This window comes from Sphingomonas rubra (genome assembly GCF_900115745.1).
In the GTDB taxonomy this organism is placed as follows: domain Bacteria; phylum Pseudomonadota; class Alphaproteobacteria; order Sphingomonadales; family Sphingomonadaceae; genus Sphingomonas; species Sphingomonas rubra.
On the sequence record NZ_FOXP01000003.1, the window covers coordinates 120,444 to 175,708 of the forward strand.

Sequence of the window (55,265 nt, forward strand, 5' to 3'; positions counted from 1 at the left end):
CTTGCTCGAACGGCTGTTCGGCATCCGCCTGTCCGAGCGCGACGACGTGGCATTGTGGCATCCGGACGCGCGCTATTTCGACGTGATCGATGCCGCCGGAGAGGTGATCGCGGGCGTCTACCTCGACCTGCATGCGCGCACCGGAAAGCTGGGCGGCGCCTGGATGGACCAGGCGCGTCCCCGGCTGGGCGGCGGCACGGTGCCGGTGGCGCACCTCGTCTGCAACTTCGCGCCCCGCGGCGGGGCGACCCCGTCGCTGCTGAGCCACGCCGACGTCGTGACGCTGCTGCACGAGACCGGCCACGTCCTTCATCACCTGTTCACGCGCGTGGAGCGTCCTTCCATCGCGGGGACCAGCGGCTTCGAATGGGACGCGGTCGAGCTGCCGAGCCAGCTGATGGAGGATTTCGCCTGGGACCGCGACGTGCTGACCGGCATGTCGGGTCATTGCGAGACCGGCGAGCCGCTGCCCGCCGACCTCTACGCGCGGATGCTCGCGGCCCGGCGCTTCCAGTCCGGCCTGGCGATCGTCCGGCAGGTGGAGTTCGCGCTGTTCGATCTGCTGCTCCACCTGGGGACGATGGGATCGGATCCGATGGAGGTGGTGGAGGCGGTGCGCGACGAGGTGTCGGTGATCCGCCCGCCCGAATGGCATCGCTTCCCCCACGCGTTCAGCCACATCTTCGCGGGCCCCTATGCGTCGGGCTATTACAGCTATCTGTGGGCGGAGGTGCTGGCCGCCGACGGCTTCCAGGCGTTCGTCGAGGCCGGGCTGGTTGATCGCGCGACCGGCGACCGGTTGCGCGCCGAGGTGCTGTCGCGCGGGGCAACGCGTCCCGCGCGCGAGAGCTTTCGCGCGTTCCGCGGGCGCGATGCCGACCCGCAGGCGATGCTCCTGCGCCACGGGCTCGCCTGATGGCGGGGGATCGCGCCTGGTTGGCGGAGGCGGTGCGCCGGATCGAGGCGGACTATAACCGCTCGGCCGACACCCACCTGATCCGCCTGCCGCTGCCCCGCCATCCGGGGGTGACGCTGTACCTGAAGGACGAGAGCAGCCACCCGACCGGCAGCCTCAAGCACCGGCTCGCCCGCTCGCTGTTCCTCTACGCGCTGTGCAACGAGTGGATCGGGCCGGACACCTGCGTGATCGAGGCGTCGTCGGGATCGACCGCGGTCAGCGAAGCCTATTTCGCGCGGATGCTGGGTTTGCGCTTCATCGCGGTCGTGCCTGCGGCGACGGCGGCGCCCAAGCTCGACGCGATCCGCTTCCACGGCGGCGAGATCCACGCGGTGGACGACCCGCGCACCGTCTACGACGCCGCACATCGGCTCGCGCGCGAGACCGGCGGCCACTATCTCGACCAGTTCACCTATGCCGAGCGCGCCACCGACTGGCGCGGCAACAACAACATCGCCGAGAGCATCTTCGCGCAGATGGCGCAGGAGGAGCATCCCGTCCCCTCATGGATCGTGTGCGGCGCGGGCACCGGCGGCACCTCGGCGACGATCGGCCGCTACATCCGCTTTCAACGCCACGCCACCCGGCTGTGCGTCGCCGATCCCGAGCATTCGGTCTTCCACCGCCATTATGCCGACGCTGCGGTGACCATTCTGCCCGAAGGATGCGCCAGCCGGATCGAGGGCATCGGCCGCCCGCGCGTCGAGCCGAGCTTCGTGCCCGGCGTAATCGACCGGATGATCCCGGTCCCGGACGCGCAGTCGATCGCGGCAATGCGCGCGCTGTCGATCACCCTCGGGCGGCGGGTCGGCGGGTCCACGGGCACCAACCTGATCGGCTGCCTGGCGATCGCCGACGAGATGGCCGCGGCGGGCGAGACCGGCAGCATCGTTACCCTGCTGTGCGACGGCGGCGACCGCTACGGCTGCACCTATTACGACGACGCCTGGCTGCAGCGGCACGCGGTCGACTGGAGCGAGAGTGCGAAGCGCATAGAGGCGGCCCTGCGCGCCTAGCGCAGGTCGTCCCGGCTTCCGGCGCGTCGATCCAGGCCCGGGACCGGGAGCGTCTCCACCCGCGCGGCTTGGAGCATGACGACGAACGATTGACTTGCCGCCGTTCACCCTGAGCGACGTCGAAGGGCAGGCCGCAAGCGAGCCGGTCGTGGCCTGTGCTTCGACTTCGGCGCCATGCGCCGAAGTTTATCCTGAGCTTGTCGAAGGGCTCAGCACGAACGAGTTTGGGTGATGTCATCCCGCGCTAACGATGTCGACATCCTGGCGCCGGCAGCTCGACCAAAGTGCCAACTATATGCGCGCACTATGCATTTGGCCGGAATCGATCTCGAATTGCTACGCGACATGCGCCTAATCGCGCATCCCTGAAGGCGACGTCACGGGACGTTTCGCCGCTCCTGAGGGGTGCAACGATGAAGTTCCGTTACGCGATCGTGACTACCACGCTGCTGGCATGTCCGGTCACTGCTCAGGCGCAGTCGACGCCGAACGACAAGGCCGAAGCGGCGGAGGAGACTGTTCCTCCACCGGTGCCGACCGTCAGCGGCTCCGCCGCGATCGCGTCCGACTATCGTTTCCGCGGCATTTCGCAATCGGACAAGGAGATGGCGGTACAGGGCGGCATCACCGTCGCGCACGCCCGTGGCCTCTACGCGGGCATATGGGCCTCGAACCTGGCCGGATGGGGCACGTTCGGCGGCGCCAACATGGAGCTGGACCTGATCGGTGGCTACAGGGCGAAGCTCGCCGACAACGCGACGCTCGACGTCGGCCTGACATGGTACATGTACCCGGGTGGCGCCGATAAGACCGATTTCGCCGAACCCTACGCCAGGCTGACCGGCACGACCGGTCCGGCGACGCTGACGGCGGGTGTCGCCTATGCGCCCAACCAGCAGGCGATCGGCAGATGGTACAACACCGGCGCGGATGCGGTGGCCGGCGTCTACACCGATCCCGGCGACAAGGACGACAACTTCTATCTGTGGGGCGACGGCGCGCTGGCGATCGCCGGCACGCCGGTCACCGCGAAGGCGCATGTCGGCCATAGCTGGGGGCAGAACGGCCTGGGTCCGAACGCGACCGCGGTATCGCCGACGGGCCGGTATTGGGATTGGTCGCTCGGTGCCGACGTCACCTACCGGAACCTGATCTTCAACGTCAGCTACGTCGACACCGACATCTCCAACCGCGAAGCGACCTACCTCCGCCCGAGCTTCAGCAAGGGCCAGGACGGCACCGGCAACATCGCCGGCGGCGCCGTCGTGGTCTCGCTGACGGCGGCCTTCTGAGCGCGGGAGAACAACCATGCAGGACCTGCTCTGGATCGCGATCATGGTGGGATTGGTGGCGCTGACGCTCGCCTATGCCCGCCTGTGCGACAACGCCTGAGGGAGCGCCGACCATGACCCTCGACCTCTGGCTGGCGGCGCTCACCGCGCTCGGCCTCCTCGTCTACCTGGTGGCGGCGCTGATCCGCCCCGAACGCTTCTGAAGGAGGCGAACATGACACTTCAGGGCTGGATCCTGATCCTCGGCTTCGTTGCCATCCTCCTGGTGCTGGCCAAGCCGATCGGCGCATGGCTGTTCACCCTTTACGAAGGCAGGCGCACGCCGCTCCACATCGTCTTGGGTCCGGTCGAGCGCGGCCTCTACAAGCTCGCCGGGGTCGAGCCGGTGCAGGAGCAGGGGTGGCGTCGCTACGCGCTGCACATGCTGCTGTTCAACGTGGCGCTGATGACGTTCACCTACGCGGTGCTGCGCCTTCAAGGTGTGCTCCCCGGCAACCCGCAGGGCCTCGCCGGGCTCAGCCCGCACCTCGCCTTCAACACCGCGGTCAGCTTCGCCACCAACACCAACTGGCAGAGCTACGGCGGCGAGGGCACCATGTCGAACCTCAGCCAGATGCTGGGGCTGACGATCCACAACTTCCTGTCGGCCGCGACCGGCATCGCCCTCGCCTTCGCGCTGTTCCGCGGCTTCGCGCGGCGCGAGGCGAGCACGGTCGGCAACTTCTGGGCGGACGTGACCCGCATCACGCTCTACCTGCTGCTGCCGCTCTGCGTCGCGCTGACCCTCTTCTACATCGCGAGCGGCGTTCCGCAGACGCTCGCCGGTGTGGTCGACGTGACTACGCTGGAGGGCGCCCGGCAGTCGATCCTGCTCGGCCCCGTCGCCAGCCAGGAGGCGATCAAGATGCTCGGGACCAACGGTGGCGGCTTCTTCAACGCCAACTCGGCGCACCCGTTCGAGAATCCGACCGCACTCACCAATCTCGTCCAGATGCTCTCGATCTTCGTCGTCGGCGTTGGCCTGACCTGGTGCTTCGGCAAGGCGGTCGGCAACACGCGGCAGGGCTGGGCGATCCTGTCGGCGATGGCGATCCTGTTCCTGGCCGGGGTGACCGTGACCTATGCGCAGGAGGCCGCGGGCAACCCGATCCTCCACCAGCTCGACATCGCGGGCGGCAACATGGAGGGCAAGGAGGTGCGTTTCGGCATCGCCGCCTCCGCACTGTTCTCGGTGGTCACCACCGCCGCCTCGTGCGGCGCGGTCAACGCCATGCACGACAGCTTCACCCCGCTCGGTGGCATGATCCCGCTGTTCAACATCCAGCTCGGCGAGGTCGTCATCGGCGGCGTCGGCGCGGGCATCTACGGCTTCCTGCTGTTCGCCATCCTCGCGGTATTCGTCGCCGGGCTGATGGTGGGCCGCACGCCGGAATATGTCGGCAAGAAGATCGAGGCACGGGAGGTGAAGCTGGCGGTGCTCGCGATCGCCGTGCTGCCGCTCATGATCCTCGGGCTGACCGCGCTGTCGTCTGTGCTGGAGCAGGGGCTGGCGGGGCCGCTCAACAAGGGGCCGCACGGCTTCTCGGAAATCCTCTACGCCTTCACCAGCGCGGTCGGGAACAACGGGTCCGCCTTTGCCGGGCTGACGGCCAACACGCCCTATTACAACGGGCTGCTCGGCGTGGCGATGTGGATCGGCCGCTTCTTCGTCATCGTGCCGATGCTGGCGATCGCCGGCAGCCTAGCCGCGAAGATATACACGCCGGAAAGCGCGGGCTCGTTCCCGACCACCGGCGGTCTGTGGGTCGGCCTGCTCGTCGGCATCATCCTCATCCTGGGCGGCCTCACCTTCATGCCCGGCCTCGCGCTCGGTCCCATCGCCGATCATCTGGCGATGATACGCGGCCAGCTTTTCTGATCGGAAGCCATCATGGCACAAGCCCCATCCAAGAGCCTGTTCACGGCCGATCTGGTCATGCCGGCGATCAAGGCGTCGTTCCTCAAACTCTCCCCGCGCGAGCTGGGCCGCAATCCGGTCATGTTCGTCACCGCCGCGGTCGCGGCGCTGATGACCGTGCTGCTGGTCGTCGGCCACGATGATCTGCGCGTTGCCTTCAAGGCACAGCTCGCCGCCTGGCTGTGGCTCACCGTGCTGTTCGGCACCTTCGCGGAGGCGCTGGCCGAGGGACGCGGCAAGGCGCAGGCGGCGAGCCTGCGCGCCACCAAGGCGGAGCTTGTCGCCCGGCGCATGAAGGGCGATCGGGTGGAACAGGTGCCGGCGAGCCATTTGCGTACCGGCGATGTCGTGCTGGTGAGCACGAACGACCTGATCCCGGCGGACGGCGAGGTGATCGCCGGCGTCGCCTCGGTCAACGAGGCGGCGATCACCGGCGAGAGCGCGCCCGTCATCCGCGAGGCGGGAGGCGACCGCTCGGCGGTGACGGCGGGCACGCGCGTCATCTCCGACGAGATCCGCGTCCGCGTCACCGCTGACCCGGGCCAGGGATTCCTCGATCGCATGATCGCGCTGGTGGAAGGCGCAGAGCGGCGGAAGACGCCCAATGAAGTGGCCCTCACCATCCTGTTGGTAGGGCTGACGATCGTCTTCCTGATCGCGGTCGGCACCATCCCCGGCTTCGCCGCCTACGCAGGCGGCAGCATCCCCGTCGCCATCCTGGCGGCGCTGCTCATCACGCTGATCCCGACCACCATCGCTGCCCTGCTCTCCGCGATCGGCATCGCCGGCATGGACCGCCTCGTTCGCTTCAACGTGCTGGCGAAATCGGGCCGCGCGGTGGAGGCGGCGGGCGACGTCGACGTGCTGCTCCTCGACAAGACCGGCACGATCACCGTCGGCGACCGACAGGCATCGGAGTTCCGCGCGGTCGGCGGCGCCAGTGACGCCGAATTGGCCGAGGCGGCGCTGCTCGCCAGCCTCGCCGACGAGACGCCCGAGGGTCGCTCGGTAGTGGTGCTGGCGCGAGAGAAGTTCGATCTCCAGCGGCCGATGCCGCCGGGGGCCGAGATCATCCCCTTCACCGCGCAGACCCGCGTATCGGGCATCAGGAGCGGCGACACGCTGATCCAGAAGGGCGCCGTGGATTCGATCCTGCGCGCCAATCCGGGCAGCGGCGAGACCGCCGCGGCGACCGAGCTGCGCCGCATCACCGACGAGATCGCCCGCGCCGGCGGCACTCCGCTGGCGGTCGCCAAGGACGGGCGGCTGCTCGGTGCCATCTTCCTGAAGGACGTGGTGAAGGCCGGCATCCGCGAACGCTTCGGCGAGCTCCGCACGATGGGCATCCGCACGGTGATGATTACCGGCGACAATCCCCTGACCGCCGCGGCGATCGCGGCTGAAGCGGGGGTCGACGACTTCCTCGCCCAAGCGACGCCGGAGGACAAGCTTGAGCTGATCCGCAAGGAGCAGGCGGGTGGGAAGCTCGTCGCGATGTGCGGCGATGGCACCAACGACGCGCCGGCGCTGGCGCAGGCCGACGTGGGTGTGGCGATGAACACCGGCACACAGGCCGCGCGTGAAGCGGGCAACATGGTCGACCTCGACAGCGATCCGACCAAGCTCATCGAGGTGGTCGGCCTCGGCAAGCAACTCCTGATGACGCGCGGCGCGCTCACGACCTTCTCGGTCGCCAACGACGTCGCCAAGTATTTCGCGATCATCCCGGCGATGTTCGTGACGCTCTATCCAGGGCTGGGCGTGCTCAACGTCATGGGGCTAGCGACGCCGGAGAGCGCGATCCTGTCGGCGATCATCTTCAACGCGCTCATCATCCCGCTGCTGGTGCCGCTGGCGCTCAAGGGCGTCGCCTACAAGCCGATGCCGGCCGGGCCGCTGCTCGCGCGCAATCTCGCCATCTACGGCCTGGGCGGCCTCGTCGCCCCATTCTTCGGCATCAAGATCATCGACCTCGTGGTCGGTGGCCTCGGCCTCGCGTAAAGGATCAAGCACATGGGCAAGGATTTCTCCTCCGCGCTGCGTCCCGCGATCGTCATGACGATCCTGTTCGCGGCCCTTCTGGGTCTCGCCTATCCGCTGGCGATGACCGGCATCGGTCAGGTGCTGTTCCCGGTACAGGCGAACGGCAGCCTGGTGCGGGACGGCAACGGCACGGTGATCGGCTCGACCATCGTCGGTCAGGCGTTCACGTCGAACCGCTATTTCCAGACCCGGCCCTCGGCAGCCGGAAAGGGGTATGACGGGCTGGCGTCCTCGGGATCGAACCTCGGCCCGACCGCACGGGCGCTGGTCGACCGCGTGAAGCCGGATGTCGAGACGCGGCGCGGCGAGGGCGTGACCGGCGCCGTACCCGCCGATCTCGTCACCGCCAGCGGCTCGGGGCTCGATCCCGACCTGTCACCGGCCGCCGCGCTGGCCCAGGCGCCGCGCATCGCGCGCGTCCGTGGTCTTCCCGTCGAGCGTGTGCGGGCGCTCGTCGCGGCGCAGACCAAGGGCTCGCTGCTCGGCAAACCGCACGTCAACGTGCTGGCGCTCAATCGCGCGCTCGACGCGGCGGGCAGCGGCGCGGCGGATGATCGCGCGCGCTGATGCGACGCTGGGGTGACGCCGGTGATCGGTGACGGGCGCCCCGATCCGGACGCCCTCCTGCGCGCCACCGCGCAGGAGGGCCGCGGCCGCCTCAAGATCTTCCTCGGCGCCGCCCCGGGTGTCGGCAAGACCTACGAGATGCTGTCGGAAGGCGCGGCGCGACGCCGCGACGGCATCGACGTCGTCGCCGGGGTGGTGGAGACGCACGGCCGCGTCGAGACCGAAGCGCTCACCCGTGGTCACGAGATCGTGCCCCGGCGCGACGTCGCCTATGAGGGGCGGACGCTGCGCGAGATGGACCTCGACGCCATCCTCGCCCGCGCACCCCGTCTCGCCCTCGTCGACGAGCTGGCGCACACCAATGCGCCGGGCAGCCGCCACCCGAAACGCTTTCAGGACGTGGAAGAGCTGCTGGCGGCGGGGATCGACGTCTACTCGACCGTCAACATCCAGCACGTCGAGAGCCTGAACGACGTGGTGGCGAGTTTCACCCGTGTTCGGGTTCGGGAAACGGTGCCGGACAGCATCCTCGAGCAGGCCGAGATCGAGGTCGTCGACATCCCGCCCGACGAGCTGATCGAGCGTCTGAAGGCGGGCAAGGTCTATCTGCCGGAGGAAGCGACCCGCGCGCTCGGCCATTTCTTCTCGAAGTCGAACCTCTCGGCGTTGCGGGAGCTGGCGCTGCGCCGCGCCGCGCAGGCGGTCGATGCGCGGATGCTCGACGATGTGCGGGCGCTCGGCCTCGGTGGTACCTGGGCGGGCGGCGACCGGATCGTGGTGGCGATCAACGAGCTGCCGGGTGCCGACCTGCTGGTTCGCGCCGCCAAGCGCGTCGCCGACGGTCTGCGCGGGCCGTGGACGGCCGTGTTCATCGAAACGCCGCGCGCCGCGCATTTCACCGACGAGCAGCACGGCCGTGTCGCCGCGGCGATGACGCTGGCCACCCAGCTCGGCGCGGCGGTCGCGACGGTGCCGGCGCCGAACGTGGTCGCGGGCATCCAGTCCTTCCTCGCCGACGCGCGCGCCACTCAGCTCATCCTCGGCAAGTCGCGCCGCTCGCGGTGGTTCGAGCTGCGGCACGGGTCGGTGGTCGACCGGCTGATCCGCGACACGCCGGACGTGACGGTCTACGTCCTCCCCGTTCCGGCGGGCGGCGAGAAGGGGCCGCACGGGCAGCGGCGGCCGGCGCGCTGGGGAACCCCGACCGGCTACGCGATCGTAACGGCGCTGGTCGGGACCGTCACCGCGATCGCCAGCGCGCTGTTCCACGTTCTCGATCTCGGCAACGTCGCCCTGCTCTACCTGCTGCCGGTGATGGCCGCGGCGAGCCTGTTCGGGCTGCGGACCGGCCTCTACGCGGGCCTCGCCTCGAGCCTCGCCTACAACTTCTTCTTTCTGCCGCCGACCGGCACGCTGACGATCAGCAACCCGGAAAATCTGATCTCCGTCGTGGTGCTGCTCGGCGTCGCCTTTGCCACCAGTCAGCTCACCGGCAGGGTGCGGGCGCAAGCCGACCTTGCCGCGGCGAGCGCCCGGACCAACGCGACGCTGGCCGGCTTCCTGCGGCAGATCGCGGGGGTCAACGATTCCGACGTCGCCGCTCAGATGATCTGTGACGACGTTCGCCGCCTGCTCGACGTCCAGGTCGTGCTTCTCGGCACGACGGGAGCCGATCTCGACATTCTCGCCGCCAGCGATCCCACCTATCGTCTCGACACGATGGACAACGCCGCGGCGAGCTGGGCGTTCAACACCGGCAAGCCGGCGGGAAAAGGGTCGGGAACGCTCACCGCGTCCGAGTGGCTGTTCCACCCCATCAAGGCGGGCGATCGCGTGCTCGGCGTGCTCGGCGTTGCGAGCGATACCGTCGGCAACCCGGTGCGCGCCGACCAGCTTCCCTTGCTGAGCAGCCTGATCGATCAGTCGGCGCTGGTCCTTGAACGGCTGCGTCTCCAGACCGAGATGCGCGACGTCGAGGTTGTGCGGACCCGCGATCGGCTGCGCGCGGCCTTGCTGTCCTCGGTCAGCCATGACCTGCGTACGCCGTTGACCGCGGTGATCGCCGCGGCGGCGCAGCTTCGTCACGGCGCCACTCCCGAGCTGATCGGCACGATCGAGAGCGAGGCGCAGCGCCTCAACCGCTTCGTCGCCAACCTTCTCGACATGGCGCGCGTGGAAGCCGGCGCGCTCAAGCTCAACGTCGAGGCGACCGATCTCAGCGATGCCGTCACCGGCGCGTCGCACGATGCGCGGCGAGCGCTCGAGGGGCACGACGTCCGGCTCGACGTGCCGCCGGACTTGCCGCTCGTCCGCGTCGATCCGCAGCTCCTTCATCACTGCCTCCTCAACCTGCTCGACAATGCGGGCCGCTATGGCGACCCCGGCGCCGAGATCGTCATCAAGGGCACCAACAGGTTCGGCGAGGTCCGCCTCGCCGTCCTCGATCATGGTCCGGGGCTCCCGCCCGGGCGCGAGGCGGAGGTGTTCGAGACCTTCAAGCGCCTGGAGGGTTCCGATCGCGCGATCGGCGGAACGGGGCTCGGGCTCGCGATCGTCAAGGCGTTCGCCGAAGCGATGGAAATGGTCGTCGAGGCCGGCAATCGCCCGGACGGCAAAGGCGCCGCCTTCACCCTGGTCTTTCCCCCACCGCTGATCGTTCGTGCCCCTTCGACCGAGAGCGTGTCCTGATATGCCCACCAAGATCCTCGTCGTAGATGACGACGCCGCCATTCGCCGCCTGCTCCGCAACACGCTGGTCCGCGCCGACTATGCCGTGGTCGAGGCAGAGGACGCCAAGAGCGCCTTGCGACAGGCAGCGGTCGAGTATCCCAGCGCCATTCTGCTCGATCTTGGCCTGCCCGATCGGGACGGGCTCAGCCTTATTCCTCTGCTGCGTGCGGAGGGCGATGCCGTCATCCTGGTGGTGTCGGCGCGCGAGGCGGTGGATGAGAAGGTCGCGGCACTCGACCTCGGGGCTGACGATTTCGTGACCAAGCCGTTCGACACCGACGAGCTGCTGGCCCGCCTCCGGGTCGCGCTCCGGCATCAGGGGCTTTCGGAGACGATCCCCAAGGTCGTCAGTCGCGGCGATCTCACCATCGACCTGGATCGGCGGACCGTCCGCCGGGCTGGCGAAGAACTTCATCTTACCCGCAAGGAGCACGAGGTTCTGGGCACCCTCGCGCGCCATATCGGCCGGGTCGTGACCCACGACCGTCTCCTCTCCCTTTGCTGGGGTGCTGGCGAAGATGGCCGTGTCGAGTACCTGCGCATCGTTATCCGCAACCTGCGTCAGAAGCTTGAGGCGCCAGGTCCGGTCGGCAGCGTCATCGCCAACGAATTGGGCGTCGGATACCGGCTTCGGGGGGATGCTTGAGGATATGAGCACGACCAGCCGGATCATCTCGGGCGACGAGTTGAAGTGGTGAACGGGGGGAGCGACTTGGCTCTCGATCCGCGGCTCGCGCCAGGATCATGTCATTCGAGCGTCTGCCACGTTGGTCTGACAATACCCGCCGCCGCGCTGGGCGGGGCGGGGGATCTAGGCGACGCGGCGGTTGCGTCGCGGTGGCGATCGGGCATGATCGCCGCGACCGCCGATCCACGGAGTTCCCGCATGCGCCTCTCCCTCGCCCTCCTGCTGCTCGCCGTGTCGGCACCCACGCTCGCGCAGCAGCAGCCCAACGCCGCCCCCGCCGACGGGCCGACCCGCGCCTTCACCGGCGCCGACCTGTTCGGCCTGTCGATCGCCGCCGACCCGCAGATCAGCCCCGACGGGCGCACGATCGTCTACGTTCGCCGCTCCGCCGACGTCATGACGGACCGGATGCAGTCGTCCTTGTGGCTGATCGACGTGGCGAGCGGCCGGCAGTCGCCGTTCGCCGCGACCGGATCGAGCCCGCGCTGGTCTCCGGACGGCACGCGCGTCGCCTACACCGCGGGGGACGGCGACAACTCGCAACTGTTCGTCCGCTGGCTCTCGACGGGGGCGAGCGCGCGCGTGACGAGCTTCCCCGGCGATCCGCAGGCGCTCGCCTGGTCGCCGGACGGCACCCGCCTCGCCTATGTCGCGACGGTCGCGGGCGAGGCGACGACGCTGGGCAAGGCACCGCCCAAGCCGGAAGGCGCGAAATGGGCCGAGCCGCTGACCGTCATCGACCGCGTCAACTATCGCAACGACGGCCCCGGCTACGTCAAGCCCGGCCGCGACCACCTGTTCGTGGTCGCGGCGGAGGGCGGCGCGGCGCGGCAGCTGACCTTCGGCGCCTTCGACGACGGTGGCCCGCTGTCGTGGACGCCTGACGGGCGCGAGATCGTCTTCGCCGCCATCCGGGGCCCGGACGCGGAGCGGCAGGTGATGAACTCCGACGTGATCGCGGTGGACGTGAACACCGCCGCGATGCGCACGCTCACCACGCGCGATGGCCCCGACGCGCAACCCCGCGTGTCGCCGGACGGCCAACGCGTCGCCTGGCTCGGCTTCGACGACAAGCGCCGCAGCTACGAGAACACGCAGCTCTACGTCGGCGACCGGAACGCCGCCTCGCCCCGCTCGCTCACCGCCCCGCTCGACCGCGGGATCGAGGATGCGATCTGGGCGGCGGACGGGCGCAGCCTCTACGCCAGCTACGACGACAAGGGCGCGCGCCGGATCGCGCGGGTCGGCCTCGACGGCCGGCTCACGCCGTTGATCGACAATGTCGAGGGCGGCGGCCTCGACCGGCCCTACACCGGCGGCGACTTCTCCGTCTCGAAGAACGGCACGGTCGCCTATACCGGCGGCGACGCAGGGACGCCCGCCGACGTGTGGGTGTGGAGCGGCGGCAAGCCGCGCCGCCTGACCCAGCTCAACGCCGTCATGACCGCGTCCAAGGCGCTCGCCCCCGTCCGCAAGATCGCCGTCACCGCGCCCGACGGCCGCCCGATCGACGCGTGGATCGCCACCCCCGCCAATCGCCAGCCGGGCCAGCGCGTGCCGCTGATCCTGGAGATCCACGGCGGCCCCAACAGCGCCTACGGCCCCAGCTTCTCGACCGACGTGCAGCTCTACGCCGCCGCCGGCTACGCGGTGCTGTGGACCAACCCGCGCGGCTCGACCTCCTACGGCGCCGAATTCGCCAATCTGATCGACAAGAACTATCCGTCCGCCGATTACGACGACCTGATCGCCGCCGTCGACGCCGCGATCGCGGAAGGCACCGCCGATCCGAACAACCTGTTCGTCACCGGCGGCTCGGGAGGCGGCGTGCTCACCGCCTGGATCGTCGGCAAGACCGACCGGTTCAAGGCCGCCGCCACGCAGAAGCCCGTCATCAACTGGGTCAGCGAGGCGCTGACCATGGACAACACGCTGTTCACCTCGCGCTACTGGTTCGCCAAGCTGCCGTGGGAGGACCCGATGAGCTACTGGAACCGCTCGCCCTTGAGCCTGGTGGGGAACGTCAAGACGCCGACGCTGGTGGTGGTCGGCAGCGACGATTACCGCACGCCGGTATCGGAATCGGAGCAATATTACGCCGCGCTCCAGATCCGCGGCGTGCCCACCGCGCTCGTCAAGGTGCCGGGCGCCAGCCATGGCGGCTTCACCGCGCGCCCCTCGCAATCGGCGGCCAAGGCGTCGGCGATCACCGCCTGGTTCGATCGGTATCGGACGAAGTAAGCGCCTCACGCCGTCCGTGCTGAGCCAACGGAGGAAGTCGGGAATGGTCGAAGTAGCGCCGCGCTACTTCGCGGCGAGCGCCGCCTCGACCTCCTCCTGGGAGATGCCGAACGCGCCCGCCAATCCGGCGATCGAAGTGCCTCTCTCCGCCAGCGCGCGCAGCCGCTCGACATCCACCACCGTCGTGTAGCCGCGCGTATCGCGCTGCTCGCGCACCACGTCCTTTCGCCCCGAAGAGCGATGCCGCTTCGCCGCGGCCGCGTGCGGATCGCCCGCGGACGCCTGTTCCTCGCGCTCCCGCCGCGCCACCCGTGCCGCCTCGCGCGCCACCGCATCCTGCGCGCGGGCGGCGGCGCGCTCCTCCATCATCGCCGTGACCGCCCCGGCTCGCTCGCGCACCCGCTCCTCCCGCGCCCGCGCGCGCTCGGCCGCGCGGTCGGCGGGACTGAGGTTGCTCCGTACGCGGAACCCCGTCGCGCCCGGCACGCCCCAGCTCTTGTCGACCATCAGCCGCCCGCCCCGCCATGATGCGCGTGGAACAGCCGCCCGCCTTCGACCCAGTACACCACCCCCAGCACCGCCAGCCCGATCGCCAGGTAGCCGATCGCCAGCGGATAGGTGTTGCCGTCGTACGACTGGCCAATCAGCGAGCCGACCACCACCGCGCCGACGCTGGTGATGAACCCCTGGATCGACGAGGCGGTGCCCGCGATCGCGCCGACCGGCTCCATCGCCATCGCACCGAAATTCGATCCGCACAGCCCGATGCACGTCATGCTCAGCGCCTGGAAGACCATGTAGGTGGCGAGCGTCTCGGCCCCGCTCGCGATCACGCCGATATGAACGACCGACAGGCCGATCAGCGCCAGCACCGCCCCCTGCGAGATCAGCCGGGTGCCCAGCCGCTCGACCAGCCGGCTGTTGGCGAACGACGCGCACGCCATCGCGAAGGCGCACACCGCGAACAGGATGGTGAACCGATCGCCCATGCCGAACTCGTCGACGAAGATCTGCTGCGCGGACGAGACGAAGGCGATGATCCCGCCGAAGGTCATCGACGCCGCCACCGCATAGCCGGCGGAGAAGCGGTTGGTGAGCGTCAGCCGGTACGCCTGCCCCAGTGCGGCGAGCGACAGGGGCGAGCGCCGCTCCGCGGGCAGCGTCTCGGCCAGCCGCCCGGCCGACCAGGCGAGCACCAGTGCCGCGAACCCAGCCAGCGCGTAGAAGATGAACCGCCACGGTCCGACGGCGAGCAGCAGCTGACCCAGGCTCGGCGCCAGGATCGGCACCATGAAGAAGATCATCTGCGCCACCGACAGCGTGCGCGCCATCTGCCGCCCGGAAAAGCGGTCGCGCACGATCGCCACCGCCAGCACGCGCGTCGACGCCGACATCAACCCCTGCAGCACGCGCGCGCCGAGCAGCCCCGCGAAGCTCTGCGACCCGGCCGCGAACACGCTGGCCGCGACGAAGCCCGCCAGCGTCGCCAACAGGATCGGCCGTCGCCCGAACCGGTCGGCGAGCGGGCCATAGACCAGCTGCCCCGCACCGAAGCCGAGCATATAGGCGGTGATGATCCACTGGCGGTGGTTGGCCGTGGCGATGCCCAGCTGATCGCCGATATCGGCCAGGGCCGGCAGCATCAGGTCGACGCCCAGCGCATTGACCGCCATCAGCGCGGCGACGAACGCGACGAACTCGCCCGGGCGCATGCCCGGCGGCGCCGGCCGCGCCGATGTGTCAGGAGGATTGCCGTTCATCGCGCCCGCTTAGGGGCGAAAGCCGGGCAGGCCAATGCCGGTCGCGTTCCGACATGACCACGGCTTCCACCGAAATCGTAACGAACATCCGCTGCTACCGTAACCCCGGCCTTGTGCGATACCTTTGCGCACCCCCGCCACGGCACGTCTTGTTTGACGAGTCGGACTTGCTCCGGGTTTCACCACGGTGAAATCAAGAGATTGTTCGTTTGCGGCCCGGTGGATGCCGAAACAAGCTGCGCGACGGACTTGGCGGCAGCCACGTCGAACGAAGATGATGTTTATTTGGTTAGGTAACTTATGTTGTCGAAACTGGCACCAGATCGAGGCATTATCCCCTCGAATCAAGGTCAAGTCTTCAATGCCGCGCCTCTCGTCTCCAACCACCCTGCCCAGCGCTGCCGATCGCAAGGCGCTGCGGCGTCCTGTGGCGATCGGCCTAGTGGTGAGCAGCTCCGCACTCGGCCACCTGACCGCGCGCGCGCTCGACCTGTCGCTCGGCGGCTGCCGCATCGTGCTGCAATGCCGGATGACCCGCGGCCAGTTCGTGATGCTGACCTTTCCCGGCTTCTCGCCGATCGGAGGACGCGTCGCCTGGTCGGACGGGGTGTCGTCCGGCATCACCTTCGACCGTCCCCTGGCGGTCAGCGTCCTCCACCACCTTCTCGCCCAGCCGTGATCCCTTTCCTGGCTCTCGCCCCGGAAGAACGATCTCCTACCGGGACAGGATCTCGCGCGACCGTCGATCGGGTGTAAAGGTGACGTCGTACCGACCCGAGGAACCGCATGTCCCCACCCGACCACCGCAACGCCGGCCGCGCATGGTGGTGGCACCTGGCGGTCGCCGCGCTGGTCGCGCCCTTCTACCTCGGCCTCTACGTCATCACCGCGATCGGCGCCGCGTTCGATCGACCTGGGCGGTAGACACGCCCCGCCCCGCCGGCCTACGCCCCTCACGCATGAGCAGCGACATCGCCCGCCTCGCCACCCTGCGCACCACCCTGGCGGAGATGGAGCGACCCGGGCTCGGCTTCGCCAACGACCAGGCGATCGCCGGCACCCGCTCCGCCATCCGGATGATCGAGCAGGCGTGGCCGGACGAGCGGCTCCAGGCCGCGCACGCTGCCGCGATCGGGCAGGGCGAAATGGCCGAGCGCGACGCGCTGCTGGCCGAGATCGAACATCGGGGCCTGCATGGCTGATCCCGATCCCGATTCTGGCCCCGATCCCGACCGGTCAGACCAGCGACTCGCCCGCCGCGTGATCCGGGTCGGCTTCGCATGCCTCGCCCTGGCGGTGCTCGGCATGCTCGCGCTCGGCATCGCGCTCCTCAGGTCGTAGCGGGACGCTCCTCCGCGGGCGCGGCGGGGCGCGCGTCGATTAGCTCCAGTTTCTGCGGCACGGTGCCGATCTCGATCCCGTGGTCGCGCAGCCGGGTCAGCAGCATCATCAGCACGCTGCTGCGCGCCGGATACACCGCCCGCGGGCCGGACACGTGCGCGAAGCTGTTGAACAGGATGCGCCCGTCGACGATCGAATCGACGAACGCCACCGGTGCTGGATCGGCCAGCACCTCCTCCTCGGCGGCATAGGCGTCGAGCAGGATCTGCCGCACCGTGCCCGCGTCGGCAGTGATCGGCACGGAGAATTGCACCTGAATGCGCCCCATCGGGTTCGCCAGCGTCTTGTTGAGCACCGACTTGGTGATGAGCTCCGAATTGGGCACGATCAGCGTCGAATGGTCGGCCAGCTCGATCTCGGTCGATCGCACGCTGATCCGCTTCACGTCGCCTTCGTCCAGCCCGACGCGGATCAGGTCGCCGATCTTGATCGGCCGCTCGGCCAGCAGGATCAGGCCGGAGACGAAGTTCGACGTGATCGCCTGCAGGCCGAAACCGATGCCCACCGACAACGCCGACAGCAGCAGCGCGATCCGCTCCACCCCGACGCCCAGCGACGCGAGCGACCAGATCACCGCCAGCGCGATCCCCAGGTAACGCGCGACCAAGCTGACCGAGTTGCGCCCCGACCCGTCCAGGTCGGTCACCGGCAGGTATTTGTTCTCCAGCCAGCCCATGAAGCCGCGCACCAGCGCCAGGCCGATGAACAGCACGGCCAGCCCGCGCAGGATGGTGCCGGGTGACACCGCGACGCCGCCGACCTGCACGCCCTGCGCCAGCGCGCCGAGCCGCCCGAACAGCGTCACCAGCCCGCCGCCCGCGCCGAACGGCGACACCAGCAGGCCGAGCGCCACCACCAGCAGCACCCCCCGCCCGACGCCGGACAGCAGCAGCCCGATCTGGTCGACGCTGCTCCCTCTCAACCCGACGCCGCGGGTCAGCATCTGCCCGAAGCGGCCGTCGCGCCGGAACACCGTGGTCAGCACGTCGTCCAGCGCACCCGCCAGGATGTAGGTCGCCGATCCCAGCAGCGTCGCCCAGGCGACGAACTGCACGATGGCGTAGCTGAGGCCGATATAACCCAGCAGCAGCGACACCACCGCGACCACCACCGCGATCCAGGCGATCAGCTCGACCAGCCCCAGCCCTGCCCGCGTCGACAGGTCGCCCGCCGCGCCCTCCGCCGCCCGCTCGCCGCGGATGCGCGCCAGGGCGAGCAGGAACGCCGCAATCAGCATCAGGTGGAGCAGCGCCAGTACCGCCTGCGTCGCCACGTCGGCGGCGCTGCTCGCCCCCACCGCCGTGTTGAAGCCGTTGATGAGGATCGCGCCGAAGGCGAGCGCCGCGAGCAGCCAGGACAGCGGCCGCAGCCGCGCCGCGGTGGCATCGTCGATCGGCGCCATCCGCCACGACGGCTGCGTCCGCATCAGCAGCGCCCCCGTGGTCGCCGCGGCGAACCCGGCAAAGGCCGACGCGCCGACCAGCGCGTCGAGCAGGTCGCTCCACCGTTCCGGCAGCAACCCCGCCCAGCGCAGCCCCTGGACCAGCGCGGCCGCGGCGAGCAGCGGCGACAGCGTTCCCGTCGCGATCCGCCACACCGCGAAGCCGGATCGCCGCACGCGGTGGCCGGGCGCCCCCTCGATCAGGTATCGCTGGCCCAGCCGGCGCAGCAGCACGCGCGCGGGGAACAGGAGCACCAGCGCCAGCCCCGCACCCAGCACCGCCTGCCACGGCAGGCCGCCGCGCCGTTGCTCCTCGATCTGCGTCGTCCCCTGCATCAGGAACAGCTCGATGCGGCGCAGATCACGCGGCATCGCGCCCAGCAGCGCGCGCCAGAAGGCGGGGGCCAGCGGCGACGGCACCTTGGTCGACACCGCCTGCGCGAACTGCTCCGCTTCGCCCCGGTCCAGCTCGGCGACCAGCTGGTCCGCCTCCACCTTGGCGAGCCCGCCACGGCGGATCGCGGCGTCGATGGCGCTGTGCTCGCGCGACAGCTGCGCGCGCTGCTGCACGATCTCCGGCGCCTCGTTCGGCGCCTTGGCGCCGAGCGCCGCGACGCGCGCGTCGACCAGCGCCAGCTGCGCGGTCAGCTGCGCGGCGGCGGCGATCGTCGCCTGCTGTGCGGCCACCACCTGGGCGCGCAGCGATCGCCGCGCGTCGTCGTCGACGCGACCGTCCAGCGCGCGGTCGGCGGCGCGGATGTCGCGCTCCGCCTGCGCGAGTTGCGCCGAGGCGCTCGGCACCGGCGCCTGCTGCGCGACGGCGGCGGTGGCCAGCAGCAGGGGCAGGAGGAACAGCAGACGGATGATGACGATCATGGCAGGGAAAACCGGCGAGGGACGGAAACGATCACGGCGCCCACCGCGCTTGCCACACGCGCCACCCGCCGTCATGGCCCGGAACGATCGTGCGCGTCTCCCCTGATCCTTCCGGGGAACGCCGCGTTATCCACCACGTCCGCGGATTGCCGCGGGGCTGTACCGGAAAGTTGACACGATGATCGATCGCGCACGCGTCGAGAATGGCGGCCTGATCCTGTTCCTCTTCCTGGCGACGCTCGGCCTGCTCGCCATCGTGTTCAGTTTCGCCGGCGCCCTGCTATGGGCGGCGCTCGCCGCGCTGTTGTTCCAGCCGCTCTTCCAGCGGCTGCTGGCGCGCTGGCCGGGGCGGCGCACGGTCGCAGCGGCCGTGACCCTCCTCATCATCACCGTCGCGGTGGTGATCCCCGCGCTGGTGATCGGCAGCCTGGTCGTCGAGCAGGCGGCGGGCGTGTACAACCAGATGCGGTCGGGGCGGATCAACTTCGCGTCCTACTTCACCCAGGTGCACGACGCGTTGCCGGTACGCATCCAGGACATGATCGACCATGCCGGCTTCGGCAGTTTCGAACGGGCGCAGGCGCGCATCACGCAGGCGCTGGGCAGTTCGGCGAGCATGCTGGCGCAGCGTGCCTTCTCGATCGGTGCCAACGCGGCGGCGTTCCTCCTCGCCTTCGGCGTCGGCCTCTACGTCACCTTCTTCCTGCTGCGCGACGGCGACCGCATCGGCCCGGCGATCGTCCGCGCCCTGCCGCTGGAACCCGGCGTCGCCGCGCGCCTGGCGGAGAAGTTCGTCGCGGTGGTGCGCGCCACCATCAAGGGCTCGGGCGTCGTTGCGCTGGTCCAGGGCGCGCTGGGTGCGATCACCTTCTGGATCGTCGGGCTGCCCGCGGCGCTGCTCTGGGGCCTGTTGATGGCGATCGCGGCGCTGCTGCCGGCGATCGGCCCGGCGATCATCTGGGCGCCGGTCGCGATCTACCTGCTGGCGACGGGGGCGATCGGCCCGGCGGTGGTGGTGATCGTCTCGGGCGTGCTGGTGATCGGCATGGCCGACAACGTCCTCCGGCCGATCCTAGTCGGCCGCGACACCGGCATCCCCGACTGGCTGGTGCTGGTGACGACGCTGGGCGGCATCGACCTGCTGGGATTGAGTGGAATCGTCGTCGGGCCGCTGGCCGGCGCCTTGTTCATCACCGGGTGGCAGATCCTGACCGAGCAGCGTGACGTCACGGCTCGACTGGTCGATCAACCCCCTCATTCGGGTTGAATTCATCCGGCGGTCAGGCTCGTGTCAGGAACAAGTGGCTTAAGTGACGAATCGTCACCAAGCCGACGGACCCGTCATGCCGGTCACCGACCCCGATCAAAATCCCTGTTCACGACGCTGGCTGATCGCCGCGCTCAGGGCGCTCGACAAGGAAGGCGACTTGGTCGCCGCCGCCTACGTGTCGATGGCGATCGACGTGGTCAACAAGCGGATCAATTGCCGCTCGTCGTCGGCGTCGACGCTTAACATCGTCGATTGATGGCAGACGCGGCGTAGCAGGCCTTCCGGTCGAAGCTGGAAGGCCGCGCGCCGATCACTTCACCGGGGGAAACGAGAACAGCTGCGTCCTGATCGACGGCGGCGCCCCCGGCGTGAACCAGTTGGTGTCCTGGATATGGCTGGCGGTGACGTACATCGTCCCGTCCTTCGCTTCGGAGAAGGTGTCCGGCCAGCGCAGCCGCCGGTCGGTCAGCACCGTCTCCACGGTCGCGCCGTTCAGCCGCTTGATCGAATAATCGGTGGGCGAGGTCAGGTAGAGCACGCCGGCCCTGCTCATCCACAAACCGTCGGCGACGTGGGTCTGCGTCACCGTCCGCACCGCCGCGGCGCGATCCGCCTCGCTCACCTCAGGCCGCAGCTTGGCGGTGTCGATCGAGTAGAGCGTCTTGCCCGTCAGCGCCTGGTAATAGAGCGTCTTGCCGTCGTTCGAGATCGCGATCCCGTCCGCGGCGAAGGCGGGCTGGCGGCCGTCGGGGCGAACCAGCGGCTTGCCGTCGAGCGTCACCTGCACCGTCTTGTCGATCTGGGTCGAGGCATGGCCGTCCAGCGCGCGGAACCCGCGGCCGCTCTCCAGGTCGACCACGATGATCGCGCCGCGCGTACCCGAGTCGGTGATGTAACCGGTCTTGCCGTCGGGCGAGAAGCGGATGTCGTTCAGGTACGTCCCCTGCAGCGCGACGTCGCCCGGCACCGCGATCACCTTGGTCACGCGATTGCTGGCCAGGTCGATGCGGACCAGCTTGGGCGCGCCCTCCAAGATCTTCTCGTTGCCCGGCGCGCCGGGGTCGAGCACCCACAGATTGCCGTGGCCGTCCGGCACGATCGATTGCACGCAGACGAAATACTCGCCCACCGGCAGCTCGTTGGCGCGCGCGTTGCGCCAGCTGTTCCACTTGGCGTCCGGGTAGGGCGTCAGGCTACCGTCCCTGCTCACCTCGGCGACGGAGATCGGTGCGTCGTCGGTCCAGCGCGGGAAGTTGACGAAGCGGCGGCCGTCCTCCGTCACCGCCACGCCCGTCGCCTGATGGTCGAACTGCGCGACCTGTGTCAGCTGGCTGCTGCGTCCCGGTCCTCCTTGGGCCTGCGCGACGCCGACCGCGGCGACGGCGATCAGCCCAGCGGCGGCGATGCCGGCGAGAAGGGGGGTGGCTTTCTTCATGAACAGGCTCCGGTCATGGTGGTCGGACAGGGTGGCGGGATCGCCGGTGAACAGGGTCAGCAGGTGGCGCACCACCGCGTCGGAATTCTCGCGCTGCGGGAAATGGCCGACGCCGCTCAGGTGGATCATCGCGAACGGGCCGGTGAACTTGCCCGGCACCTGCGCGGCGGCGGAGGGCAGGTTGACCCCGTCGGCGTCGCCCTGGACGTACATCATCGGCAGCGACAGCGTTTGCGTCGCCTTCACATTCTCCTCCAGCCAGCGGCTGCGCGGGTCGGACTCCGCCTCGTCCCAGCGCGCACGGTAGCTGTGCAGCGTCACATCCACCCAGTCGGGGTTCTCGAACGACCGCGCCACGCGTGCGAAGGTCTGCTCGTCGAACCAACCCGGCGGCGACCAATTGGTCCAGTGGAGGTGCGCGAACCCCTTCCGGTCGTCACGCACCGCCTGCGCGCCGCGCGCGGTCGCCATGAACCAGTGATACCATTGCCGCTGAGCCTGCTCGAACGGCGGCGTCGGCATGCCGCCGAGCCGTGGCGGCGTCGACAGCATCGCCATCCGCTCCACCCGCTCGGGCCAGCCGACCGCCAGCGCCTCGGCCGCGTTCGAGCCCCAGTCATGGCCCGCCACCATGAAGCGATCGATGCCGAGCGCGTCCATCAGCGCGATCGCGTCCAGCGCCAGCACCGCGCTGTTGCCGGTGCGCGGCTCCTCCGCCGAGACGAAGCGGGTATTCCCGAATCCACGCAACGTCGGCACGATCACGCGAAAGCCCGCATCCGCCAACACGGGCGCCACCTCGTCCCAGGTCGAGGCGTCGTCGGGCCAGCCGTGCAGCAGCAGCACGGCCTGCCCGACCGGCGGGCCGAACTCGGCATAGTCGATCAGCAGATGGTCGGTGGTCATTATCGGCATGCAACCCGAACACGCACGGGTACGCTGCCGTTCCAACAGCTTAGCGGGGCATTACCGCGTCGGCCGCTTCTCGAAGCCGCGAAGCGGCTCCACCGACGTTTCCTCCGACACCGCTACGTCGGCGACGCGCGCGGCGGGCGATCCCTCCGCCGCCTTGGCGATCATCGCCTCGACCATCTCGGCCGCTCCCTCGACCACCGCCTCGACCGATCCGTCGGCGCGGTTGCGGACCCAGCCGTCGAGGCCGAGCGAACGTGCCTCGCCGACGAACCAGTCGCGGTAGAAGACGTTCTGGACACGGCCGGTCACGACCAGACGGCGACGGATCATGCGGGTTCCTTCAGATGGCGGATGACGAAGGCGACCCGCTCCGCCACCGGCACGCGAGGCAATTCGACGAGCTCATACCCGCAGGCCGCATAGGTTTCGCGCATGATCGCTTCCGTCCGCTCGGCCAGCGTCGGCGGCTGGCGACGCTCGGCGTCGTGGCGGTAGATGTCGGCCCAGAACGGCGCCAGGAACACGCGCCGGTTGTAGCGATACGCCTCCGCCGCCGCCGCCATGTCGCGAGGAACGGTGAGGCCGGACACGCGCAGGAAGCCGATCACGTCGGGCACGCCCCGGTCGAGCACCACCGCGGCGCCGCGCGCGAGCGCGCCGACATGCGCCGCGATCTCGCCCTCGATCATCAGCCTGGCGAAGGCGCGCTCGTCACCCCAGGGCAACGCGTCGCCCCCGACGGCGATCTGCTCGCGGATGATGCGCCGCCCCACCTCCGGGCTCGTCGCCACCCCCGCCGCGGTGAGCGCGTCGATCAGCGTGGTTTTGCCCGATCCCGGACCACCGGTGACGATGTGGAGGCGATCAGCCGGCATGTCAGATACCGTACCAAACAAGTGGATCTGGAAGCTGTGTCGCGGAAAAATCCACCTGGAGGACGCGGCGATGGGCATGGCCGGATGCTGCTGCGGACGCGTGCAGGATCGGTGTGGCATAACACCAGATGTCCCCGCGAACCGCGCAGCACATCGCCACGCCGCATCGCGCAACCGTGGCATCCACATCCGCTTCAGCGATGCGTCCCAGCCGGTGCGATCCCCGTGCGACAAGCAGCGGAGCATTGTCAGGCGGCACGTCGTCCAAATGGATACGCAACGTCACCATCCCTTCGATCAGCGCGAAGGGCGGTTCCACGTGGGGGATGCCCGCCTTTACCGACCAAGGCGAGAAGCCGTCGATCTCGTGACGAGCCTGAACAGCGATCGTGCGGTCCTGATGCCAGCCGAGCGCCCAATTCGTTGTTGGCGACTTATCAAATAGGATGGCCCGCACCGGCCTTGCCGAGCTGCCTAAGTGGGCGGCAGCGACACTACCGATCGCCGTGTCGTGCTTCAGCAGGGCGGCCAAGCCGGTGATACCGGCTAACCTGATACCTGCCCGGTCTCGCGAACAAGTGGTGAGTACCTGCTCCAGCTTACCCAGCAACGATGCCGCGCGACGATGATGAAGCGCCGCGCCATCTTGATCGTAATTCAGCGTTGGCATCCGCGTGCTGTGACGAAGGCCGGCCTCGCGGATGGAGCGTCGCTGCTCTTGCTCCACCGGCGTGCAGCCTGCGCTGCACGCCTTCCGCGGGCTTACAGCTTCTCCGTCAGTTCCGGCACGACCTTGAACAGATCGCCCACCAGCCCGAGGTCGGCGACCTGGAAGATCGGCGCGTCCTCGTCCTTGTTGATCGCGATGATCGTCTTGGAGTCCTTCATGCCGGCGAGATGCTGGATGGCGCCGGAGATGCCCACCGCGACGTAGATTTCCGGCGCGACGATCTTGCCCGTCTGCCCGACCTGATAATCGTTGGGCGCGTACCCTGCGTCCACCGCCGCGCGGCTGGCACCGACGCCTGCGCCGAGCTTATCGGCGAGCGGATCGATCAACGCGTGGAACTGCTCCGACGAGCCGAGCGCGCGACCGCCGGAGACGATGATCTTGGCGCTGGTCAGCTCGGGACGCGCGTTGGCCGCGATCTCGGAGCCGGCAAAGGTCGACAAACCCTTGTCGCCAGTGGAATCTACCGCCTCGACCGTGCCGCTTCCACCCTCGGCCGCCGCCTTGTCGAAGGCGGTGCCGCGCACGGTGATGACCAGCTTCTTGTCCGACGTCTGCACCGTCGCGATCGCGTTGCCGGCGTAGATCGGCCGGGTGAAGCTGTCCGGCCCCTCGACCGACAGGATGTCGCTGATCTGCATCACGTCGAGCAGCGCGGCGACGCGCGGCGCGATGTTCTTGCCCGTCGTCGTCGCAGGCGCGACGAACGCGTCGTGGTGCCCCATCAGCTCGACGACGAGCGGCGCGACGTTCTCGGCCAGCGCGTGCGCGTAAGCCGCGTCGTCGGCGACGTGGACCTTGCCCACGCCCGCGATCTTCGCCGCCGCCTCGGCGACGCCGCCGACACCCTCGCCCGCGACCAGCAGGTGGACCTCGCCCAGCTTCGCCGCGGCGGTCACCGCGGACAGCGTGGCGTCCTTCACGCTCGAGCCGTCATGCTCGACCCAGACCAGCGTCTTCACTTGGCGATCCCCATGGCTGACAGCTTCATGACCAGTTCGTCGACGTCGGCGACCTTGATGCCGGCCGAGCGCTTGCCCGGCTCGACCACCTTCAGCGTCGTGTGACGCGGGCTGACGTCGACGCCGAAGTCGGCCGCGGTCTTGGTCGCCATCGGCTTCGACTTGGCCTTCATGATGTTGGGCAGCGACGCATAGCGCGGCTCGTTGAGCCGCAGGTCGGTCGTCACGATCGCCGGCAGCTTCAGCGCGTCCGTCTCCAGCCCGCCGTCGACCTCGCGCGTGATCGTCGCAGTACCATCCGCGATCTCGACCTTGGACGCGAACGTCCCCTGCCCCCAGCCGAGCAGCCCGGCGAGCATCTGGCCCGTCTGGTTGTTGTCGTCGTCGATCGCCTGCTTGCCGAGGATCACGACGTCGGGCTTCTCCTCCTCGACGATCTTGGCGAGCAGCTTGGCGACGCCCAGCGGTTCCACCTTGGTCTCGGAGGTGACGAGGATGCCGCGATCGGCGCCCATCGCCAGCGCGGTGCGGATCGTCTCGGCCGCCTTGGGCTCGCCAATCGACACCACGACGATCTCGGTCACGCCGGCGCGCTCCTTCAAGCGGATCGCCTCCTCGACCGCGATCTCGTCGAACGGGTTCATCGACATCTTGACGTTGGCCAGGTCGACGCCCGACCCGTCCGCCTTCACTCTAGGCTTCACGTTGTAGTCAAGCACGCGCTTGACGGGGACCAGCACCTTCATCGGGGCTCCTCTCGAAATGTCGGACGGCCGTTTATGCCCGCCGTGTAAGCCGTCTCACGACCTTTTCGCAAGTGCGGTATGGTCGCGCGCCGGTGCCGTAGCGGCAATGTCATCGCCATAACGAAGAAGGGCCCGGACGTTTCCGTCCGAGCCCTTTCTTGCAACAACTCAACCCCGCATCAGATCCGCGACGAACCATCGGTCAATTCCAGGCGCCGCTCGATCCGGTCGAGACGATCGCTCATGTGATCGATCGCCACCTGCTGCTGCGCATCGGCGGCGGAGAAGTGCGCGAGGTGCTGTACGATCGCCGACTGGCCGCCTTCCAGATTGGCGAGGCGGCCGGTGTGCTCGTTCAACTTCCGCTCGATGCGATCGAGCGTCGCCTGAAAGCGCTTCAAATGCTCCAGCATCAGGTTCTCGACCTCGGCCATGCCTCGCCCTCCGTCGCGGATGTTACGCCGCCTTCTGCACCTCCGCCACGATCTTCTTGGCCGCGTCGCCCAAGTCGTTGGCCGGCACGATGGCGAGGCCGGAGTTGGCGAGGATTTCCTTGCCCTTCTCCACGTTCGTCCCCTCCAGGCGCACCACCAGCGGCACCGACAGGTTCACCTCGCGCGCCGCCGCGACGATGCCGTCGGCGATGATGTCGCAGCGCATGATGCCGCCGAAGATGTTGACCAGAATGCCCTTCACCGCCGGATCGGACAGGATGATCTTGAACGCCGCCGTCACCTTCTCCTTGTTGGCGCCGCCGCCGACGTCGAGGAAGTTGGCCGGGAACATGCCGTTCAGCTTGATGATGTCCATCGTCGCCATGGCGAGGCCGGCGCCGTTGACCATGCAGCCGATGTCGCCGTCGAGCTTGATGTAGGCGAGGTCGTACTTCGACGCCTCCAGCTCCATCGCGTCCTCCTCGGTCTCGTCGCGGAGCGCCGCGAGGTCCTTGTGGCGGAACATGGCGTTGCCGTCGAAGCCGACCTTGGCGTCGAGCACCATCAGCTTGCCGTCATCGGTGACGGCGAGCGGGTTGATCTCGATCTGCTCGGCATCGGTGCCCAGGAACGCGTCGTACAGCTTCGACGCGACGTTGGCGGCCTGCTTGGCGAGATCGCCCGACAGCTCCAGCGCGGCGGCGACGGCGCGGCCGTGGTGGGCCTGGAAGCCGGTGGCGGGATCAATGTCGATCGAGTGGATCTTCTCCGGCGTGTCGTGCGCCACCGTCTCGATGTCCATGCCACCCTCGGTCGAGGCGACCATCGAGATGCGGCCGGTCGCGCGGTTGACGAGCAGCGCCAGGTAGAACTCCTTGGCGATGTCGACGCCGTCGGTCACGTACAGGCGGTTGACCTGCTTGCCCGCGTCGCCCGTCTGGATCGTCACCAGCGTGTTGCCGAGCATGTCGGTCGCCGCCGCGCGGACCTCGTCGGCGGTCTTGGCGAGGCGCACACCGCCCTTGGCGTCCGGCCCCAGTTCCTTGAACTTGCCCTTGCCGCGCCCGCCCGCGTGGATCTGCGCCTTCACGACGTAGAGCGGCCCGGGCAGCTTGCCCGCCGCCTCGACGGCTTCCTCGACCGACAGCGCGGCGAAGCCGGCGGGAACGGGCACGCCGAACTTGGCCAGCAATTCCTTGGCCTGATATTCGTGGATGTTCATGGGGAGCACCTTTTCCGCGAGAGGTTTGCGGCCGCGTAAAGCACAGGGGGCTCCCCGAATCCAGTGCGGCCGGGCCACGGCCTCAGTTCCGCTTCTCGCCCGACGGTTGCGCGAGCGGTGCGGCTCGGCGGAAGAGAATGGCTGCGAAGGCGAAGGCCGCGGCCGGCACGATGTGGAAGGCGATGGTGCCGGGCGCGTAACCGGGTGCCGCGGCCGCGGTCGCGAACACCGCTGCGACAAGCATGGCGACCGCCGCCACGCCCGCGCCACGTTCCAGGGCGACCGCACGAAAACGTCCGATCGCCGCGATCAGCAACGCGACCATGACGATGGCGTAGTAGGCGATATTGGCGGGATCGTCCTCCGCGCCGATGATGCCGACGGCGGCGTTGATCCAGATCAGCGCGAAGCAGGTCAGGGCGAGGATCACGGCACCCTGGCGCTGGGCACGCGAGACCTGCGGGCGGAACGCGAACTCGATGGTGAGGCCGACCGCGCCGATCAGCACCGCCGCGAACGCGAAGTCGGCGGGGGTCCACGCGACCTCGCGGGTGACTTGCATCGCGGCGAGCGGCAACAGGACAAGAAGGCCCGCGATCGACCAGCCGGTCACCCGCCACCAGTTGATCGCCGTCCGTGCCGCGAGCGCTTTCCTGTTCATCGATTTACCTCCATGTCTGAAGTGCTGGAGCGTGCCGGTACGGGCGGTGAAAGCCATGACGGGCGGGTGAGATCGAGATGAAGAACGCATCGGAGGTGTGGCTTTTCGGCGATTTCGCGCTCGCGGCCGACCAGCGCGTGCTGCGTCGCGGCGGCGTGCCGGTGGCGCTCGGTGCCCGCTGCCTCGACGTGCTGATCCTGCTGGTCGCGGAGGCCGGCCGACTGGTCACCAAGGATCGTTTCCTGGCGGAGGTGTGGCGGGGCACGCCGGTGACGGACGAGGCGCTGACGCAGGCCATCAAGACGCTGCGACGCGAATTGGGCGACGATGCCGGCATGCCTCGCTTCATCGAGACGGTGCCGCGCCACGGTTATCGCTTCACCGCGTCGGTGCGGCGCGAACGATCGGCCGTATCGGCCCCGACCGGCGCGCCCTCCTCGTGGCGACGGGTACTGGCGGAGGGCGGCGCGGGCACGCTCGGCGCCACCGTCGCGGGCGTGGTCGGCGGGATCGTGTTCGGCGCGGTCGGGGCATCGCAGAACCCCGGGGGATCGGCGGGCGCGTCGATCTTCCTGGTGCTCTGTTGGCTGACGATCGTCACCGCCATGGTGGGCGGGGCCGGCGTCAGCATCGGCATCGCGACCGCCGGACTGGCCCGGTCACCGGTGTGGCGCGTCGCGGGCGGGGCGATTGGGGGACTGGTGGTGGGGGCCGTGGTCAAGGTCGTCGGCCTCGACGCCTTTCACCTGCTGCTCGGCCGATCGCCCGGCGGCATTGCGGGAGGTGGCGAGGGGCTGCTGCTGGGGATGGGCGTCGGTCTGGGTAGCTGGGGAGCCGCGGCGCGGACGGGGGCGATGTCGTGGCAGCTCGGCCGCGTCGCGCTGTGCGGTGCGGCAGGCGGGATCGCGGTCGCAGCCATTGGCGGCCGCCTGATGGCCGGCAGCCTCGGGGCACTGGCGCAGGCGTTTCCGGCATCGCGTCTCGGCATCACACCGTTCGCGGCGCTCTCGATCGGAGGCGAGGGATGGGTCGCCGGCCTGGCCGTGGCCGGGCTGGAGGGGGCGCTGTTCGCGACCGGCATCGTCGGCGCGCTGATCCTCCATGCCTGCCGCACGGGCCAGACATAGCGGCGCAGCGGGCATATCATCGCGCCCTGGTAGTGGCCGCTGTCCTACAACGCCCCACCCGACTATAATGGTCGACCGGATCGACTCCGCTCTTTCTCATCGCCGCATGAATGGAAACGATCGGGCGTTCGCGTTTCCGTCTGGGGGTCAATCGAGTCAAGCGAATGGTCGTTGCGCTGCGTGCCAAACGAACATCACCGAACGATCAGCCGATCAGCCGTGCGAGGAGACGCCGGCGGCAAAGCCGCCGTCGAACGGGCTCGCTCTGCGACCCGCCGGCCGGGCCGGGCGCTGCGCCGATGGCGCACCGGCACGGGCGTGGCCGCGCCTGCGCTCCGGCGATCAGTCGAACAGCGAGCTGACGCTGGTCTCGTCGGCGATGCGCTTGATCGCCTCGCCCAGCAGCGGCGCGATCGGCAGGTGGCGGATCTTGCTCGTGGTACCGATCGCCTCGTGGTTGCCGATCGAATCGGTGATGACCAGCTCGCGCAGCGCCGACCCGTCGACCCGCGCCACCGCGCCGCCCGACAGCACGCCGTGGGTGACGTAGGCGACGACGTCCTCCGCCCCCGCCTCGCGCAGCGCGGCGGCCGCGTTGCACAGCGTGCCCGCCGAATCGACGATATCGTCGATCAGCACGCAGAAGCGGCCTTCCACGTCGCCGATGATGTTCATCACCTCCGACTCGCCCGCCCGCTCGCGCCGCTTGTCGACGATCGCCAGCGGCGCGTTGTCGAGCCGCTTGGACAGCGCCCGCGCGCGCACCACGCCGCCGACGTCGGGCGACACCACCGTCAGGTTGCGCGCCTTGAAGCGCGCGCGGATGTCCGCCGACATCACCGGCGCGGCGTAGAGATTGTCGGTGGGGATGTCGAAGAAGCCCTGGATCTGCCCGGCGTGCAGGTCCACCGACAGCACCCGGTCGGCGCCCGCCACGGTGATGAGGTTGGCGACCAGCTTGGCCGAGATCGGCGTGCGCGGCCCCGGCTTCCGGTCCTGCCGGGCGTACCCCATGTACGGCACCACCGCGGTGATCCGCTTCGCCGACGCGCGCTTCAGCGCGTCGATGATGATGAGCAGTTCCATCAGATTGTCGTTGGCCGGAAAGCCCGTGGACTGGAGCACGAACACGTCCTCGCCGCGCACGTTCTCCATGATCTCGACGAAGATCTCCTCGTCGGCGAAGCGGCGGACCAGCGCGTCGGTCAGCGGCAGCTCGCAATAAGCGGCGATCGCGCGGGCGAGCGGCAGGTTCGAGTTGCCGGTGATGAGCTTCATGGTGGACACTCCCCTTTGCCGGGCGCCTTAATCGCCGCGCCTGGGAAGCGGAAGAGGGTTGGCCGTCCCTTCGCGCCTCGCCTAGGGACGACGGCATGACCCCTCCTCCCGCGACCGTCACCCGTTTCGCCCCCTCGCCCACCGGCAATCTCCACGTCGGCAACATCCGCACCGCGCTCCACAACAGCCTGTGGGCGGAGAAGCACGGCGGCCGCTTCCTGCTGCGCATCGACGACACCGACGCCGCCCGCAGCGAGGAGCGGTTCGTCGACGCGATCCGCGCCGATCTCGCCTGGCTCGGCCTGTCGCCGGACGCGGAGGTGCGCCAGTCCGAACGGTTCGCGCTCTATCAGGCCCGCTTCGACGCGCTGGTCGCCACGGGGCGCATCTACCCGGCCTATGAGAGCGCGCAGGAGCTCGACCTCAAGCGCAAGATCCAGCTCGGCCGCGGCCTGCCCCCCGTCTACGACCGCGCCGCGCTCGCCCTGTCGGACGCGGATCGCGCGCGGCTGGCGGCGGACGGCGTCGCCCCGCACTGGCGCTTCCGCCTCGACCATGCGTCGCCGATCGAGTGGGACGACCGCGTCCGCGGGCCCCAGCGGTTCGACCCGGCGACGATGAGCGACCCCGTCGTCCGCCGCGCCGACGGCTCGTGGCTCTACATGCTCCCGTCCGCGATCGACGACGTGGAGATGGGGGTGACGGACGTGGTGCGCGGCGAGGACCATGTGTCCAATACCGCACTCCAGCTTCAGATGTTCGAGGCGATGGGCGCCGCCCCGCCGCGCTTCGCCCACGCCGCGCTGCTGACGGGGGCGGAGGGCAAGCTGTCGAAACGGCTCGGCTCGCTCGGCGTCGATCATTTCCGCGAACAAGGGATCGAGCCGCAGGCCGTCGTCGCCCTGCTCGCGCGGCTGGGCACCAGCGACCCGGTCGAACCCTTCGCGACGCGCGCGCCGCTGGTCGAGGGGTTCGACTTCGCCCGCTTCGGCCGCGCCCCCGCCCGCTTCGACGAGGGCGAGCTGGCACAGTTGTCGGCGCGGATCGTCCACCAGCTGCCCTTCGACCGGGTCGCCGACCGCCTGCCCGCGGGCATGGGCGCCGCCGAGTGGGACGCCGTCCGCCCCAACCTCACCCGCGTCGCCGAGGCAGCCGACTGGTGGCAGGTGATCGAGGGCCCGATCGAGGCCCCCGCCGCCGCCGACGACCGCGACTTCCTGATCCAGGCCGCCGACGAGGCCGGGAGAATCAACTGGATCGCCGACCCCTGGCACGTCCTCACCGGCGCCCTGAAACAGGCGACCGGGCGCAAGGGCAAGCCGCTGTTCCTGCCGCTGCGCCGAGCCCTTACCGGCCTCGACCACGGCCCCGACATGGCGCAGCTCCTGCCGCTGATCGGGCGCGAGCGCGCCGTCGCCCGCCTGCGCCGCGCTGCGGAAGCGTAGCAAGACCGGTTCACGCGGAGACGCGGAGAAGAACAACCGCCAGTCTGCGATCACATCCTTCAAAGATGACAAGTCGGGGGAGAGCCCCGTTCTGCCGTCAGGCGACCAACCGTGCCGCACGAAAGACGACTTGCACCCTAAATGCAATGTTGTAACATCAACAATGCGACCGGCCGACTCGCACCTAGCTCAGGAGACGCGAAGGAGAAGACGGATGTACGCGGATCGTTTCACCGGCCGGTCCCGGTTCCATCCCGCCGGCCTCGTCGCCGCGATCGGGATCAACGCGGCGGTCGTCGCGGCGCTGATGCTCGCCGCGCCGCACATGGGCATCGGCGACCCGCCCGAAGGCTCGATCGAGATCTACCAGGTTCCGCCCGACCGGCCCCCGCCCGAACCGCAGCCGCTCCCCAAGAAGGCGCAATCCACCGCCCCCGCGGCCGAGCGGATCGAGACGGTGACGCCGCTCGTCGACACCCTCCCCAGCACGGACCGCCCGGTTGGGCTCGACCCGCTGCCCTTCCCCACCCTCGACCTCGGCGGCGGCAGCGCCGCAGGCACCGGCACCGCTCCGGCCGACCCACCCGCCCCCGCGCCGGTCATCGTCGGCCCCAGCGTCGACCCGCGCTACGCCGGCGACCTCCAGCCCTCCTACCCGCCCAGCGAGCAGCGACTCGGCCGTGACGGGCGCGTCACGGTGCGCGTCCTGGTCGGCTCCGACGGCCGCGTCCGTCAGGTCGAGCGGGTGTCGGCGACCAGCGACGCCTTCTTCGCCGTCACGCAGGCGCAGGCGCTCCGCCGCTGGCGCTTCCGGCCCGGCACCCGCGACGGCGTCGCGCAGGAGGCCTGGCGGACGATAACGGTGACGTTCACGCTGGAGGACTGACGACTAGGCGGGAATGACGGACGGGCGGGGCTGGCGACGGCCGCCCCGCGCGCCTATCTTGGCCACCATGCGTTTCTTCTCCCGCATGTCGCCGGTGCGCGCCTACAAGGACCTGCGCCTGTTCCTCGCCACGCGCGAGAAATACGAGTTCGGCTTCCTCACCGCGGCGATGGCGATCACCGGCTTCGTGATCTACGCCTTCTACAAGGACTCGACCGTCGCCGTGCCGTACAAACGCGACATCATCTATGTCGAGCAGTGGACCGCCGACCGCACCGACGCGCAGATCCGCGCGCAGCAGGCGATCGACGGCCCGATCAAGGCCAAGGCACTCGCCGAGCAGAAGGCCAAGCAGGAGCGTCGGCAAGCCGAGTTCAAGCAACTCGACGATCAGCTGACCAAGTGGGGCTTCTGACCGACGACCGGCTGATGCGCGCGGCGCTCGCCCTTGCCGGGCGGACGCGCGGGCGGACGACCCCCAATCCCAATGTCGGCTGCGTGATCGTGCGGGGTGGCCGGATCGTGGGCCGCGGTTGGACTCAGCCGGGCGGGCGACCCCATGCCGAGGCGATGGCGCTCGCCCAGGCCGGGGCGGAGTCGCGCGGCGCGACTTGTGTCGTCACGCTCGAACCCTGCGCTCACGCATCGCCGCGCGGCCCGGCATGCAGCGATCTGCTGGTCGCCGCGGGGGTCGCGCGCGTCGTGATCGCGCTTCAGGACCCCGATCCGCGCACCGCCAGCCGCGGCATCGCCCGCCTGCGCGCCGCCGGGATCGCGGTGACCGTCGGTGTCGAGGCGGCCGCCGCGACGGCGTCGATGGCCGGCTTTCTCACCCGTCGCGCCCATCGCCGTCCCTTCGTGACGCTGAAGCTCGCCACCTCGCTGGACGGCTGCATCGCCCGTGCGGACGGTGAGAGCCGCTGGATCACCGGTCCCGCGGCCCGCGCCCACGCGCATGGGGAACGTGCCCGGCACGAGGCGATCTTGGTCGGACGGGGCACGTGGGAAACCGACGCGCCGAGCCTCGACGTACGGCTGCCGGGACTGGAGGGTCGCTCGCCGACGCGGGTGGTGCTCTCCGGTCGCCCCCACACTTCCGGTGCCGAAGCGTCTCCCTCCCTCTCGGCGCAGCCGGGTGCGATGGGCGATCCCATCTGGATCAACTCCCCCACCGCCATCGCCACCCTTCCCGCCGACCATTTATTGGTCGAAGGCGGTGCCGCCACCGCCGCCGCCTTTCTGCGCGCCGAACTGGTCGACCGCCTGCTCCTCTACCGCGCGCCGATCCTGATCGGCGGCGGCCTGCCCGCGCTCGGCGACGTCGGTCTCGGCCGCCTCGCCGACGCGCACGGCCGCTGGCGGCTCGCCGACGCCCGCCAGCTTGGCAGCGACCGGCTGGAGGTTTACGAGCGCCAGCCATGTTCACCGGCATCATCACCGACATCGGCACCGTAGAGCGCGTCGAGCAGCGCGGCGACGCGCGCGTCACGATCGCCACCGCCTTCGACGTCGCAACCGTCGACCTCGGCGCCTCGATCGCCTGCTCGGGCGTCTGCCTCACCGTGGTCGACAAGGCGCCCGGCCGCTTCACGGTCGATGTGTCGGCGGAGACGATCAGCCGCACCGCCGATCAGTGGCGGGATGGCGCCCGACTGAACCTGGAACGCGCGATGAAGCTCGGTGAGGAGCTAGGCGGCCACATCGTCACCGGTCACGTCGACGGCGTCGGCACGATCGTGTCGGTGACGCCCGAGGGCGACTCGCGCCGCGTCGCGATCCGCATGCCCGCCGATCTCGCGCCGTACCTCGCACCCAAAGGATCGGTGACGATCGACGGCGTGTCGCTGACCGTCAACACGGTGGACGACGATACCGACGGCACCGTGATCGGCCTCAACATCATCCCCCACACCGCCGGCGCGACCACGCTCGGCGGGCTCGCCGCCGGCGCGGCGGTGAACGTCGAGATCGACGTGCTCGCGCGCTATCTGCGGCGCATGGAGACCTATCGTGGCCAGTAACCCCGCGCTCGCCCGGCTCAAGCACGGCTTCCTCTCCGCGCCCGAGGAGATCATCGACGAGGCGCGCAACGGGCGCATGTTCATCCTGGTCGACGACGAGGACCGGGAGAATGAGGGCGACCTCGTCATCCCCGCGCAGATGGCGACGCCCGACGCGATCAACTTCATGGCCCGCCACGGCCGCGGCCTAATCTGCCTGGCGATGGAGAAGGCGCGCGTCGACGAGCTCGGCCTCGACCTGATGAGCCGCCACAACGGTACCCGGCACGAGACCGCCTTCACCGTCTCGATCGAGGCGCGCGAGGGCGTCACCACCGGCATCTCCGCCGCCGACCGCGCGCGCACCGTCGCCGTCGCGATCGACGCCGGCAAGGGCGCGAGCGAGATCGTCACCCCCGGCCACGTCTTCCCGCTGGTCGCGCGCGACGGCGGCGTGCTCGTGCGCGCCGGCCATACCGAGGCGGCGGTGGACGTGTCGCGGCTCGCCGGGCTCAACCCCTCCGGCGTGATCTGCGAGATCATGAACGAGGACGGCACCATGGCGCGGATGGACGACCTCGTCGCCTTTGCGCAACTCCACGGCCTCAAGATCGGCACGATCCGCGACCTGATCGCCTATCGCCGCCGCCACGATCACCTGGTCGAGCTCGTCTCCGAGGCGCGCTTCGCCAGCCGCTGGGGCGGCGAGTGGACCGCGCGCGCCTATCGCAACAAGGCGACCGGCTCCGAACAGATGGCGCTGGTCAAGGGGCAGATCGACCCGGCCAGGCCGGCGCTCGTCCGCATGCATGCGCTGTCCGCGCTGCCCGACATCTTCGGCGAGGCGTCGACGCGCGGCAGCCTGCTCGCCCGCTCGATGGAGATCATCGCCGAGGAGGGCGCGGGCGTCATCGTCGTCATCAACCGCCCGCGGGCCGACGCCTTCACCACCGCGGTACGGCTGGCCGCCGGCGAGCAGGTCGAGCTGCCGATGGAGGAACTGCGCGACTACGGCGTCGGCGCGATGATCCTCGCCGAACTCGGCGTCCACGACATGATCCTGCTCACCAACACCCACCACACGCTGGTCGGCCTCGACGGCTACGGCTTGTCCATCGTCGGCGAGCGGACAATCGCAGAATAGCTCGTTTCCGTCATGCCGGGCAGGTCCCGGCATCCGGGGCCGCGAACGTGGCGCTGCTTGACCCCGGACCCCGGGACGGGGCCGGGGTGACGTCTATCCAACCCTGCCGGAGAGAGACATGGCCAATATCCTGATCGTCGAGGCGCGCTTCTACGACCACCTCAATGACCTGCTGCTGCAGGGCGCCCGCGCCGCGATCGAGGCGGCGGGGCACACCCACGAGACCGTCACCGTTCCAGGCGCCCTCGAGATCCCCGGTGCGGTGGCGCTGGCGGCCGAGCGCTACGACGCCTTTGTCGGCTTGGGCGTCGTGATCCGCGGCGAAACCTATCATTTCGAGATCGTCGCCGGCGAGAGTGCGCGCGGGCTGATGGCGCTGTCGATGGACGGCCTCGCCATCGGCAACGGCATCCTGACGGTTGAGAACGAGGCCCAGGCCCTCACCCGCGCCCGCCCGACGGAGAAGGACAAGGGCGGCGAGGCGGCCAAGGCCGCGCTCGCCATGCTCGACCTGCGCGAGCGTCTGGGCGGCTGACCCTCGCATGTCCGTCATGCCGGGCTCGTCCCGGCATCCAGGGTCACCGACGAGGCGCTGCTTGGCCCTAGACCCCGGGACTAGCCCGGGGTGACGGAGGGGGCTTACGCCGCTACCTGCTCCAGCGCCGGATAATCGACATATCCCTCCGGCCCCTGGCTGTACCAAGTCCGCATGTCGTCCTTGTTGAGCGGCGCGCCGCGTTCCAGCCGCGCCGGCAGATCGGGGTTGGCCAGGAACGTCCGCCCGAAGCTGATCGCGTCGGCCACACCCTTGTCCAGTTCCGCCTGCGCCTCCTCCGCGGTGAAGTAATCGGAATTGAGCACCAGCGGCGGCGTGAACACCTCGCGGATCTGCGGGCTGAGCTTGGGCACGTCGGTCTTGCCGAAGGTGCCGTCCGGGCCCGGCTCCCGCAATTCAAGGAACGCGACACCGATGTCGGACAGCGCCTTCGCGGCCGGCACGAACACCGACGCGGGATCGCTGTCGTCCACTCCCTGGCTATCGCCGTTGGGCGACAACCGCACCGACGTCCGATCCGCCCCCGCGATCGAGGCGACCCGCTCCGCCACCTCGCGCAACAGGCGGATGCGATTCTCGGGCGATCCGCCGTAGCGGTCATCGCGGAAATTGGCGTTGTCGCGCAGGAATTGGTCGATCAGATAGCCGTTCGCCGCGTGCACCTGCACCCCGTCGAACCCGGCGGCGAGCGCGTTGCGTGTCGCCCGCTCGTAATCGTCGAGCAGCGCCGGGATCTCGTCGGTGGTCAGCGGTCGCGCCACTTCGAAATCCTTCTTGCCGTCATAGGTATGCGCCTGGCCCTTGGTGGCCGTCGCCGAGGACGACACCGGCTGCGCCTCGTACACGCTGGAATGACCCTGCCGGCCCATGTGCCACAACTGCGCGACGATGCGCCCACCGGCGTCGTGCACCGCCTTCGTCACCGGCGCCCACGCCTCGACCTGCTCGTCCGACCACAGGCCGGGCGCATAGGGCCAGCCGAGCCCGCCGCGGCTGATCCCCGTCGCCTCGGAGATGATGAGACCGGCGCTCGCGCGCTGCGCGTAATATTCCGCCATGATCGGCTGCGGCACCGCCTGCCGGTCGGCGCGACCGCGGGTCAGCGGCGCCATCAGCACGCGGTTGGGCGCGCGGATCGCGCCAAGGTCGATGGGGTCGAAGAGGCTGGGCATCGTGGCTCCTGTCGGATGGTACGGCAGCACTGAACTGTCGGAAGCGCAGATAGGTGCTAGGGGGCCGCATGCAGCCCGCCGCGTCCCCAAGAAAAACTCCGTCGCCGCCAAGCGAGCGCACCGGCGTCGCCTTCGCCGCGCTGATCGTCGCCAACGTCGCGCTGGCGTTCGGGCCGCTGTTCGTGCGTCTCGCCGATACCGGTCCGGTCGCCGCGGGCTTCTGGCGGATCACCCTCGCCGCGCCGATGCTGTGCGCGCTGGCGCTCGCCGCGGGCGCGCGGCCGGCGCGGCTGTCGACGGGATTGTGGGCGACGCTGGCGTTCGCCGGCATCGCCTTCGCCGTCGATCTCGGCAGCTGGCATCTCGGCATCCTGCGCACGACACTCGCCAACGCGACGCTGTTCGGCAATTGCGCGACGCTGATCTTCCCGATCTACGGCTTTCTCGTCGCGCGCGCCTGGCCGACGCGGACGCAAGGCGGCGCGCTGCTGCTGGCGGCGCTCGGCGCGGGGCTGCTGATGGGCCGATCGTACCAGCTCGATCCCCGCCATCTCGTCGGCGACCTGCTCTGCCTCGCCGCGGGCATCCTCTACACCGTCTACTTCATCGCCATGGCGCGCGCCCGCGCCGTCATGGCGCCGCTGTCGTCGCTGGCACTGTCGAGCGTCGCCAGCATTCTGCCGCTGCTCGCCTTCGCCTGGATGCTGGGCGAGCGGATCGTGCCGACCAACTGGACGCCGCTGATCGGCGTCGCGCTCGTCGCACAGGTGCTGGGGCAGGGCTGCATGATCTACGCGCTGGGGAAGTTGACGCCGCTGGTGATCGGCATCGCGCTACTGATCCAGCCGGTGGTGGCAGGCGCGATCGGCTGGATCATGTACGACGAGCGGCTGGGCGCGCCCGACCTGGTCGGCGTCGCCATGGTGGCGGTCGCGCTCGTCCTCGTCCGCCGCAATCCCACCGTTGCGCCGGCCGCCCCGCGGCCTCATCTGGACACGTGAGGAGCCTGTCATGACCGACCCCGCCGACCTGACCCTGGACGAGGTGCGCGAGACGCTCGCCCCGATCATCGCCGCCAACGCCGCCTTCGACGGCTGGAGCGACGAAGCGCTCGACCTGGCGGCGGAGGGCGCCGGCATCGACCGCGACGTCGCCCGCCTCGCCTTCGACGGCGGCGCGGTGGCGATGATCGACGCCTGGTTCGCGCACATCGACACCCGGATGGTCGAGGCGATCCCCGCCGACCGCCTGTCGGCGATGAAGATCCGGGAGCGTATCTCGGCGCTCGTCCAGGCCCGGCTCGACGCGATGCTCCCCGACCGCGAGGCGCTGCGCCGCGCCCGCGCGATCCTCGCTTTGCCGCAGAATCTGGGGCTCGCCGCCAAGCTCGGCTGGCGCAGCGTCGACCGCATCTGGCGCCGCGCCGGCGACACCGCCGTCGACTATAACCACTATACCAAGCGCGCCATGCTGCTCGCCGTCTACACCGCCACTGCGACCGTCTTCCTCGATGACGAGAGCGAGGGGCTGGCCGACACCCGTGGCTTCCTGTCGCGCCGCATCGACGGCATCATGCGTTTCGAGAAGGCCAAGGCCGGGTTCCTCAAGCGTACCGAACACCGGCCCAGCCTCTCCCGCTTCGTCGGCCGCCTCCGCTACCCGGCGGTATGATCGATACAAGATGTGCCCGTCATGCCGGGCTCGTCCCGGCATCCAGATTTACGGAAGATATCGCTGCTTGGCTCTGGATGCCGGGACAAGCCCGGCATGACGGGGTGATGGTAATTTCCTGTGATTGCACCCTGCCGCCCATAATTGATAATCAGTCGCAGCACCGCTATATGCCCGCCATGGCGACGATCATCGACAATCTCGCGACCTTCCCGCGCCAGACCCGCGCCACCGTGGCGACGATCGACTGGGCACGCCTCGCGGTGCCCGAGGCGCGTCGCCTGCGCGAACTCGGCTTCGACGAGGGTGCCGACGTGGAGGTGCTGCACCGCGCTCGCTTCGGCACCGGCCCGGTCGCCTGCCGTATCGGTCGCATGACGGTGGCACTGCGGCGCACCGTCGCCGCCGCGATCTCCGTTTCCAAGCGCTGACGATGCACGCAGCGCCCTTGGTGGCGCTCGTCGGCAATCCCAATGCCGGCAAGAGCGCGCTGTTCAACGCGCTGACCGGTGCCCGGCAGAAGGTCGGCAACTATCCCGGCGTTACGGTGGAACGTCACTCCGGCCGCCTCGCACTGGACGACGGCCGCCCCGTCGAGCTGGTCGACCTGCCCGGCACCTACAGCCTCGACCCCGCCTCCGCCGACGAGCGCGTCACCCGCGACGTCGTCACCGGCCGGGGCAAGTTCGAGCGCGCGCCCGACGCGCTGGTGGTGGTGGTCGACGCCGCCAATCTGGACAACCATCTCCGCTTCGCGCTCCAGCTGATCGCACTCGGCCGCCCCGTCGTCGTCGCGCTCAACATGGTCGATCTGGCGGAGCGCGACGGTCTGACGCTCGATCCCGCAATCCTCTCGCGCGAACTCGGCGTCCCCGTCGTCCCGACGGTGGCGGTCCGCAAGCGCGGCCTCGACGACCTCCGCGCCGCGCTCACCGATCTGGTCGGCCGCCACGCCGTCACCGCGCCGGCCGAGGTGGAAGAGGACATGGTCGTCCTCCAGCGCCGGGCCCGCACCATCGCGCAACGAGCGGTGGTGAACGAGACGCCCGGCCGCCGCTGGGGCCACGCGCTCGACGCGGTGGCGCTCCACCCGTTGTTCGGCCCGCTCCTGCTGCTCGCATTGCTGTTCGTCATGTTCCAGGCGGTCTTCGCCTGGTCGGAAGCACCGATCGGCTGGATCGAGGAAGGCTTCACCGCGCTGGAGGCGTTCGTCAGCGGCCTGCTGCCCGACGGCTTCTTCCGCTCGCTCATCACCGACGGGCTGATCGCCGGGGTCGGCGCGGTGATCGTGTTCCTGCCGCAAATCCTGATCCTGTTCCTCTTCATCCTGGTGCTGGAGGCGTCGGGCTACATGGTCCGCGCCGCCTTTCTGATGGACCGGATGATGGCGCGCGTCGGCCTGTCCGGCCGTGCCTTCATCCCGCTGCTGTCGAGCTTCGCCTGCGCCGTCCCCGGCATCATGGCGACGCGCACGATCGACGACGAGAAGGACCGGCTGACCACCATCCTGATCGCGCCGCTGATGACCTGCTCGGCGCGGCTGCCCGTCTACACCATCATCATCGGCGCCTTCATTCCCGACCGTACCGTCGGCGGCTGGGTCGGCTTGCAGGGGCTGGTGCTGTTCGGCCTTTACGTGCTCGGCATCCTCGGCGCCTTCGTCGCCGCGCTGGCGCTCCGCCGCACGGTGACCAAGGGCGCCTCGTCGGGCTTCATGATGGAGATGCCCAAATACCAGTGGCCGCAATGGCGCGACGTGACGCTCGGCCTGTGGAGCCGCGTCGAGATCTTCCTGAAGCGCGCCGGCACCACCATCGCGCTGACCACGGTGATCCTATGGGCGCTGCTCTCCTATCCCAAGCCGCCCGAGGGCAGCCCGGTCAGCCAGGTCGATTACTCGGTCGCCGGCCGCATCGCCAACGGTCTGGAGGTGATCGTCCGTCCGATCGGCTTCAACCGCGACATTACGCTCGCGCTGATCCCGGCAATGGCCGCGCGCGAGGTGGCGGTGGCGGCGATCGGCACCGTCTACGCGATCGACGATCCCGAAGCGGAGGGCGGCCAGAAGGCGATCACCGAGAATCTGCGCGACCGCTGGAGCCTGCCCACCGCACTCGCCTTCCTGATGTGGTTCGTCTTCGCGCCGCAATGCATCTCGACGATCGCGGTGACCCGCCGCGAGACCAACGGGTGGAAGTGGCCCGCCTTCATGGTTGGCTATTTGTTCGCCGCCGCGTACATCATGGCCGGCATCACATACTGGCTCGCGGTCGCGCTGGGCCTCTAGCGGAGTTCTCCCATGGCGGGCAGCGTCAACAAGGTCATTCTCGTCGGCAATCTGGGGCGCGACCCGGAGAGCCGCAGCTTTCAGAACGGCGGCAAGGTCGTCAACCTCCGCATCGCCACCTCCGAATCGTGGAAGGACAAGTCGTCCGGAGAGCGGAAGGAAAAGACCGAATGGCATTCGGTGGCGATCTTCAACGAAGGTCTGGCCAACGTCGCCGAGCGGTTCCTGCGCAAGGGATCGAAGGTCTATATCGAGGGTGCGCTGCAGACCCGCAAATGGCAGGACCAGCAGGGGCAGGACAAATATTCCACCGAGATCGTGCTCCAGGGCTTCAACAGCGTCCTGACCATGCTCGACGGGCCCGGCGGTGGCCAGGGTGGCGGCGGCGGTGGTGGCCAGCGCGGCGGCAGTGACGACTGGGCCGGCGGCGGCGGCGGCAACGATTTCGGCGGTGGCAGCGGCGGCGGTTATGGCGGCGGTCGCGGCGGATCGTCCGGCGGCGGCAACAAGGGCGGCTTCGGCCAGGGCGGCGGCTTCGCCGACGACCTCGACGACGACGTGCCGTTCTGATCGACCTCACCAACTTGGATCAACCAGTCCCCTCGGTCGTTCACCCGTCTATGCGTATCCTGTCCCGGTACGACGCCCAGCATCTCCGCGATGCCGGCGCGCTCGACGACCTGACCTCTTTTGCGGCGCGGCTGTGCGATACACCGGTGTCGCTCGTCACGCTGCTCGAAGAAGAAGACCAGCATTTCATCGGCCGCACCGGCACCGACCTGCGGGGCACGCCCGCGGGGATCGCCTTCTGCGCGCACGCGGTCGCGGCCAACAGCTATGTCGAGGTCGGCGACATGACGGCGGACCCGCGTTTCGCGGACAATCCGCTCGTCACGGGTGATCCCCACGCGCGCTTCTACGCCGGCATGCCCATGGTGGCGGACGATGGCAGCGCCATCGGCACCTTCTGCGTGATCGACATGGTGCCGCGCCCCGGCCTCACCGATCTCCAGCGCAACGGGCTGGCGGTGCTCGCCCGTGCCGCAATGGCCCGGCTCGACGATCGGCGGGTCGCGCGCGAGCAAGGCATGGCCAGCGCGCGGAACGCCCGCGCGCTGGAAGATAGCGAGCGCCGCTTCCAGACGCTCGCCGACACCATGCCGCAGATGGTCTGGTCGACGCTACCGGACGGTTTCCACGATTACTACAACGCACGCTGGTACGAGTTCACCGGCGTCCCCGCGGGCACCACCGATGGCGCGGGCTGGAACGACATGTTCCATGCGGAGGATCAGGAGCGGGCCTGGGGTGTCTGGCGCCACAGTCTGGAAACCGGCGAACCTTACCAGATCGAGTATCGCCTGCGCCATTTCGACGGCACCTATCGCTGGGTGCTCGGCCGCGCCCTACCCATCCGCGACGAGAGCGGTGCGATCACGCGCTGGTTCGGCACCTGCACCGACATCCACGCGCAGAAGCTCGCGCTGGAAGAGCGCGAGATCATCAGCCAGGAACTGAGCCACCGCATCAAGAACATCTTCGCGGTGGTCGCCGGCCTGATCCAATTCGCCGCGCGCGCCCGGCCGGAATTCGCCCCCGCCGCGACCGATCTGCGCCAGCGCATCACCGCGCTCGGCCGCGCGCACGACTTCGTCCGGCCGCACAGCGCCCAGTCGCGTCCCTCCGCGCAGCAGGACTCGCTTACCGGCCTGCTCGCCGACCTGTTCGAACCTTATCAGCAGCCCGACCGCGACCGCATCCGCGTGCAGGGCACCGACGTGCTGATCGACGACCGATCGGCCACGCCGCTGTCGCTGCTCTTTCACGAGCTTGCCACCAATGCGACGAAATACGGTGCGCTGTCGACCGAACTCGGTGAGGCGAGCGTGTCGATCGACCAGGCCGATGGACGCGTCATCCTGCGCTGGGTGGAACAGGGGGGACCCCGCGTCGTCGCACCTGCGGATGCAGCGAATGGGTTCGGCAGTCAGCTGATCGAGTTGAGTGCGGTGCGACAGCTCGGCGGCACCATCGCGCGCGACTGGGCGGAGAGCGGCGTCACCGTCACCATCGACGTGCCGTCGACCGCGTTCAGCCGCTCCTGATCGTCAGGCCGCGGCGGCCGGCCGCTCGAACGGCACGACCTCGGCATTGGCCGGCGCGTCCGTCTGCGTAGCGATCGCCGCGGCGGCCAGGATCGCCGCCTCGCTGAACGGCTTGCGCACGTAACCGAGCGCGCCGTTGCCGTCGCCGATCTGCGTGGGATTGGCGGTGACGAACACTACCTTGATACCGTGATCCGCGGCAATGCGACGCGCAATATCGGGCCCGGTCGGCCCGTCACGCAGGTTGACGTCGACGAAGGCGAAGCCACAATCGGGCGCAGCTTCCAATGCACTCGCGCGATCGGCCGCGATCGCCGCCACATGGTAGCCGGCGTCGATCAGAATGCGCTCCAGGTCGAGCGCCACGAAAATCTCGTCCTCAACGATCAGGGCCGTCTTGCTCATCGGTCCACTCACAACATGAGCGCTGACAACATCCGAAGTGGTCCTTTGTTCCACGTGGATCATCGTTTCCGCAGCAGGAACACCGCGTGCTCCGCCAGCAGGTTCGCGCCCCCTGCCCCGCGCCGACGTCCGCCGCCTAAGAACCACGCCCCTTCCACCACCAGGCCGCGCTCGCCCACGAAGGCACGGAAATCGCCGATGGTGACGTGATGGATGTTGGGCGTGTCGTACCACTGCTCCGGCAGCAATTCCGTCACCGGCATCCGCCCTCCCCACAGCAACGACAGCCGCACCCGCCAGTGGGCGAAGTTGGGGAAGGACACGAAGGCGAGACGGCCGATCCGCAGCATCTCATCCAGCACCAGATGCGGGCCTCGCGTCGTCTGCAACGTCTGGCTGAGGATCGCGTAATCGAAACTGCCGTCGGGGTATCCTCCAAGGTCGATATCCGCGTCGCCCTGCACGACCGGCAATCCCCGTGCCACCGCCGCCGCGACGTTTGCCGCGTCCAGCTCCAGCCCGCGCGCATCGACCTTCGACCGGCTGCGCAACGCGGCCATCAGCGCTCCGTCGCCACAACCGATGTCCAGCACCCGCGTGCCCGGCACCACATGCTCGGCGATCAGCGCCAGGTCGGGCCGCAGCATCATGCGCCGCCTCGCAGGAAACCGTCGACCACCCGGTTCATCGCCGGACTCTCGAGCAGGAAGGCATCGTGCCCATAGGGACTGGACAACTCGACGAAGCTCGCCGGGCAACCCGCGGCATTGAGCGCGTGGACGATGTGGCGCGACTCCACGGTCGGGTACAGCCAGTCGCTGTCGAAGCTGACCAAGCAGAACCGCGCCGCCGTCGGCCGGAACGCCGCCGCCAGCGTGCCGCCATGCTCCTCCGCCAGGTCGAAGTAATCCATCGCGCGCGTGATATAGAGGTAGGAGTTGGCGTCGAAGCGATCGACGAAGCTCAGCCCCTGGTGCCGCAGGTAACTCTCCACCTGGAAATCGGCGTCGAATCCGAACCCCTTCGCCTCGCGCCCCTGCAATTTGCGCCCGAACTTCTCGGTCAGGCCGATCTCCGACAGGTAGGTGATGTGTGCCGCCATCCGCGCCACCGCCAGCCCTGCCGCGGGTGGCTCGTCGGCGGGATAGTCGCCGCCTCGCCAGCGCGGGTCCGCCATGATCGCCTGCCGTCCGACTTCGTGAAAAGCGATGTTCTGCGCCGTGTGCCGCGCGGTGGAGGCGATCACCACCGCCGCGCGTACCCGGTCCGGGAAGGTCGCCGGCCAGGACAGCGCCTGCATCCCGCCCATCGATCCCCCCACCACCGCGGCAAGCGTGCGAATGCCGAGATGATCGACCAACAGGCCCTGCGCCCGCACCATGTCGCGGATGGTGATGACCGGGAACGCCATCGCATAGGCGCGCCCCGTCGCCGGATCGGTCGAAGCCGGCCCCGACGATCCCATGCAGCTACCGAGCACATTGGCGCAGACGACGAAGTGCCGCGCGGGGTCGATCGGCTTTCCTTCGCCCACCAGCCGCGTCCACCAGCCGGGCTTGCCGGTGCGCGGGTGCGGGCTGGCGACGTGCTGGTCGCCGGTCAGCGCGTGGCAGATCAGCACCGCGTTGCCCGCCTCGGCATCGAGCGTGCCATAAGTCTCGTAGGCGATCTCGACGACGTCCAGCGTCGCCCCGCCGTCCAGCCGGAGCGGCCCGAGACGCGCGTGTCGCGACAAGCCGAAGCGCTGATCCGTCATGGCCCGCGTCGCTAGGGCGCGGGCGCGACGGAGGCAAGCCACCGCTCTGGCAGGACGCGGGCGGTGCGGCTATGGCGCGGCCATGTCGACCTCCGCTCCCGCGCCCAAGCCCTGGGTCATGGCGATCGCGCCCTACGTGCCCGGCCGCTCCACCACCGATGACGGCCGCAAGGTCGTGAAGCTCTCGTCCAACGAAAATCCGCTCGGCACCAGCGTCAAGGCCGTGGCCGCGTTCGATGCGGCACGCGGCGACCTGGAACGCTATCCCGACGCGGGCGCCGCCGCCCTGCGCGAGGCGATCGCCGCGGCGCACGGGCTCGATCCGGCGCGGGTGATCTACGGCACCGGCTCGGACGACATCCTCCACCTCGTCGCCGGCGCCTTCGCGGGGCCCGGCGACGAGGTGATCCACGTCCGCTTCGGCTTCGCGGTGTACGAGATCGCGACGCGGCGCGTCGGCGCGGAACCGGTGATCGTGCCCGATCGCGACTACGCCACCGACGTCGACGCGATCCTGGCGGCGGTGACGGAGCGGACGACGATGGTCTACGTCGCCAATCCCAACAACCCGACCGGTACGTTCGCGGACCGGGACGAGATCGCCCGCCTCCACGCCGGCCTGCCGCCGCACGTGGTGCTGGTGCTCGACCAGGCTTATGCCGAGTATCTGGCGGACGGCGAGGACGATGGCGGCCTGGCCCTGGCGGCGAGCGCCGGCAACGTGCTGGTGACGCGCACCTTCTCCAAGATCCACGGCCTCGCCGCCGAGCGGATTGGCTGGGGCTACGCCTCGGCGCCGATCATCGACGCGATGCACCGCATCCGCGCGCCGTTCAACGTCACCATCGCAGGCCAGCAGGCGGCGATCGCGGCGATCGGCGACGCCAGCTTCGTCGCGTCGACCCGCGCCCACAATGACGAGTGGCGCGGCTGGTTCGAGCGCGAGCTGGCCTCGCTCGGCAACGCCGGGCTGCGCTGCGTTCCCTCCAAGGCCAATTTCGTGCTGGTGCTGTTCGAGGGCAGGCTGACGGCGGAGAGCGCGTACAAGGGGCTGATGGACGCGGGCTATATCGTCCGCTGGCTGCCCGGTCAGGGCCTGCCGCACGCGCTGCGCATCACCATCGGCACCGAGGAGGAGACGCGCGGCGTCGTCGCGGCGCTCAGGACGCTGGTGGACCGGGCGGGCTGATGCTGCCGTTCGCGCGCGTCGCGATCATCGGGCTGGGCCTGATCGGCTCGTCGATCGCGCGCGGCGTGCGCCAGACGATGCCGACCGTGCGACTGACCGGTCACGACGCCGATCCCGCCGTACGCGCGGCAGCGGTGACGCTCGATCTGGTCGATGACGTGGCGGATCACCCCGGCGCCGCGGTGATCGACGCCGACCTCGTCATCCTGTGCGTTCCCGTCGGCGCGATCGGCGAGGCGGCGGCCGCGCTGGCGGCGGACCTGCCCGCGGACGCGATCGTCAGCGACGTCGGCAGCTGCAAGACCGAGGTCGCCCGCGCCCTCGCCGCGGCGCTGCCCGACGCGATGATCGTACCCGCCCATCCCGTCGCCGGCACCGAGCGGAGCGGCCCGGAAGCAGGCTTCGCGACGCTGTTCCAGCGCCGCTGGTGCATCCTGACGCCGCCCGCCGACGCCGATCCGGCCGTGGTGGAGCGGGTCGCCGAGTTCTGGCGGCGGCTCGGCGCGGCGGTGGAGGTGATGACGCCCGAGCATCACGACCGGGTGCTGGCGGTGACCAGCCACCTGCCCCACCTGATCGCCTACTCGATCGTCGGCACCGCCAGCGACCTGGAGGCGGTGACGGAGAGCGAGGTCATCAAATATTCCGCCGGAGGTTTCCGCGATTTCACCCGTATCGCCGCGTCCGACCCGACGATGTGGCGCGACGTGTTCCTCCACAATCGCGAGGCGGTGCTGGAGATGCTCGGCCGCTTCTCCGAGGATCTCGCCAGCCTACAGCGCGCGATCCGCTGGGGCGACGGGGACGTGCTGTTCGACCTGTTCACCCGCACGCGCGCGGTGCGCCGGTCGATCGTCGAGCAGGGCCAGGACGACGCGCGCGAGGATTTCGGTCGCGCGCACCAGCAGTGACGGTCGCCTGAACTCGCCGGCTTGATCTCAGAACTTCGGCCCCGCCACCGCCGCCTTGGCGCGCTTGGGCGTCGCGGCGTAGAGCTTGGCGATGGCGGCGTTGCGCGGATCGTTGTCGGCATAGTCGCGCGCCGACTGGCCGGCAACGCGATCGGCCTGGTCGGGATCGGCCTTCGCGGCGAGCAGCAGGCGCACCATGTCGATGTTGCGCAGCTGCGTCGCCAGGATCAGCGGCGTCACGCCCGACTGATCGCCCACGTTGGGATTGCCCCGTGCCGCGGCGAGCACCGGGATCATCTCCGCCTGGCCCTGCCGCACGGCGAGCAGCATCGGCGTCACGCCGTCCTTGTCGCGCAGATTGGCGTCGGCACCCTTCTGGAGCAGGTAGCGCAGATAGGTCATGTCGGCGCGCTTGACGACGATGTGGAGCGCGCCCTCCCCCGTTTCCAGCGAGCGGGCGTTGACCACGCTGCTGCCGGGCTTGTCGAGCATGGCGATGACGTCGTTGCCCTTGGCGTCCTTCACCGCGGTGAGGAACTTGTAGCTGTCCGACTGCTGCTGCGCCGTCGCGGGGACGGCGACCAGGGCGAACGCCAGGGCAATCGCGGGGGCGATCAGGGGCTTGCGGATCATCGAAGGGTCCTCATCTCGTGCACTCGACTTGCGCGAGCGACGGTAAGAGATCAAGGGTGGCCCGATCATGAACATGCGCTGGATCGCCCCGGCCCTTCTCGCGCCGCTGGCGCTCGCCGCCTGTCAGCAGGCTCCCGCCGCGACGCCGCCGCTCCAGGGCGCGCGCATCGGCGGCCCCTTCTCGCTGATCGACGGACATGGCCGCGCGGTCACCGATCGCAGCTTCGCCGGGAAGTGGCGGGTCGTGTATTTCGGATACACCTTCTGCCCCGACGTGTGCCCGACCGACGTGCAGAACATCGGCGCGGGCCTGAAGCTCGTCGAGCAGGAACGGCCCGAACAGGGTGCCCAGGTGGTGCCCATCTTCGTCACCGTCGATCCGGCCCGCGACACCCCCGCCGTGGTGCGGCAGTTCACGCAGGCGTTCCACCCGCGCATGGTGGGGCTGACCGGCTCTCCGCAGGCGATCGCGGCGGCGGAGAAGGCGTACGCGGTGTACGCGCGCAAAGGTGAGACGAGCCCCGCCGGCGGCTACGTGATGGATCATAGCCGCCAGGCCTATCTGATGGACCCCGCGGGCAAGCCGGTGGCGCTGATTCCCGCCGACCAGGGCCCCCGCGCCGTCGCCGACGAGATCGAGCGGTGGGTGTCGTGAGCGCGCGCTTCTGGGAGGACACGCCGATCGAGCGGCTCGATCGGGGCCAGTGGGAAGCCTTGTGCGACGGTTGCGGCAAATGCTGCGTCCACAAGCTGGAGGACGAGGACACGGGGGAGCTGGTCGCCACCAACGTGTCGTGCCGGCTGCTCGACCGGCGCAGCGGCTTCTGCTCGGATTATCGCAACCGCCGTGCCTATGTGCCGGAGTGCGTACGGCTGACCAACGGCAACGTCCGCGGCATCGACTGGCTGCCGTCCACCTGCGCCTATCGCCTGCGCGCGGCCGGGGAGCCGCTGCCGGGGTGGCATTATCTCGTCTGTGGCGACCGGGAGGCGGTGCACGCCGCCGGCGAGTCGGTGCGCGGCTGGACGGTCAGCGAGGACGATGTCGGCGATCTCGAGGATCATGTCGTCGACCGCATCCTCTGAGATCGAGGTCGTCCGCCACGCGCGGGCGCGAGGATACCGACTGTCGATCGATCCGGCGAGCGGGCGGGCGCGACTGACGCTGCCTGCCCGCGCCGCGCTGAAGCCCGCGCTCGCCTGGGCACGCGGCAAGGCGGAATGGATCGCCGAACAGCGCGCACGATTGCCCACCCCCCGCCCCTTCGTCGACGGCGCGGTGTTGCCGGTCGCCGATCGCGACCTGCTCCTCGTCCGCGAAGAAGGTAGTCGGCGAGCGCTGATCCGCGACGGCGACCGGCTGCTGATCGCCGGCCCGGAGGACACCGTCGCCCGCCGGGTAGAGGCATGGCTGCGACGACAGGCGCTCGATCTCCTCGCCGCCGAGACGCGCGAATATGCGGAAAAGGCGGGCGTCACCGTCGCCCATGTCGCGGTCGGGGATGCCAAGGGCCGTTGGGGAAGCTGCGCCTCGTCCGGCACGATCCGCTACAGCTGGCGGCTGCTGCTGGCGCCCGGCCATGTCCGCCGCGCCACGGTGGCGCACGAAGTGGCGCACCGCGTGCACATGAACCATGGCCCAGCCTTCCACGCGCTGGTAGCTCGGTTGTTCGAGGGCGATCCCGCCGCCGCGCGCGCGTGGTTGCGCGCCAACGGTGCCGCGCTTCACTGGTTCGGCAAGGGTTCCTGATCGCGCTCGGGCGGCGCGTTGCGCGGCTCGCGGATGTCACGCGGCGTCTGCTCGGGCACCGGCGCGCGGCCGGTCACCCGGTCGATCAATTCGTCGAGCTGCTGCGGCGCCGCGGCGGCGGGATCGTCGCTCCGCGTCGGGTCGCGCTGGGGTGCATCGAGCGGAACGCCGTTCTCGTCCACCATCGCGCCCTGGTCGGGGGCGCTGTAATAGCTCTCCTCGTCCGGCTCGATCTGCCATTCGGGCAATGTCACCTGCGTCTCGAACTGCTCGATCGGGCGCGCGGCGGTGGCGCTGCGCATGAAGGCGGCGAAGGCGCGCGCGGGCGCGGTGCCGCCGTGCAGCCCGCTGATCGGGCGCGCATCGTCGCGGCCCATCCACACGCCCGTCGTCAACCCGGACGAGAAGCCCAGGAACCAGCCGTCCTTCTGCGAACTGGTCGTCCCCGTCTTGCCCGCCACCGGCCGCCCGATCTGCGCCTGGCGCCCGGTGCCGGTGTTGACCGCGGTCTGCAGCAGGTCCGTCATCTCGGCCGCGACATAGGGTGCGACGAGCACGTGGCTGCGATCGACCTCGTGCTGGTAGATCGTCTGCCCGTTGGCGGTGACCCGCGTGATCCCGTAAGGCGTCACCGCCACCCCCTTCGCTGCGACGCTGGCAAAGGCGCGCGTCATGTCGAGCAGCCGCACCTCGGAGGTGCCCAGCACCATCGAGGGGTGCGTGTTGACCGGCGTGGTGATGCCGAAACGCCGCGCCATGTCGGCGATGGTGGCAAACCCCACCTCCTGCCCCAGCTTCGCCGCCACCGTGTTGAGCGAGTAGGCAAAGGCGGTGCGGAGCGACACCGGCCCGGAATTGCGTCGCGAATCGTTGCGCGGGCTCCACCCGTCGATCGTCACCGGCTCGTCGACGACGGTGTCCTCCGGCTTGTGCCCCGCCTCCAGCGCCGCGAGGTAGACGAACAGCTTGAACGCCGATCCCGGCTGGCGCACCGCCTGCGTGGCGCGATTGTAGATGGACGACACGTAATCCTTGCCGCCGACCATCGCGCGCACCGCGCCGTCGCGATCGAGGCTGACCAGCGCCCCCTGCACGCCCGGCGGCGCGTTGGCGCGGATCGCGAGGTCGGCGGCGCGCTGCATCGCCGGATCGATCGTCGTCCACACCTCCAGCGGCGCCTCCGTCTCGTCGATCAGCGTGTCGAGCAGCGGCAAGGCCCAGTCGGTAAAGTAGCGGGCGCTGTTCTGCCGCGCCGGCGAGGCGAGCTTCAGGCTCTCCGGATCGGCCCGCGCCGCCTCGGCCTGGCTGATATAGCCGTTCCTGACCATCTGGCGGATGACGACGCCCGCGCGACCCCGCGCCGCCTCCGCATCGGCGGTCGGCGAGTAGTTGGACGGTGCCTTGACCAGCCCCGCGATCACCGCCGCCTCGGCCAGGCTCAACCGCTCGGCCCCGTGCCCGAAGAACTTCCGCGATGCCGCGTCGATGCCGTACGCGCCGCCGCCGTAATAGACCTTGTTGAGGTAGAGTTCGAGAATCTGGGCCTTGGTGAATTTCCGCTCCAGCGCCAGCGCCAGGATCCACTCGCGGAACTTGCGCCCGAACTTCTTCTGGTTGTTGAGGAAGACGTTGCGCGCCAGCTGCTGCGTGATGGTGGAGCCGCCCTGTACCCAGCGACCGCGCGCGAACCGCACCTCGACCGAGCGGGCGATGCCGATCGGATCGATGCCGGGGTGCGAGCGGAAGCGGCGATCCTCCACCGCGACCGTGGCCTCGCGCATCACGCGCGGGATGTCGGCATAGGGCAGCCACTCGCCGTAACTCGGCCCCAGCGAGACGAGCAGCGACCCGTCGGCGGCGTGGACGCGGATCATCTGCCCGTTGGGCGACGATTTCAGCTCCTCGAAGCTCGGCAATTGCGACCGCGCGACGTAGACCGCGACCAGCAGTGCGCCGAACAGCAGCACCGCCAGCCCGACCAGGACCTTGAGCGCCAGCATCGCGCGGCGGCGCCACGGCGACCTCGCGGGGGCGGAGCGGGACGATCGGGTTGCGGGACGCTGACGGGCCATGGACGCCCTCGAATTACGCGTTAACCGCTCCCGCGACAAGCGACGGACGGGTTCCGTCCTCCGCATCCCGCGGCAACCGGGTGGCATGGGCGACGGCGCGGATCGTCGCGGCCGGCAGCAGCCCGACGAGCAGCGGCGCCAGGCGGCTCTCGGCCAGGTCGCGGGCGAGCCCGGCGGCCATGATCGGGCGGCGGATCGCGCGCGCGAACCGCGGCTGCCACCCGGCGGCCGCGGCGGGACCGCCCCGCGCATGCGCCGCGGCGGCGGACAGGCCGCTCGCCAGCGCGATCCCCATCCCCTCGCCCGCCAGCGACGGAATGACGCCGGCCTGATCGCCCAGCCGGAACAGGCCGGCGTCGCCGCGCCGCGCCTGCCAGCCATAAGGCACGTTGGCGATCGCATCGATCCGGGCGAGCGACGTCATGAAGGCCAGCCGCTCGCCCAGCATCGGTGCCTCGCGGCCGAGCGCGCCCAGCAACGCGCCCGGGTTGCCCGTCTCGGTCAACCGCGAGCGATGCACGGCGAGGCACAGATTGGCGCTGCCGTCCTCCTGTACCACCAGTCCGGCATAGCCGCCGCGGAACAGGTGAAGCTCGATCGCGTCGCCGATCATGGCGGCGAGGCGCGGATGCGGATCGAGGCGCACCCGCAGGCCCAGCGTCGGGTCCGCCCCCCTCGCCCCGGCCGGCCGCGCGACGCCGCGCAGGTCGTGCTTGCCCGTAGCGAGGAACAGCGCGTCGGCCGAGACGCGGGTATCGTCGGCGAGGCGGACGCTGCCCGCCTCCACCGCCCGTACGACGACTCCGCGCTCGACCCCGGCCAGCGCCGTCGCGCGCGCCAGCAGCAGCGCGTCGAGCCGCCGCCGCGACACCGCCAGCGCCGCGAAGGGCAACGCCGCCTCTACCCGGCGCGAGCCCGCGAACAGCCGCGCGCGGGTGATCCGGGCAGGGTTGAGCAGATCGGCGTCGATCCCGATCCGCCCCAGCGTCGCCAGCGTCCGCCAGCTGAGGAATCCGCCGCACAGCGCATCCTCGTCGTCGCGGCTCCGCTCCAGCAGCACCGCGCGCGTGCCGCCCTGCGCCAGCGCGATCGCGGCGGCCGATCCGGCCGGGCCGCCACCGACGATCAGCGCAGCCGTTCGACGCACAGCCGGAACGGAAAGGCGCGGAACACGCGGGCGCCGTCGACTCCGGCCTCGCCGAGCAGCGGCGGCCACTCCGCGGGGCGAAAGGCGCGCGCGATCGACAGGGTGCCGTCATGGCGGACGATCGGGTGCCAGCGCGCGATCGTCGCCAGCAGTGGAAAGCCGCGATGCGCGACTTGGTGTCGATGCAGGTCGTTGACCAGCCAGCAGCGCGCGTGCGCGTCCATGAAGCGCAGAAAGGCGACCAGTTCCCCCTCCGTCATGTGGTGCGCGACCAGGCTGCTGACGATCGCGTCCCAGCCGCCGCCCATCTCCGCGTAATCGCCGGTGACCCAGCGGATACGCGATCCCGCCGGCGTCCGCGCCCGCGCCGCGCGCTCGCTGCGCGGGTTGAGGTCGACGCCGACCAGATCGACGGCGAGACCCCGCCGGTCGGCCCAGCGCTCGATCGCTCTCAGCGCGTCGCCGTCGCCGAACCCGACGTCGAGCAGCCGCAGCCGATCCTTGTTCCGGCTCGCGCGGGCGAGAAAGGCGAGCGTCGGGCGGATCGCCAGGGTCACGACGTTGACGCGCGCCAGATCGCGGACCACGTCGGCGTAGACGCGCGCGTCGAGATCGTCGGCGTCCATCAGCTCGGGTCCGTCGGCGCGCGTCGCCAGCGTCATCGCGCGCTCCGGAAGCCGAGGCCCTCGGCCGCCAGGCCCGGCCCGAAGGCGAGCGCCACGCCGTGCTCGATCGGCGGTCCCGCGAGCAGCCGCTCCAGCGTGAACATCAGCGTCGCCGACGACATGTTGCCGCTCCCGTGAAGCACGTCGCGCGCGGCGGCGAGCGCGTCGGGCGGCAGGTCGAGCGCCTGCTCCACCGCGTCGAGGATCGACCGGCCACCGGCATGTACCGCCCATCCGTCGATCCCCGCCGCCCCCCGCCCGGCCGTCGTCACCGCCACGAAATCGGGATCGGCCAGCGCGGTGGCGATCCGGCGCGGCACCTCGCCCGACAGCTCCATGGCGAAGCCCTGATCGGTGATCGTCCAGCGGATCAGGTCGGCGCTGTCGGGCAACGTCGCGGCGAACGGCGCCTCCAGCGCGAAGCCGCCGGGTTCCGCGGCGACCAGCGCCGCGGCGGCGCCGTCGCCGAACTGCAGCATGGCGAGCAGCGGCTCCACCTCGTCGGTGTCGCGCAGGTGCAGCGTCGACAATTCGCAGCACACCACCAGCACGCGCGCGCCGGGCTCCGACCGGACGAGGTGACGGGCGGTGCGCAGCGCCGCCACCGCGGCGTAGCAGCCCATGAACCCGATCAGCAGCCGCTCCACCGATCCCGGCAGCCCCAATCGCCGCGCGATGATCTGGTCGAGGCCGGGCGCGACGAAGCCGGTGCAGCTCGCCACCACCAGATGCGTGACCGCGCCGATCGGCCGCTGACGCTCCAGCGCGGCGATCGCCGCCAGCGCGAGGTCGGGGGCGGCGCGCGCGTAGATTTCCATGCGTGCGGCGGTGCCCGGCAGCCGCTCG

The 55,265-nt window shown here is 69.8% G+C and carries 57 protein-coding genes (2 of these 57 cut by a window edge); 35 read left to right on the forward strand and 22 right to left on the reverse strand.

Going from position 1 to position 55,265, the window contains the following annotated elements; translation table 11 throughout:
• The 10 genes from BM145_RS04970 to BM145_RS05015 all read left to right on the forward strand — a co-directional run.
• Positions 1-916: the 3' portion of a M3 family metallopeptidase gene (locus BM145_RS04970; RefSeq protein WP_425441081.1), read on the forward strand. Its footprint begins 1,112 nt before the window's first position; the window shows 916 of its 2,028 coding nt (coding positions 1,113-2,028); its start codon lies beyond the left edge, outside the window; its stop codon occupies positions 914-916.
• Complete coding sequence (locus BM145_RS04975) at positions 916-1,974, forward strand: PLP-dependent cysteine synthase family protein (protein ID WP_093332078.1); 1,059 nt, start codon at positions 916-918, stop codon at positions 1,972-1,974. Before BM145_RS04970 ends, BM145_RS04975 begins: the two co-directional genes overlap by 1 nt.
• A gap of 413 nt (positions 1,975-2,387) precedes the next feature.
• On the forward strand, positions 2,388-3,266 hold the full coding sequence (locus BM145_RS04980; RefSeq protein ID WP_093332080.1) for a TorF family putative porin: 879 nt from the start codon (positions 2,388-2,390) through the stop codon (positions 3,264-3,266).
• A gap of 113 nt (positions 3,267-3,379) precedes the next feature.
• Positions 3,380-3,469: a K(+)-transporting ATPase subunit F gene (kdpF, locus tag BM145_RS04985; protein WP_093332082.1), complete on the forward strand. Its 90-nt coding sequence runs from the start codon at positions 3,380-3,382 to the stop codon at positions 3,467-3,469.
• 11 nt (positions 3,470-3,480) lie between these two features.
• Positions 3,481-5,184, forward strand: a complete 1,704-nt coding sequence (kdpA, locus tag BM145_RS04990; RefSeq protein ID WP_093332085.1) for a potassium-transporting ATPase subunit KdpA — start codon at positions 3,481-3,483, stop codon at positions 5,182-5,184.
• A gap of 12 nt (positions 5,185-5,196) precedes the next feature.
• The gene (kdpB, locus tag BM145_RS04995; RefSeq protein WP_093332087.1) at positions 5,197-7,224 is read left to right on the forward strand and encodes a potassium-transporting ATPase subunit KdpB; all 2,028 of its coding nucleotides are present in this window, start codon (positions 5,197-5,199) and stop codon (positions 7,222-7,224) included.
• Between the two features lie 12 nt (positions 7,225-7,236).
• The gene (kdpC, locus tag BM145_RS05000; RefSeq protein ID WP_093332090.1) at positions 7,237-7,833 is read left to right on the forward strand and encodes a potassium-transporting ATPase subunit KdpC; all 597 of its coding nucleotides are present in this window, start codon (positions 7,237-7,239) and stop codon (positions 7,831-7,833) included.
• Positions 7,834-7,845: 12 nt separating this feature from the next.
• The gene (locus tag BM145_RS05005; protein ID WP_245739077.1) at positions 7,846-10,521 is read left to right on the forward strand and encodes a sensor histidine kinase; all 2,676 of its coding nucleotides are present in this window, start codon (positions 7,846-7,848) and stop codon (positions 10,519-10,521) included.
• 1 nt (position 10,522) lies between these two features.
• Positions 10,523-11,209: a response regulator transcription factor gene (locus BM145_RS05010; protein WP_093332092.1), complete on the forward strand. Its 687-nt coding sequence runs from the start codon at positions 10,523-10,525 to the stop codon at positions 11,207-11,209.
• 240 nt (positions 11,210-11,449) lie between these two features.
• Positions 11,450-13,492: an alpha/beta hydrolase family protein gene (locus tag BM145_RS05015; protein ID WP_093332416.1), complete on the forward strand. Its 2,043-nt coding sequence runs from the start codon at positions 11,450-11,452 to the stop codon at positions 13,490-13,492.
• Positions 13,493-13,555: 63 nt separating this feature from the next.
• Here BM145_RS05015 and BM145_RS05020 read toward each other — a convergent pair whose 3' ends face one another.
• Entirely contained in the window at positions 13,556-13,999 is a 444-nt protein-coding gene (locus tag BM145_RS05020; protein WP_093332095.1) for a hypothetical protein, read from the reverse strand.
• Complete coding sequence (locus BM145_RS05025) at positions 13,999-15,204, reverse strand: multidrug effflux MFS transporter (RefSeq protein ID WP_093332417.1); 1,206 nt, start codon at positions 15,202-15,204, stop codon at positions 13,999-14,001. The genes BM145_RS05020 and BM145_RS05025 overlap by 1 nt, the downstream gene beginning before the upstream one ends.
• Positions 15,205-15,613: 409 nt before the next feature.
• On the opposite strand from BM145_RS05025, the gene BM145_RS15955 reads away from it, so the two are divergent.
• From BM145_RS15955 to BM145_RS15965, 4 genes are all read left to right on the forward strand, one after another.
• Positions 15,614-15,931, forward strand: coding sequence for a PilZ domain-containing protein (locus tag BM145_RS15955; RefSeq protein WP_281244345.1), 318 nt, complete (start codon positions 15,614-15,616; stop codon positions 15,929-15,931).
• 107 nt (positions 15,932-16,038) lie between these two features.
• On the forward strand, positions 16,039-16,176 hold the full coding sequence (locus BM145_RS15960) for a hypothetical protein (protein WP_177200086.1): 138 nt from the start codon (positions 16,039-16,041) through the stop codon (positions 16,174-16,176).
• Positions 16,177-16,211: 35 nt separating this feature from the next.
• Complete coding sequence (locus BM145_RS05035) at positions 16,212-16,454, forward strand: hypothetical protein (RefSeq protein WP_093332100.1); 243 nt, start codon at positions 16,212-16,214, stop codon at positions 16,452-16,454.
• On the forward strand, positions 16,447-16,593 hold the full coding sequence (locus tag BM145_RS15965; RefSeq protein ID WP_177200087.1) for a hypothetical protein: 147 nt from the start codon (positions 16,447-16,449) through the stop codon (positions 16,591-16,593). Before BM145_RS05035 ends, BM145_RS15965 begins: the two co-directional genes overlap by 8 nt.
• Here BM145_RS15965 and BM145_RS05040 read toward each other — a convergent pair.
• Complete coding sequence (locus BM145_RS05040; RefSeq protein ID WP_093332102.1) at positions 16,583-18,970, reverse strand: DUF3772 domain-containing protein; 2,388 nt, start codon at positions 18,968-18,970, stop codon at positions 16,583-16,585. The two genes, BM145_RS15965 and BM145_RS05040, sit on opposite strands and share 11 nt — an antisense overlap.
• Before the next feature lie 178 nt (positions 18,971-19,148).
• On the opposite strand from BM145_RS05040, the gene BM145_RS05045 reads away from it, so the two are divergent.
• Complete coding sequence (locus tag BM145_RS05045) at positions 19,149-20,237, forward strand: AI-2E family transporter (protein ID WP_093332104.1); 1,089 nt, start codon at positions 19,149-19,151, stop codon at positions 20,235-20,237.
• 76 nt (positions 20,238-20,313) lie between these two features.
• Positions 20,314-20,496, forward strand: coding sequence for a hypothetical protein (locus tag BM145_RS05050; protein WP_093332106.1), 183 nt, complete (start codon positions 20,314-20,316; stop codon positions 20,494-20,496).
• Positions 20,497-20,550: 54 nt separating this feature from the next.
• Here the strand turns inward: BM145_RS05050 and BM145_RS05055 are convergent, their stop codons facing one another.
• From BM145_RS05055 to BM145_RS05095, 9 genes are all read right to left on the reverse strand, one after another.
• Entirely contained in the window at positions 20,551-22,581 is a 2,031-nt protein-coding gene (locus BM145_RS05055; RefSeq protein ID WP_245739079.1) for an L-dopachrome tautomerase-related protein, read from the reverse strand.
• Between the two features lie 60 nt (positions 22,582-22,641).
• The gene (locus BM145_RS05060; RefSeq protein ID WP_093332111.1) at positions 22,642-22,920 is read right to left on the reverse strand and encodes an acylphosphatase; all 279 of its coding nucleotides are present in this window, start codon (positions 22,918-22,920) and stop codon (positions 22,642-22,644) included.
• On the reverse strand, positions 22,917-23,465 hold the full coding sequence (locus tag BM145_RS05065; protein ID WP_093332114.1) for an AAA family ATPase: 549 nt from the start codon (positions 23,463-23,465) through the stop codon (positions 22,917-22,919). Before BM145_RS05065 ends, BM145_RS05060 begins: the two co-directional genes overlap by 4 nt.
• 1 nt (position 23,466) lies before the next feature.
• Positions 23,467-24,135 (reverse strand): phytanoyl-CoA dioxygenase family protein, encoded by a 669-nt coding sequence (locus BM145_RS05070; protein WP_093332117.1) that lies wholly within the window; start codon positions 24,133-24,135, stop codon positions 23,467-23,469.
• 92 nt (positions 24,136-24,227) lie between these two features.
• Complete coding sequence (locus tag BM145_RS05075) at positions 24,228-25,157, reverse strand: electron transfer flavoprotein subunit alpha/FixB family protein (protein WP_093332119.1); 930 nt, start codon at positions 25,155-25,157, stop codon at positions 24,228-24,230.
• Positions 25,154-25,903, reverse strand: a complete 750-nt coding sequence (locus tag BM145_RS05080; protein WP_093332122.1) for an electron transfer flavoprotein subunit beta/FixA family protein — start codon at positions 25,901-25,903, stop codon at positions 25,154-25,156. The genes BM145_RS05075 and BM145_RS05080 overlap by 4 nt, the downstream gene beginning before the upstream one ends.
• 179 nt (positions 25,904-26,082) lie before the next feature.
• On the reverse strand, positions 26,083-26,337 hold the full coding sequence (locus BM145_RS05085) for a hypothetical protein (RefSeq protein ID WP_093332124.1): 255 nt from the start codon (positions 26,335-26,337) through the stop codon (positions 26,083-26,085).
• 22 nt (positions 26,338-26,359) lie between these two features.
• Positions 26,360-27,559 carry an ADP-forming succinate--CoA ligase subunit beta gene (sucC, locus tag BM145_RS05090; RefSeq protein WP_093332127.1) on the reverse strand — a complete coding sequence of 400 codons (1,200 nt, stop codon included), beginning with the start codon at positions 27,557-27,559 and terminating at the stop codon, positions 26,360-26,362.
• An 82-nt stretch (positions 27,560-27,641) separates the two neighbouring features.
• Positions 27,642-28,220, reverse strand: a complete 579-nt coding sequence (locus BM145_RS05095; RefSeq protein WP_093332129.1) for a hypothetical protein — start codon at positions 28,218-28,220, stop codon at positions 27,642-27,644.
• Between the two features lie 77 nt (positions 28,221-28,297).
• Here BM145_RS05095 and BM145_RS05100 point away from each other — a divergent pair, with 77 nt between their 5' ends.
• Positions 28,298-29,347, forward strand: a complete 1,050-nt coding sequence (locus BM145_RS05100) for a winged helix-turn-helix domain-containing protein (protein ID WP_093332132.1) — start codon at positions 28,298-28,300, stop codon at positions 29,345-29,347.
• Between the two features lie 342 nt (positions 29,348-29,689).
• On the opposite strand, the gene BM145_RS05105 is transcribed toward BM145_RS05100, so the two are convergent.
• Entirely contained in the window at positions 29,690-30,625 is a 936-nt protein-coding gene (locus tag BM145_RS05105; RefSeq protein WP_093332134.1) for a ribose-phosphate pyrophosphokinase, read from the reverse strand.
• A 95-nt stretch (positions 30,626-30,720) separates the two neighbouring features.
• On the opposite strand from BM145_RS05105, the gene BM145_RS05110 reads away from it, so the two are divergent.
• The 7 genes from BM145_RS05110 (at position 30,721) to ribH (ending at position 36,635) form a co-directional block, all read left to right on the forward strand.
• On the forward strand, positions 30,721-32,070 hold the full coding sequence (locus BM145_RS05110) for a glutamate--tRNA ligase (protein WP_093332137.1): 1,350 nt from the start codon (positions 30,721-30,723) through the stop codon (positions 32,068-32,070).
• 214 nt (positions 32,071-32,284) lie between these two features.
• Positions 32,285-32,956 (forward strand): energy transducer TonB, encoded by a 672-nt coding sequence (locus BM145_RS05115; RefSeq protein ID WP_093332140.1) that lies wholly within the window; start codon positions 32,285-32,287, stop codon positions 32,954-32,956.
• Positions 32,957-33,023: 67 nt separating this feature from the next.
• Complete coding sequence (locus BM145_RS05120) at positions 33,024-33,371, forward strand: hypothetical protein (RefSeq protein ID WP_093332142.1); 348 nt, start codon at positions 33,024-33,026, stop codon at positions 33,369-33,371.
• A gap of 14 nt (positions 33,372-33,385) precedes the next feature.
• On the forward strand, positions 33,386-34,411 hold the full coding sequence (gene ribD / locus BM145_RS05125) for a bifunctional diaminohydroxyphosphoribosylaminopyrimidine deaminase/5-amino-6-(5-phosphoribosylamino)uracil reductase RibD (RefSeq protein WP_093332418.1): 1,026 nt from the start codon (positions 33,386-33,388) through the stop codon (positions 34,409-34,411).
• Positions 34,375-34,977: a riboflavin synthase gene (locus BM145_RS05130; protein ID WP_093332145.1), complete on the forward strand. Its 603-nt coding sequence runs from the start codon at positions 34,375-34,377 to the stop codon at positions 34,975-34,977. The genes ribD and BM145_RS05130 overlap by 37 nt, the downstream gene beginning before the upstream one ends.
• Positions 34,967-36,100, forward strand: a complete 1,134-nt coding sequence (ribB, locus tag BM145_RS05135; protein ID WP_093332147.1) for a 3,4-dihydroxy-2-butanone-4-phosphate synthase — start codon at positions 34,967-34,969, stop codon at positions 36,098-36,100. The genes BM145_RS05130 and ribB overlap by 11 nt, the downstream gene beginning before the upstream one ends.
• Before the next feature lie 118 nt (positions 36,101-36,218).
• The gene (ribH, locus tag BM145_RS05140) at positions 36,219-36,635 is read left to right on the forward strand and encodes a 6,7-dimethyl-8-ribityllumazine synthase (RefSeq protein WP_093332149.1); all 417 of its coding nucleotides are present in this window, start codon (positions 36,219-36,221) and stop codon (positions 36,633-36,635) included.
• 104 nt (positions 36,636-36,739) lie between these two features.
• On the opposite strand, the gene BM145_RS05145 is transcribed toward ribH, so the two are convergent.
• Positions 36,740-37,828 (reverse strand): alkene reductase, encoded by a 1,089-nt coding sequence (locus BM145_RS05145; RefSeq protein WP_093332151.1) that lies wholly within the window; start codon positions 37,826-37,828, stop codon positions 36,740-36,742.
• Between the two features lie 68 nt (positions 37,829-37,896).
• On the opposite strand from BM145_RS05145, the gene BM145_RS05150 reads away from it, so the two are divergent.
• The 6 genes from BM145_RS05150 to BM145_RS05175 all read left to right on the forward strand — a co-directional run bounded on the left by BM145_RS05150 (position 37,897) and on the right by BM145_RS05175 (position 43,891).
• Complete coding sequence (locus BM145_RS05150; protein ID WP_093332153.1) at positions 37,897-38,829, forward strand: DMT family transporter; 933 nt, start codon at positions 37,897-37,899, stop codon at positions 38,827-38,829.
• A 10-nt stretch (positions 38,830-38,839) separates the two neighbouring features.
• Complete coding sequence (locus BM145_RS05155) at positions 38,840-39,499, forward strand: COQ9 family protein (RefSeq protein ID WP_093332155.1); 660 nt, start codon at positions 38,840-38,842, stop codon at positions 39,497-39,499.
• Between the two features lie 179 nt (positions 39,500-39,678).
• Complete coding sequence (locus tag BM145_RS05160) at positions 39,679-39,930, forward strand: FeoA family protein (protein ID WP_093332157.1); 252 nt, start codon at positions 39,679-39,681, stop codon at positions 39,928-39,930.
• A 2-nt stretch (positions 39,931-39,932) separates the two neighbouring features.
• A complete protein-coding gene (feoB, locus tag BM145_RS05165; RefSeq protein WP_093332160.1) occupies positions 39,933-41,786 on the forward strand; it encodes a ferrous iron transporter B in 1,854 nt (617 codons plus the stop codon).
• Between the two features lie 12 nt (positions 41,787-41,798).
• Positions 41,799-42,356 (forward strand): single-stranded DNA-binding protein, encoded by a 558-nt coding sequence (gene ssb / locus BM145_RS05170; protein WP_093332163.1) that lies wholly within the window; start codon positions 41,799-41,801, stop codon positions 42,354-42,356.
• 50 nt (positions 42,357-42,406) lie between these two features.
• Positions 42,407-43,891 carry a sensor histidine kinase gene (locus tag BM145_RS05175; RefSeq protein ID WP_093332165.1) on the forward strand — a complete coding sequence of 495 codons (1,485 nt, stop codon included), beginning with the start codon at positions 42,407-42,409 and terminating at the stop codon, positions 43,889-43,891.
• A gap of 3 nt (positions 43,892-43,894) precedes the next feature.
• Here BM145_RS05175 and BM145_RS05180 read toward each other — a convergent pair whose 3' ends face one another.
• Genes BM145_RS05180 through metX form a run of 3 tightly spaced genes read right to left on the reverse strand, consistent with a single transcriptional unit; the run spans position 43,895 to position 46,052 of the window.
• Entirely contained in the window at positions 43,895-44,296 is a 402-nt protein-coding gene (locus BM145_RS05180) for a response regulator (RefSeq protein WP_093332167.1), read from the reverse strand.
• Positions 44,297-44,355: 59 nt separating this feature from the next.
• Entirely contained in the window at positions 44,356-44,946 is a 591-nt protein-coding gene (gene metW / locus BM145_RS05185; RefSeq protein ID WP_093332170.1) for a methionine biosynthesis protein MetW, read from the reverse strand.
• On the reverse strand, positions 44,943-46,052 hold the full coding sequence (metX, locus tag BM145_RS05190; protein ID WP_093332173.1) for a homoserine O-acetyltransferase MetX: 1,110 nt from the start codon (positions 46,050-46,052) through the stop codon (positions 44,943-44,945). Before metX ends, metW begins: the two co-directional genes overlap by 4 nt.
• Positions 46,053-46,134: 82 nt before the next feature.
• On the opposite strand from metX, the gene hisC reads away from it, so the two are divergent.
• Both hisC and BM145_RS05200 read left to right on the forward strand, forming a co-directional pair.
• Positions 46,135-47,241 (forward strand): histidinol-phosphate transaminase, encoded by a 1,107-nt coding sequence (gene hisC, locus BM145_RS05195; RefSeq protein ID WP_093332175.1) that lies wholly within the window; start codon positions 46,135-46,137, stop codon positions 47,239-47,241.
• Positions 47,241-48,152 carry a prephenate/arogenate dehydrogenase family protein gene (locus tag BM145_RS05200; RefSeq protein WP_093332177.1) on the forward strand — a complete coding sequence of 304 codons (912 nt, stop codon included), beginning with the start codon at positions 47,241-47,243 and terminating at the stop codon, positions 48,150-48,152. The genes hisC and BM145_RS05200 overlap by 1 nt, the downstream gene beginning before the upstream one ends.
• 27 nt (positions 48,153-48,179) lie before the next feature.
• Here the strand turns inward: BM145_RS05200 and BM145_RS05205 are convergent, their stop codons facing one another.
• On the reverse strand, positions 48,180-48,785 hold the full coding sequence (locus BM145_RS05205) for an ankyrin repeat domain-containing protein (protein WP_093332180.1): 606 nt from the start codon (positions 48,783-48,785) through the stop codon (positions 48,180-48,182).
• Positions 48,786-48,852: 67 nt separating this feature from the next.
• Here BM145_RS05205 and BM145_RS05210 point away from each other — a divergent pair, with 67 nt between their 5' ends.
• The 3 genes from BM145_RS05210 to BM145_RS05220 are packed head-to-tail and all read left to right on the forward strand — an operon-like array spanning position 48,853 to position 50,535.
• The gene (locus BM145_RS05210; protein ID WP_093332182.1) at positions 48,853-49,440 is read left to right on the forward strand and encodes an SCO family protein; all 588 of its coding nucleotides are present in this window, start codon (positions 48,853-48,855) and stop codon (positions 49,438-49,440) included.
• A complete protein-coding gene (locus tag BM145_RS05215; RefSeq protein WP_425441082.1) occupies positions 49,437-49,871 on the forward strand; it encodes a YcgN family cysteine cluster protein in 435 nt (144 codons plus the stop codon). The genes BM145_RS05210 and BM145_RS05215 overlap by 4 nt, the downstream gene beginning before the upstream one ends.
• Positions 49,849-50,535, forward strand: a complete 687-nt coding sequence (locus BM145_RS05220) for a M48 family metallopeptidase (RefSeq protein WP_245739081.1) — start codon at positions 49,849-49,851, stop codon at positions 50,533-50,535. Before BM145_RS05215 ends, BM145_RS05220 begins: the two co-directional genes overlap by 23 nt.
• Here BM145_RS05220 and BM145_RS05225 read toward each other — a convergent pair.
• From BM145_RS05225 to BM145_RS05240, 4 genes are all read right to left on the reverse strand, one after another.
• The gene (locus BM145_RS05225) at positions 50,511-52,535 is read right to left on the reverse strand and encodes a transglycosylase domain-containing protein (protein ID WP_245739083.1); all 2,025 of its coding nucleotides are present in this window, start codon (positions 52,533-52,535) and stop codon (positions 50,511-50,513) included. The two genes, BM145_RS05220 and BM145_RS05225, sit on opposite strands and share 25 nt — an antisense overlap.
• Before the next feature lie 85 nt (positions 52,536-52,620).
• Positions 52,621-53,754 (reverse strand): NAD(P)/FAD-dependent oxidoreductase, encoded by a 1,134-nt coding sequence (locus BM145_RS05230; protein ID WP_093332191.1) that lies wholly within the window; start codon positions 53,752-53,754, stop codon positions 52,621-52,623.
• On the reverse strand, positions 53,733-54,416 hold the full coding sequence (locus BM145_RS05235; protein ID WP_093332193.1) for a methyltransferase domain-containing protein: 684 nt from the start codon (positions 54,414-54,416) through the stop codon (positions 53,733-53,735). Before BM145_RS05235 ends, BM145_RS05230 begins: the two co-directional genes overlap by 22 nt.
• A protein-coding gene (locus BM145_RS05240; protein ID WP_245739085.1) for a type III polyketide synthase crosses the window boundary here: on the reverse strand, positions 54,413-55,265 show its 3' portion. Its footprint extends 212 nt past the window's final position; 853 of the gene's 1,065 nt are visible here — the last part of the coding sequence; its start codon lies beyond the right edge, outside the window; its stop codon occupies positions 54,413-54,415. The genes BM145_RS05235 and BM145_RS05240 overlap by 4 nt, the downstream gene beginning before the upstream one ends.

Excerpts from the sequence above, each read along its gene's own strand:
- BM145_RS04975 (WP_093332078.1), top strand. The coding sequence starts at position 916 with ATGGCGGGGGATCGCGCCTGGTTGGCGGAGGCGGTGCGCCGGATCGAG.
- BM145_RS04980 (WP_093332080.1), top strand. The coding sequence starts at position 2,388 with ATGAAGTTCCGTTACGCGATCGTGACTACCACGCTGCTGGCATGTCCG.
- kdpF (WP_093332082.1), top strand. The coding sequence starts at position 3,380 with ATGACCCTCGACCTCTGGCTGGCGGCGCTCACCGCGCTCGGCCTCCTC.
- kdpA (WP_093332085.1), top strand. The coding sequence starts at position 3,481 with ATGACACTTCAGGGCTGGATCCTGATCCTCGGCTTCGTTGCCATCCTC.
- kdpB (WP_093332087.1), top strand. The coding sequence starts at position 5,197 with ATGGCACAAGCCCCATCCAAGAGCCTGTTCACGGCCGATCTGGTCATG.
- kdpC (WP_093332090.1), top strand. The coding sequence starts at position 7,237 with ATGGGCAAGGATTTCTCCTCCGCGCTGCGTCCCGCGATCGTCATGACG.
- BM145_RS05010 (WP_093332092.1), top strand. The coding sequence starts at position 10,523 with ATGCCCACCAAGATCCTCGTCGTAGATGACGACGCCGCCATTCGCCGC.
- BM145_RS05015 (WP_093332416.1), top strand. The coding sequence starts at position 11,450 with ATGCGCCTCTCCCTCGCCCTCCTGCTGCTCGCCGTGTCGGCACCCACG.
- BM145_RS05020 (WP_093332095.1), bottom strand. The coding sequence starts at position 13,999 with ATGGTCGACAAGAGCTGGGGCGTGCCGGGCGCGACGGGGTTCCGCGTA.
- BM145_RS05025 (WP_093332417.1), bottom strand. The coding sequence starts at position 15,204 with ATGCGCCCGGGCGAGTTCGTCGCGTTCGTCGCCGCGCTGATGGCGGTC.
- BM145_RS15955 (WP_281244345.1), top strand. The coding sequence starts at position 15,614 with ATGCCGCGCCTCTCGTCTCCAACCACCCTGCCCAGCGCTGCCGATCGC.
- BM145_RS15960 (WP_177200086.1), top strand. The coding sequence starts at position 16,039 with ATGTCCCCACCCGACCACCGCAACGCCGGCCGCGCATGGTGGTGGCAC.
- BM145_RS05035 (WP_093332100.1), top strand. The coding sequence starts at position 16,212 with ATGAGCAGCGACATCGCCCGCCTCGCCACCCTGCGCACCACCCTGGCG.
- BM145_RS15965 (WP_177200087.1), top strand. The coding sequence starts at position 16,447 with ATGGCTGATCCCGATCCCGATTCTGGCCCCGATCCCGACCGGTCAGAC.
- BM145_RS05040 (WP_093332102.1), bottom strand. The coding sequence starts at position 18,970 with ATGATCGTCATCATCCGTCTGCTGTTCCTCCTGCCCCTGCTGCTGGCC.
- BM145_RS05045 (WP_093332104.1), top strand. The coding sequence starts at position 19,149 with ATGATCGATCGCGCACGCGTCGAGAATGGCGGCCTGATCCTGTTCCTC.
- BM145_RS05050 (WP_093332106.1), top strand. The coding sequence starts at position 20,314 with ATGCCGGTCACCGACCCCGATCAAAATCCCTGTTCACGACGCTGGCTG.
- BM145_RS05055 (WP_245739079.1), bottom strand. The coding sequence starts at position 22,581 with ATGACCACCGACCATCTGCTGATCGACTATGCCGAGTTCGGCCCGCCG.
- BM145_RS05060 (WP_093332111.1), bottom strand. The coding sequence starts at position 22,920 with ATGATCCGTCGCCGTCTGGTCGTGACCGGCCGTGTCCAGAACGTCTTC.
- BM145_RS05065 (WP_093332114.1), bottom strand. The coding sequence starts at position 23,465 with ATGCCGGCTGATCGCCTCCACATCGTCACCGGTGGTCCGGGATCGGGC.
- BM145_RS05070 (WP_093332117.1), bottom strand. The coding sequence starts at position 24,135 with ATGCCAACGCTGAATTACGATCAAGATGGCGCGGCGCTTCATCATCGT.
- BM145_RS05080 (WP_093332122.1), bottom strand. The coding sequence starts at position 25,903 with ATGAAGGTGCTGGTCCCCGTCAAGCGCGTGCTTGACTACAACGTGAAG.
- BM145_RS05085 (WP_093332124.1), bottom strand. The coding sequence starts at position 26,337 with ATGGCCGAGGTCGAGAACCTGATGCTGGAGCATTTGAAGCGCTTTCAG.
- sucC (WP_093332127.1), bottom strand. The coding sequence starts at position 27,559 with ATGAACATCCACGAATATCAGGCCAAGGAATTGCTGGCCAAGTTCGGC.
- BM145_RS05095 (WP_093332129.1), bottom strand. The coding sequence starts at position 28,220 with ATGAACAGGAAAGCGCTCGCGGCACGGACGGCGATCAACTGGTGGCGG.
- BM145_RS05100 (WP_093332132.1), top strand. The coding sequence starts at position 28,298 with ATGAAGAACGCATCGGAGGTGTGGCTTTTCGGCGATTTCGCGCTCGCG.
- BM145_RS05105 (WP_093332134.1), bottom strand. The coding sequence starts at position 30,625 with ATGAAGCTCATCACCGGCAACTCGAACCTGCCGCTCGCCCGCGCGATC.
- BM145_RS05110 (WP_093332137.1), top strand. The coding sequence starts at position 30,721 with ATGACCCCTCCTCCCGCGACCGTCACCCGTTTCGCCCCCTCGCCCACC.
- BM145_RS05115 (WP_093332140.1), top strand. The coding sequence starts at position 32,285 with ATGTACGCGGATCGTTTCACCGGCCGGTCCCGGTTCCATCCCGCCGGC.
- BM145_RS05120 (WP_093332142.1), top strand. The coding sequence starts at position 33,024 with ATGCGTTTCTTCTCCCGCATGTCGCCGGTGCGCGCCTACAAGGACCTG.
- ribD (WP_093332418.1), top strand. The coding sequence starts at position 33,386 with ATGCGCGCGGCGCTCGCCCTTGCCGGGCGGACGCGCGGGCGGACGACC.
- BM145_RS05130 (WP_093332145.1), top strand. The coding sequence starts at position 34,375 with ATGTTCACCGGCATCATCACCGACATCGGCACCGTAGAGCGCGTCGAG.
- ribH (WP_093332149.1), top strand. The coding sequence starts at position 36,219 with ATGGCCAATATCCTGATCGTCGAGGCGCGCTTCTACGACCACCTCAAT.
- BM145_RS05145 (WP_093332151.1), bottom strand. The coding sequence starts at position 37,828 with ATGCCCAGCCTCTTCGACCCCATCGACCTTGGCGCGATCCGCGCGCCC.
- BM145_RS05150 (WP_093332153.1), top strand. The coding sequence starts at position 37,897 with ATGCAGCCCGCCGCGTCCCCAAGAAAAACTCCGTCGCCGCCAAGCGAG.
- BM145_RS05155 (WP_093332155.1), top strand. The coding sequence starts at position 38,840 with ATGACCGACCCCGCCGACCTGACCCTGGACGAGGTGCGCGAGACGCTC.
- BM145_RS05160 (WP_093332157.1), top strand. The coding sequence starts at position 39,679 with ATGGCGACGATCATCGACAATCTCGCGACCTTCCCGCGCCAGACCCGC.
- feoB (WP_093332160.1), top strand. The coding sequence starts at position 39,933 with ATGCACGCAGCGCCCTTGGTGGCGCTCGTCGGCAATCCCAATGCCGGC.
- ssb (WP_093332163.1), top strand. The coding sequence starts at position 41,799 with ATGGCGGGCAGCGTCAACAAGGTCATTCTCGTCGGCAATCTGGGGCGC.
- BM145_RS05175 (WP_093332165.1), top strand. The coding sequence starts at position 42,407 with ATGCGTATCCTGTCCCGGTACGACGCCCAGCATCTCCGCGATGCCGGC.
- BM145_RS05180 (WP_093332167.1), bottom strand. The coding sequence starts at position 44,296 with ATGAGCAAGACGGCCCTGATCGTTGAGGACGAGATTTTCGTGGCGCTC.
- metW (WP_093332170.1), bottom strand. The coding sequence starts at position 44,946 with ATGATGCTGCGGCCCGACCTGGCGCTGATCGCCGAGCATGTGGTGCCG.
- metX (WP_093332173.1), bottom strand. The coding sequence starts at position 46,052 with ATGACGGATCAGCGCTTCGGCTTGTCGCGACACGCGCGTCTCGGGCCG.
- hisC (WP_093332175.1), top strand. The coding sequence starts at position 46,135 with ATGTCGACCTCCGCTCCCGCGCCCAAGCCCTGGGTCATGGCGATCGCG.
- BM145_RS05200 (WP_093332177.1), top strand. The coding sequence starts at position 47,241 with ATGCTGCCGTTCGCGCGCGTCGCGATCATCGGGCTGGGCCTGATCGGC.
- BM145_RS05205 (WP_093332180.1), bottom strand. The coding sequence starts at position 48,785 with ATGATCCGCAAGCCCCTGATCGCCCCCGCGATTGCCCTGGCGTTCGCC.
- BM145_RS05210 (WP_093332182.1), top strand. The coding sequence starts at position 48,853 with ATGAACATGCGCTGGATCGCCCCGGCCCTTCTCGCGCCGCTGGCGCTC.
- BM145_RS05220 (WP_245739081.1), top strand. The coding sequence starts at position 49,849 with ATGTCGTCGACCGCATCCTCTGAGATCGAGGTCGTCCGCCACGCGCGG.
- BM145_RS05225 (WP_245739083.1), bottom strand. The coding sequence starts at position 52,535 with ATGCTGGCGCTCAAGGTCCTGGTCGGGCTGGCGGTGCTGCTGTTCGGC.
- BM145_RS05235 (WP_093332193.1), bottom strand. The coding sequence starts at position 54,416 with ATGACGCTGGCGACGCGCGCCGACGGACCCGAGCTGATGGACGCCGAC.